Annotated in this window: 60 protein-coding genes, 1 other RNA gene, 1 pseudogene and 2 riboswitches (1 of these 64 running past the window's edge); of the genes and pseudogenes, 41 read left to right on the top strand and 21 right to left on the bottom strand. The window is 39.3% G+C overall.

Going from position 1 to position 57,382, the window contains the following annotated elements; all coding sequences use genetic code 11:
* Positions 1–793: the 5' portion of an MFS transporter gene (locus tag AAHB15_RS09940; protein ID WP_342042299.1), read on the bottom strand. Its footprint begins 446 nt before the window's first position; the window shows 793 of its 1,239 coding nt (coding positions 1–793); the start codon lies at positions 791–793; its stop codon lies off the left edge, out of view.
* A gap of 335 nt (positions 794–1,128) precedes the next feature.
* On the opposite strand from AAHB15_RS09940, the gene AAHB15_RS09935 reads away from it, so the two are divergent.
* From AAHB15_RS09935 to AAHB15_RS09920, 4 genes and pseudogenes are all read left to right on the top strand, one after another.
* The gene (locus tag AAHB15_RS09935; protein ID WP_098527548.1) at positions 1,129–1,329 is read left to right on the top strand and encodes a cold-shock protein; all 201 of its coding nucleotides are present in this window, start codon (positions 1,129–1,131) and stop codon (positions 1,327–1,329) included.
* A 146-nt stretch (positions 1,330–1,475) separates the two neighbouring features.
* A complete protein-coding gene (locus AAHB15_RS09930) occupies positions 1,476–2,285 on the top strand; it encodes a hypothetical protein (RefSeq protein ID WP_342042297.1) in 810 nt (269 codons plus the stop codon).
* Positions 2,286–2,405: 120 nt separating this feature from the next.
* Positions 2,406–3,776, top strand: a complete 1,371-nt coding sequence (locus AAHB15_RS09925; RefSeq protein WP_342042296.1) for an MATE family efflux transporter — start codon at positions 2,406–2,408, stop codon at positions 3,774–3,776.
* A 134-nt stretch (positions 3,777–3,910) separates the two neighbouring features.
* Positions 3,911–4,280: pseudogene (locus AAHB15_RS09920) on the top strand (hypothetical protein).
* 33 nt (positions 4,281–4,313) lie between these two features.
* Here the strand turns inward: AAHB15_RS09920 and AAHB15_RS09915 are convergent.
* Positions 4,314–4,511 (bottom strand): hypothetical protein, encoded by a 198-nt coding sequence (locus AAHB15_RS09915; RefSeq protein ID WP_342042294.1) that lies wholly within the window; start codon positions 4,509–4,511, stop codon positions 4,314–4,316.
* A gap of 119 nt (positions 4,512–4,630) precedes the next feature.
* A complete protein-coding gene (locus AAHB15_RS09910) occupies positions 4,631–4,828 on the bottom strand; it encodes a hypothetical protein (RefSeq protein ID WP_098527553.1) in 198 nt (65 codons plus the stop codon).
* A gap of 313 nt (positions 4,829–5,141) precedes the next feature.
* On the opposite strand from AAHB15_RS09910, the gene AAHB15_RS09905 reads away from it, so the two are divergent.
* The 3 genes from AAHB15_RS09905 (at position 5,142) to clpP (ending at position 6,704) form a co-directional block, all read left to right on the top strand.
* Positions 5,142–5,282 (top strand): YrzI family small protein, encoded by a 141-nt coding sequence (locus AAHB15_RS09905; RefSeq protein ID WP_335571258.1) that lies wholly within the window; start codon positions 5,142–5,144, stop codon positions 5,280–5,282.
* A gap of 107 nt (positions 5,283–5,389) precedes the next feature.
* The gene (locus tag AAHB15_RS09900; protein WP_342042293.1) at positions 5,390–6,094 is read left to right on the top strand and encodes a sigma-70 family RNA polymerase sigma factor; all 705 of its coding nucleotides are present in this window, start codon (positions 5,390–5,392) and stop codon (positions 6,092–6,094) included.
* Between the two features lie 28 nt (positions 6,095–6,122).
* Positions 6,123–6,704 carry an ATP-dependent Clp endopeptidase proteolytic subunit ClpP gene (gene clpP, locus AAHB15_RS09895; RefSeq protein ID WP_098527556.1) on the top strand — a complete coding sequence of 194 codons (582 nt, stop codon included), beginning with the start codon at positions 6,123–6,125 and terminating at the stop codon, positions 6,702–6,704.
* A 222-nt stretch (positions 6,705–6,926) separates the two neighbouring features.
* Here the strand turns inward: clpP and AAHB15_RS09890 are convergent, their stop codons facing one another.
* Together AAHB15_RS09890 and AAHB15_RS09885 are read right to left on the bottom strand one after the other, a co-directional pair.
* Positions 6,927–8,036 (bottom strand): AbrB family transcriptional regulator, encoded by a 1,110-nt coding sequence (locus AAHB15_RS09890; protein WP_342042292.1) that lies wholly within the window; start codon positions 8,034–8,036, stop codon positions 6,927–6,929.
* Between the two features lie 218 nt (positions 8,037–8,254).
* Positions 8,255–8,545 carry a hypothetical protein gene (locus AAHB15_RS09885; RefSeq protein ID WP_335571254.1) on the bottom strand — a complete coding sequence of 97 codons (291 nt, stop codon included), beginning with the start codon at positions 8,543–8,545 and terminating at the stop codon, positions 8,255–8,257.
* A gap of 182 nt (positions 8,546–8,727) precedes the next feature.
* Positions 8,728–8,829: riboswitch (SAM riboswitch) on the top strand.
* Between the two features lie 96 nt (positions 8,830–8,925).
* On the opposite strand from AAHB15_RS09885, the gene AAHB15_RS09880 reads away from it, so the two are divergent.
* The 10 genes from AAHB15_RS09880 to AAHB15_RS09835 all read left to right on the top strand — a co-directional run bounded on the left by AAHB15_RS09880 (position 8,926) and on the right by AAHB15_RS09835 (position 19,365).
* Entirely contained in the window at positions 8,926–9,054 is a 129-nt protein-coding gene (locus AAHB15_RS09880) for a YezD family protein (RefSeq protein ID WP_374110610.1), read from the top strand.
* A 75-nt stretch (positions 9,055–9,129) separates the two neighbouring features.
* Positions 9,130–9,846, top strand: a complete 717-nt coding sequence (locus tag AAHB15_RS09875) for a phosphoadenylyl-sulfate reductase (RefSeq protein ID WP_098527560.1) — start codon at positions 9,130–9,132, stop codon at positions 9,844–9,846.
* A gap of 151 nt (positions 9,847–9,997) precedes the next feature.
* Entirely contained in the window at positions 9,998–11,065 is a 1,068-nt protein-coding gene (locus AAHB15_RS09870) for an inorganic phosphate transporter (RefSeq protein WP_335571253.1), read from the top strand.
* Between the two features lie 63 nt (positions 11,066–11,128).
* On the top strand, positions 11,129–12,280 hold the full coding sequence (sat, locus tag AAHB15_RS09865; protein ID WP_144561967.1) for a sulfate adenylyltransferase: 1,152 nt from the start codon (positions 11,129–11,131) through the stop codon (positions 12,278–12,280).
* 15 nt (positions 12,281–12,295) lie between these two features.
* A complete protein-coding gene (gene cysC / locus AAHB15_RS09860) occupies positions 12,296–12,895 on the top strand; it encodes an adenylyl-sulfate kinase (protein ID WP_098527562.1) in 600 nt (199 codons plus the stop codon).
* A gap of 21 nt (positions 12,896–12,916) precedes the next feature.
* Positions 12,917–13,696 (top strand): uroporphyrinogen-III C-methyltransferase, encoded by a 780-nt coding sequence (gene cobA / locus AAHB15_RS09855; protein ID WP_098527563.1) that lies wholly within the window; start codon positions 12,917–12,919, stop codon positions 13,694–13,696.
* Positions 13,697–13,714: 18 nt separating this feature from the next.
* Entirely contained in the window at positions 13,715–14,440 is a 726-nt protein-coding gene (locus AAHB15_RS09850; protein ID WP_342042291.1) for a sirohydrochlorin chelatase, read from the top strand.
* Between the two features lie 384 nt (positions 14,441–14,824).
* Positions 14,825–16,624, top strand: a complete 1,800-nt coding sequence (locus tag AAHB15_RS09845) for an assimilatory sulfite reductase (NADPH) flavoprotein subunit (protein WP_342042290.1) — start codon at positions 14,825–14,827, stop codon at positions 16,622–16,624.
* Between the two features lie 28 nt (positions 16,625–16,652).
* Positions 16,653–18,371: an assimilatory sulfite reductase (NADPH) hemoprotein subunit gene (gene cysI, locus AAHB15_RS09840; RefSeq protein WP_335571249.1), complete on the top strand. Its 1,719-nt coding sequence runs from the start codon at positions 16,653–16,655 to the stop codon at positions 18,369–18,371.
* A 247-nt stretch (positions 18,372–18,618) separates the two neighbouring features.
* Positions 18,619–19,365, top strand: a complete 747-nt coding sequence (locus tag AAHB15_RS09835; protein WP_446715855.1) for a rhamnogalacturonan acetylesterase — start codon at positions 18,619–18,621, stop codon at positions 19,363–19,365.
* Positions 19,366–19,491: 126 nt separating this feature from the next.
* On the opposite strand, the gene AAHB15_RS09830 is transcribed toward AAHB15_RS09835, so the two are convergent.
* Complete coding sequence (locus AAHB15_RS09830) at positions 19,492–20,487, bottom strand: NADPH:quinone oxidoreductase family protein (RefSeq protein WP_335571248.1); 996 nt, start codon at positions 20,485–20,487, stop codon at positions 19,492–19,494.
* A gap of 387 nt (positions 20,488–20,874) precedes the next feature.
* Between AAHB15_RS09830 and AAHB15_RS09825 the strand changes: the two genes are divergently transcribed.
* Positions 20,875–21,438 (top strand): DUF2062 domain-containing protein, encoded by a 564-nt coding sequence (locus AAHB15_RS09825; RefSeq protein ID WP_342042288.1) that lies wholly within the window; start codon positions 20,875–20,877, stop codon positions 21,436–21,438.
* A gap of 60 nt (positions 21,439–21,498) precedes the next feature.
* Here AAHB15_RS09825 and AAHB15_RS09820 read toward each other — a convergent pair whose 3' ends face one another.
* The 3 genes from AAHB15_RS09820 to AAHB15_RS09810 form a co-directional block, all read right to left on the bottom strand.
* Positions 21,499–22,317, bottom strand: coding sequence for a GDSL-type esterase/lipase family protein (locus tag AAHB15_RS09820; protein ID WP_342042287.1), 819 nt, complete (start codon positions 22,315–22,317; stop codon positions 21,499–21,501).
* 87 nt (positions 22,318–22,404) lie between these two features.
* A complete protein-coding gene (locus AAHB15_RS09815; protein WP_335571245.1) occupies positions 22,405–23,409 on the bottom strand; it encodes a C40 family peptidase in 1,005 nt (334 codons plus the stop codon).
* Between the two features lie 231 nt (positions 23,410–23,640).
* The gene (locus AAHB15_RS09810) at positions 23,641–24,546 is read right to left on the bottom strand and encodes an MBL fold metallo-hydrolase (protein WP_342042286.1); all 906 of its coding nucleotides are present in this window, start codon (positions 24,544–24,546) and stop codon (positions 23,641–23,643) included.
* 266 nt (positions 24,547–24,812) lie between these two features.
* Here AAHB15_RS09810 and AAHB15_RS09805 point away from each other — a divergent pair, with 266 nt between their 5' ends.
* The 3 genes from AAHB15_RS09805 to AAHB15_RS09795 all read left to right on the top strand — a co-directional run bounded on the left by AAHB15_RS09805 (position 24,813) and on the right by AAHB15_RS09795 (position 27,265).
* A complete protein-coding gene (locus tag AAHB15_RS09805) occupies positions 24,813–24,995 on the top strand; it encodes a Fur-regulated basic protein FbpA (protein ID WP_144561958.1) in 183 nt (60 codons plus the stop codon).
* A gap of 184 nt (positions 24,996–25,179) precedes the next feature.
* On the top strand, positions 25,180–26,610 hold the full coding sequence (locus AAHB15_RS09800) for an amino acid permease (protein WP_342042285.1): 1,431 nt from the start codon (positions 25,180–25,182) through the stop codon (positions 26,608–26,610).
* A 187-nt stretch (positions 26,611–26,797) separates the two neighbouring features.
* Complete coding sequence (locus AAHB15_RS09795) at positions 26,798–27,265, top strand: CoxG family protein (RefSeq protein WP_342042284.1); 468 nt, start codon at positions 26,798–26,800, stop codon at positions 27,263–27,265.
* Between the two features lie 299 nt (positions 27,266–27,564).
* Here AAHB15_RS09795 and AAHB15_RS09790 read toward each other — a convergent pair whose 3' ends face one another.
* A complete protein-coding gene (locus tag AAHB15_RS09790; protein WP_342042283.1) occupies positions 27,565–28,428 on the bottom strand; it encodes a YhcN/YlaJ family sporulation lipoprotein in 864 nt (287 codons plus the stop codon).
* A 193-nt stretch (positions 28,429–28,621) separates the two neighbouring features.
* Between AAHB15_RS09790 and AAHB15_RS09785 the strand changes: the two genes are divergently transcribed.
* Positions 28,622–29,647, top strand: coding sequence for a threonine aldolase family protein (locus tag AAHB15_RS09785; RefSeq protein WP_342042282.1), 1,026 nt, complete (start codon positions 28,622–28,624; stop codon positions 29,645–29,647).
* Positions 29,648–29,850: 203 nt separating this feature from the next.
* Here AAHB15_RS09785 and AAHB15_RS09780 read toward each other — a convergent pair whose 3' ends face one another.
* The 3 genes from AAHB15_RS09780 to AAHB15_RS09770 form a co-directional block, all read right to left on the bottom strand.
* Positions 29,851–30,165, bottom strand: a complete 315-nt coding sequence (locus AAHB15_RS09780; RefSeq protein WP_342042281.1) for a YkgJ family cysteine cluster protein — start codon at positions 30,163–30,165, stop codon at positions 29,851–29,853.
* A 151-nt stretch (positions 30,166–30,316) separates the two neighbouring features.
* A complete protein-coding gene (locus AAHB15_RS09775; RefSeq protein WP_342042280.1) occupies positions 30,317–30,475 on the bottom strand; it encodes a hypothetical protein in 159 nt (52 codons plus the stop codon).
* A gap of 70 nt (positions 30,476–30,545) precedes the next feature.
* Entirely contained in the window at positions 30,546–30,767 is a 222-nt protein-coding gene (locus AAHB15_RS09770; RefSeq protein ID WP_144561951.1) for a hypothetical protein, read from the bottom strand.
* Positions 30,768–30,933: 166 nt separating this feature from the next.
* On the opposite strand from AAHB15_RS09770, the gene AAHB15_RS09765 reads away from it, so the two are divergent.
* From AAHB15_RS09765 to AAHB15_RS09735, 7 genes are all read left to right on the top strand, one after another.
* Entirely contained in the window at positions 30,934–31,251 is a 318-nt protein-coding gene (locus tag AAHB15_RS09765) for an antibiotic biosynthesis monooxygenase family protein (protein ID WP_335571238.1), read from the top strand.
* A gap of 136 nt (positions 31,252–31,387) precedes the next feature.
* Positions 31,388–32,155, top strand: coding sequence for a TSUP family transporter (locus tag AAHB15_RS09760; protein WP_335571263.1), 768 nt, complete (start codon positions 31,388–31,390; stop codon positions 32,153–32,155).
* 20 nt (positions 32,156–32,175) lie between these two features.
* A complete protein-coding gene (locus tag AAHB15_RS09755) occupies positions 32,176–32,787 on the top strand; it encodes an NUDIX hydrolase (RefSeq protein ID WP_342042279.1) in 612 nt (203 codons plus the stop codon).
* A gap of 70 nt (positions 32,788–32,857) precedes the next feature.
* Complete coding sequence (locus AAHB15_RS09750) at positions 32,858–33,247, top strand: VOC family protein (RefSeq protein WP_144561946.1); 390 nt, start codon at positions 32,858–32,860, stop codon at positions 33,245–33,247.
* Between the two features lie 230 nt (positions 33,248–33,477).
* Positions 33,478–35,055 (top strand): phytoene desaturase family protein, encoded by a 1,578-nt coding sequence (locus AAHB15_RS09745; RefSeq protein WP_342042278.1) that lies wholly within the window; start codon positions 33,478–33,480, stop codon positions 35,053–35,055.
* 178 nt (positions 35,056–35,233) lie between these two features.
* Positions 35,234–36,253, top strand: coding sequence for a DUF3231 family protein (locus AAHB15_RS09740; RefSeq protein ID WP_144561944.1), 1,020 nt, complete (start codon positions 35,234–35,236; stop codon positions 36,251–36,253).
* Positions 36,254–36,398: 145 nt separating this feature from the next.
* A complete protein-coding gene (locus AAHB15_RS09735) occupies positions 36,399–36,536 on the top strand; it encodes a hypothetical protein (RefSeq protein WP_176541048.1) in 138 nt (45 codons plus the stop codon).
* Positions 36,537–36,618: 82 nt separating this feature from the next.
* Here the strand turns inward: AAHB15_RS09735 and AAHB15_RS09730 are convergent, their stop codons facing one another.
* Positions 36,619–36,771: a lmo0937 family membrane protein gene (locus AAHB15_RS09730; RefSeq protein WP_141561117.1), complete on the bottom strand. Its 153-nt coding sequence runs from the start codon at positions 36,769–36,771 to the stop codon at positions 36,619–36,621.
* A 166-nt stretch (positions 36,772–36,937) separates the two neighbouring features.
* Between AAHB15_RS09730 and AAHB15_RS09725 the strand changes: the two genes are divergently transcribed.
* Positions 36,938–37,780, top strand: coding sequence for an aldo/keto reductase (locus tag AAHB15_RS09725; protein WP_144561943.1), 843 nt, complete (start codon positions 36,938–36,940; stop codon positions 37,778–37,780).
* A gap of 160 nt (positions 37,781–37,940) precedes the next feature.
* Complete coding sequence (locus AAHB15_RS09720; protein ID WP_335571233.1) at positions 37,941–39,443, top strand: DHA2 family efflux MFS transporter permease subunit; 1,503 nt, start codon at positions 37,941–37,943, stop codon at positions 39,441–39,443.
* Positions 39,444–39,679: 236 nt separating this feature from the next.
* Here AAHB15_RS09720 and thiC read toward each other — a convergent pair whose 3' ends face one another.
* Positions 39,680–41,464: a phosphomethylpyrimidine synthase ThiC gene (gene thiC / locus AAHB15_RS09715; protein ID WP_144561941.1), complete on the bottom strand. Its 1,785-nt coding sequence runs from the start codon at positions 41,462–41,464 to the stop codon at positions 39,680–39,682.
* 133 nt (positions 41,465–41,597) lie between these two features.
* A riboswitch (TPP riboswitch) is annotated at positions 41,598–41,712 on the bottom strand.
* A 173-nt stretch (positions 41,713–41,885) separates the two neighbouring features.
* Here thiC and AAHB15_RS09710 point away from each other — a divergent pair.
* Entirely contained in the window at positions 41,886–42,056 is a 171-nt protein-coding gene (locus AAHB15_RS09710; RefSeq protein ID WP_176541049.1) for a hypothetical protein, read from the top strand.
* Between the two features lie 97 nt (positions 42,057–42,153).
* On the opposite strand, the gene AAHB15_RS09705 is transcribed toward AAHB15_RS09710, so the two are convergent.
* From AAHB15_RS09705 to AAHB15_RS09695, 3 genes are read right to left on the bottom strand one after another with little or no spacing between them, the layout of a single operon-like run.
* Positions 42,154–43,272 carry a Ger(x)C family spore germination protein gene (locus AAHB15_RS09705; protein ID WP_342042277.1) on the bottom strand — a complete coding sequence of 373 codons (1,119 nt, stop codon included), beginning with the start codon at positions 43,270–43,272 and terminating at the stop codon, positions 42,154–42,156.
* 3 nt (positions 43,273–43,275) lie between these two features.
* The gene (locus AAHB15_RS09700) at positions 43,276–44,745 is read right to left on the bottom strand and encodes a spore germination protein (protein ID WP_335573801.1); all 1,470 of its coding nucleotides are present in this window, start codon (positions 44,743–44,745) and stop codon (positions 43,276–43,278) included.
* Positions 44,735–45,811 carry a GerAB/ArcD/ProY family transporter gene (locus AAHB15_RS09695; protein WP_335573802.1) on the bottom strand — a complete coding sequence of 359 codons (1,077 nt, stop codon included), beginning with the start codon at positions 45,809–45,811 and terminating at the stop codon, positions 44,735–44,737. Before AAHB15_RS09695 ends, AAHB15_RS09700 begins: the two co-directional genes overlap by 11 nt.
* A gap of 345 nt (positions 45,812–46,156) precedes the next feature.
* On the opposite strand from AAHB15_RS09695, the gene AAHB15_RS09690 reads away from it, so the two are divergent.
* From AAHB15_RS09690 to AAHB15_RS09675, 4 genes are all read left to right on the top strand, one after another.
* Positions 46,157–46,603, top strand: a complete 447-nt coding sequence (locus tag AAHB15_RS09690; protein ID WP_335573803.1) for a MarR family winged helix-turn-helix transcriptional regulator — start codon at positions 46,157–46,159, stop codon at positions 46,601–46,603.
* 241 nt (positions 46,604–46,844) lie between these two features.
* Complete coding sequence (locus tag AAHB15_RS09685; RefSeq protein ID WP_335573804.1) at positions 46,845–47,876, top strand: NADH:flavin oxidoreductase/NADH oxidase; 1,032 nt, start codon at positions 46,845–46,847, stop codon at positions 47,874–47,876.
* A 162-nt stretch (positions 47,877–48,038) separates the two neighbouring features.
* Positions 48,039–48,167: a hypothetical protein gene (locus AAHB15_RS09680; protein WP_335573805.1), complete on the top strand. Its 129-nt coding sequence runs from the start codon at positions 48,039–48,041 to the stop codon at positions 48,165–48,167.
* A 106-nt stretch (positions 48,168–48,273) separates the two neighbouring features.
* The gene (locus AAHB15_RS09675; RefSeq protein WP_335573806.1) at positions 48,274–48,819 is read left to right on the top strand and encodes a hypothetical protein; all 546 of its coding nucleotides are present in this window, start codon (positions 48,274–48,276) and stop codon (positions 48,817–48,819) included.
* Positions 48,820–48,852: 33 nt separating this feature from the next.
* Here the strand turns inward: AAHB15_RS09675 and AAHB15_RS09670 are convergent, their stop codons facing one another.
* The gene (locus AAHB15_RS09670) at positions 48,853–49,749 is read right to left on the bottom strand and encodes a TetR/AcrR family transcriptional regulator (RefSeq protein ID WP_335573807.1); all 897 of its coding nucleotides are present in this window, start codon (positions 49,747–49,749) and stop codon (positions 48,853–48,855) included.
* Between the two features lie 192 nt (positions 49,750–49,941).
* Between AAHB15_RS09670 and AAHB15_RS09665 the strand changes: the two genes are divergently transcribed.
* The 4 genes from AAHB15_RS09665 to AAHB15_RS09650 all read left to right on the top strand — a co-directional run bounded on the left by AAHB15_RS09665 (position 49,942) and on the right by AAHB15_RS09650 (position 55,670).
* Positions 49,942–51,468, top strand: a complete 1,527-nt coding sequence (locus AAHB15_RS09665) for a DHA2 family efflux MFS transporter permease subunit (RefSeq protein WP_342042276.1) — start codon at positions 49,942–49,944, stop codon at positions 51,466–51,468.
* Between the two features lie 391 nt (positions 51,469–51,859).
* On the top strand, positions 51,860–53,035 hold the full coding sequence (locus AAHB15_RS09660) for a glucose-1-phosphate adenylyltransferase (RefSeq protein ID WP_335573809.1): 1,176 nt from the start codon (positions 51,860–51,862) through the stop codon (positions 53,033–53,035).
* 260 nt (positions 53,036–53,295) lie between these two features.
* Positions 53,296–53,895, top strand: coding sequence for a hypothetical protein (locus AAHB15_RS09655; RefSeq protein WP_335573810.1), 600 nt, complete (start codon positions 53,296–53,298; stop codon positions 53,893–53,895).
* Between the two features lie 191 nt (positions 53,896–54,086).
* Positions 54,087–55,670, top strand: a complete 1,584-nt coding sequence (locus AAHB15_RS09650; protein WP_342042275.1) for a glucose PTS transporter subunit IIA — start codon at positions 54,087–54,089, stop codon at positions 55,668–55,670.
* Between the two features lie 74 nt (positions 55,671–55,744).
* Here AAHB15_RS09650 and AAHB15_RS09645 read toward each other — a convergent pair whose 3' ends face one another.
* Positions 55,745–56,131 carry a GNAT family N-acetyltransferase gene (locus AAHB15_RS09645; RefSeq protein ID WP_335573812.1) on the bottom strand — a complete coding sequence of 129 codons (387 nt, stop codon included), beginning with the start codon at positions 56,129–56,131 and terminating at the stop codon, positions 55,745–55,747.
* Between the two features lie 313 nt (positions 56,132–56,444).
* On the opposite strand from AAHB15_RS09645, the gene AAHB15_RS09640 reads away from it, so the two are divergent.
* Positions 56,445–56,735, top strand: coding sequence for a hypothetical protein (locus AAHB15_RS09640; RefSeq protein WP_335573813.1), 291 nt, complete (start codon positions 56,445–56,447; stop codon positions 56,733–56,735).
* Between the two features lie 109 nt (positions 56,736–56,844).
* On the opposite strand, the gene rnpB is transcribed toward AAHB15_RS09640, so the two are convergent.
* Positions 56,845–57,229: RNase P RNA component class B (rnpB, locus tag AAHB15_RS09635), an RNA gene on the bottom strand.
* Positions 57,230–57,382 lie beyond the last annotated feature (153 nt).

Here is a 57,382-nt window from a genome sequence, read left to right as displayed (position 1 = left end):
AAATCTGCACTAACTGATTGGCAACCGAAAAAATACTTATCCAAAGGATGGTCGCATGAACATATTTAACATTGTAAATATTAAATAACCCCCAAGCCATCTGCCAAGTAAAATTAAAGCATAGAGCCGTAATCAGAAACCATTTGTAGCCTCGATCCTGAAAAATCGACCAATCCATCGATGATTTTTTTTGTTCCTGTTTTATTTGTTGTTCTTCCCGATGCTTCATTAGATAAAATACTTCTAGTAAACCAAACAGGAAAGCAATCACAAACAATATTTGATAGGCCCAGGCATGATGGGTTTGACTTTTCATCACAATGCCGATGATTAAAGTGGTGATCATTCCCACAATCGTCAAGAGCCGGTTGCGGTCACTAAAAAAGGCCCCGCGCCGATTTTCCTTTATCATCCCACTAATCAACGTCTGCCAGCCGATATTCGAAATCGTTCCAGGAACATTCATGAGCGCTACGATAATCAGAAATGTCCACGCTTGATAGGAGGTATGAATGAAAACGACGCCTGCCAGCAGTAAAAACATCATTCTCGCCCACAGAACAGACATAGCCACCGTTTTCTTTTGCAGTTCCAACCGGTTTAATAAAATAGCTGCCGGAATCGTCATCATCAATGCGACCAATGGCGGAAGAGAGCTGATTAAGCCCACCTGGTAATTGGAGGCACCTAGAATTGAGATAGCGAAGATAGGAAAATAATTACTTGCAAGATTCACAGTAATGGTAGACACCATTCCATGGTAAATACTGATCTTTTCGTTATATGTGCGCATGTGTCGTCACCGATTTCTTTTTTAATTCCATAGTAATTATACAATCAAAGACCACAATCTAATAGAAGAATATTAGAAGTTTTAAAAAAATTTCGAAACACTAAATATATAAATAAAAACGCTTACAAATTTTGGCTTAAATGGCCGACTTTTCTACCAAAGTAAAATTAAATGTCCAAAGGAGTTTGCTTTATGGATATCATTCTGCTATAGTTAAGTAGAATTATTTTTGTGAGTCGGAAAGAACGTTAAAGTGAACACTGCTTTTTGTCTTGAAGATTTGAGCAAGGATAGTAACAAATTGTGTGCAAAGCACACAGCAGGAGGAACCACACATGGAACAAGGTAAAGTAAAATGGTTTAACGCAGAAAAAGGTTTTGGATTTATCGAGCGCGAAGCTGGAGACGACGTATTCGTTCACTTCTCTGCAATCCAAGGCGAAGGCTTCAAATCTCTAGACGAAGGTCAAGCAGTTTCTTTCGACGTTGAACAAGGTCAACGTGGACCACAAGCTTCTAACGTTCGTAAAATATAGTTTTAAGCTATAAAAAAAAGACTCTCCTTGCAGAGTCTTTTTTTTATGCCGATTGATCGATCAATGTTAGAGTGGTCAAATTATTCTTTTCTGAAATAAATGATATAATCAAAGAACATACATAAATAATGGAGGGAATTGTCATTATGGCCATTCTGCGTTCACAATTAGAACAGTCCGATTTAACTAAATATATTCCGCCCAAAGGGGATTATGAACCATTTCGAAATGATGATCATTATAAGGAAAAGCTGAAGGAATGGGGCCTGCCAACGGCGAAAAAGGAGTTTTGGTACAAAGAAGGCAACTATCAGCGTCTTGTAACAATTAAAGGATATGAGACTTATGGGAATACCGGAGAATTTAACACACTTGTGATTGAATTTCAAGATGGCAATTTGACCTGTATCCATCCTGCTTTTTTAAAAGAAATGCAGTCGTCCAGCTTCGGCAAGGAGAGTTTAATTAACCTTGAAGAGAAGGATCATTCGGATGAAGGAACAGTGCGTAAATCAGCAGAGTCCACACAGCAACCCGAAACAGTCTCACCTGTAGAAGCTCCCAAGAAGGAAAAGGCAGCGAAACCAGCCAAGGAACCTAAACAAAAGAAAGAAAAAGCTCCAAAAATTGAACTGCCTGCCGATAAAGTACATTTTACCGCTAAAGTTAAACAGTTTGCGCTTGTCTATAATCCTTTTAATGAAGAAAATGACGAAGTGGTTGTTTTGGAAAATGTCCAAATTGTTCTAGAAAATCCAATTGAATTAGGACTAGCCTGGTGCAGTCATAGTAAGACATTGAAAAAATTTGAATTGGCAGCTGAGGATGTACTTGAATTCGATGGAAAAGTGGCCGCTAAGAAAATGGGGAAAGGCAAAGATGCCCCGGAGGAATTTGTGGTGGATACAGCGGTGTTATATAAAATCAATAACCCATCCAAAATCGTGAAGAAATAGGACTTCGAATGAAGTTCTATTTTTTATATCCTAAACTAATTCTTTTTGCGGAAAATTAGCCCATAGTAGGGTATAATGAAATTTCGGATTTTTATTTTTTTATAGGAGTACATAAATAGTATGAATCAAACCTTTACACTTAAAGAAAAGACAAAGCAAATTTTTGTTTTGCTTGTGCCGATTTTAATTACCCAACTTGGCATGTTTTCAATGGTATTTTTTAATACAATAATGTCAGGAAGATATAGTAGTTCTGATTTAGCAGGAGTGGCTATTGGCACGTCCATATGGAGTCCAATCTTTACTGGAATTAGCGGAATTTTTCTTGCTGTGTCGCCGATTGCTGCCCAGCGCTTTGGAGAAAAAAAGAATGATGAAGTAGCTACTGTAGTCAAACACGGGATGTATCTATCAGTATTAATTACAGTCGTTGTCATCATTCTTGGAACTTTTTTGTTAAATCCCATTTTAAATTTTATGGAGCTTGCACCAAATGTACATGATACAGCCTTTGATTATTTAGTTGGACTTAGTTATGGAATGCTCCCACTTTTTCTTTTTAATGTACTAAGATCCTTTATTTATGCCTTAGGAAAAACACGTGTTATTATGGTCATCATGCTGTTATCATTGCCGATCAATTTAATTCTGAATTACGTTCTTATCTTTGGGAAGTTTGGATTCCCAGAGCTTGGCGGTGCAGGGGCAGGCTATGCGACAGCTATTACCGATTGGATATTTCTGGGGATGACGATATATATCGTAAAAAGTAAAGATTCTTTTTCTTCTTTCCAAATCTTTTCAAATTTAAAAGAGTTTTCATGGGAACAGTGTAAGGAAATCTTAAAAATTGGCGTGCCGATGGGACTGTCCGTTTTCTTCGAGACCACCGTGTTTGCCATCGTAACCATCTTATTGAGTAAGTTTAATGTAACGACGATTGCTGCATATCAGTCTGCTCTTAATGTCGTCTCATTCATTTATATGATCCCGATTAGTATTTCAACAGCGCTAACCGTGCTTGTCGGTTTTGAAGTAGGGGCTCGAAGATATAAGGATGCCAAACAGTACAGTTGGTTAGGTATTGGGACCGCGGTGGTAATTGCCATTGGGACGGGGTTGGTTGTCGTCGCATTTCGTTATCAGGTTGCCGGGCTTTATTCTACTGAGGCCGCAGTTATTAACTTAACGGCGAACTTCTTAATCTTTGCCCTGTTTTTCCAAATTTCGGATGCCATCCAGGCAACCGCGCAAGCTGCATTAAGGGGCTATAAAGACGTAAATATTGCCTTTATCATGACACTTGTCGCTTATTGGCTTATCTGCCTGCCAACAGGCTATCTCCTGGCCAATTTCACAAGCCTGGGAGCAAGAGGGTACTGGATTGGCCTTACCATAGGGCTGCTCGCTGCAGGAATTGCCCTCTCCATCAGACTCATCCAAATCCAAAAGAAAAAATTTAACGCCTTGGTGTCAGGCACCATTAACTAATTTTGTATTGTTCTTATGATGGGAACATGTCAAATGGTGCCTGACACCATTTTTCATTTTCCTAGTTTCCTAATTCTGTAAGTGTTAAAATAGAGGAAGAAGGTATGAATCAAACCCTAAGTGAGGGGACCTTTATGACAAGGAAAGTCCACTTTGATGAGGAAGAGTTCGTACTTAGATTAAATGGTGTTGAAAGTATTTTTGCGTTGAAATGGCAGTTGAAAATTCCCTATAAGGCTATCAAAAAGGTGTATCTAGATGAATTTGAACCTACGATGTGGATGCTCAAGATGCCAAGCACCTCGGGTTGCACCACTCCATATTTACGAAGGTAGCTTTAAATTTGGTAACGAGTGGTTTTTCCTTTCATTCGAACACAATGTACCCTTATTGCACTTGGAAATCGAGGGAGCTGGAAAATATAAATATGTCATATTTGAACTGGAAAACCCAAAAGCGGTCATGATTGAGCTGCGTAAGAGGATCAGGGAATTGGAAAACTAAAAGCAAAAAAATGCAATGGCGAGACAACCGCCATTACATTTTCTCTGCTTTCTTTTTTTGCTTTCTTTTCTTTGCAACACTTCTTATTATGTATACACCTCCTAGCAAAGCTAATAAGTCCAATGAATCACCAAAATACACCGTTAAACTAAAGCGATTATGGACCCTGATATTATTCGTATTGTTCACGGTCTTCAATTGTCCTTCCTTCACCACCAATTCATTCGTCAAAACAAACACCTCCTATTTGTAAGATAATACCATATTTATTTATATGCAGTTATTTTACTGTTAAATTATTAAATTATCAAAAGTAAAACGCCATTCATGCGAGAGAATGGCGTCTGTGGTTAATATAGTTTTTTTAGGCCGAACCATTTGGAGAATAAACTTTGTTTTTTATCCTTAATGATGAGTTCATCCATAACTAATTTTTCACGATTGTTGTGGATCCATGTCTGTAATTCTTGTTTATCTTTACAAAGAGTATAATATGTTTCCCCACCTTTTCCAAGTGCGTTGACAACATATCGACTTGTGTTCTCCATAATGCCCACCTTTAACATGTATTGTATAATTTGCATTATATCAGGCTGATAAAAATAATCCATGGTTATTTTTCATCAAAATCAACAAATTTTTTATCTAACGATGCTACAACCATTGTAGGATGTCTTGCCGCCTATTACAAGCCTTATTAACTTAATAGTTTTTTATTTACATATTTTTTACATACAACATAATGATATTATGTAAACCTGAAAGTCATTCCAATTAAATTTGGGCCATTATCCCGTATCCTAAATAGCTCAAACAAACGTTATAAAGAAAAATGAGCTCAGAGAGAAAGAGGGGAATAAAATGACCATTAATCTCTTATTCTTTACCATATCCTTTAATAAACGTAAAATCACTCTAGAAGAAGCAGCCAGAGAAGAATACGTGGAAAAAATGTATCAGCAAATTAAAGAAAAGCAGATCTCCATCCATCGATTTATGTGATCCTTCGAAAACTAACATATAATAAAATAAAAAAATGAATCTGACCCGTATCTTATCATCCTTCTTGAAACGTTTATATAGCAGAGAGTGCATAAGGAGTGAAAAACATGTCAGTTAAGCTTAACCCATTCAGGACCATGGGTTCAAAAGAGGAAGAGAATCACTGGACTGAATATTATCCAAAGCTACAGCGCTATTGCCGTTTTCTAGCCCAGAATGAATGGGATGGAGATGACATTGCCCAGGAGACCTATCTAAAGGCTTTAAGGTATCATCAGCACAAGATAAGTCCGGCTTTATTAAACAAAATTGCGTATCATCATTGGATTGATCAGCTTCGAAAAAGAAAACATGAATCGTTAGAGGCTGAACTAGACTTTTCTAGTCAAGAATCAACGAAACAACTCGATGAAGTCCGTAATTCAGTTGAAATGCTGATTCGCAAATTTACCCCTAAGCAGGCCGTCATCTTTTTGCTAAAAGAGGCATTTCAGTATCAGCTAAAGGAAATTGCTGAGATATTAGGCACAACCGAAATGGCCGTAAAGGCAAGTCTTCATCGTGGGAAAAAACGGCTGGAAAAAACATTGGAAGAAGAGGAAGCTTTTTCAGTTGAATCATTTTGGGATGTAGAAGAAAAAGAGGAGCTCACAGAAATTTTTTATGAGGCCTTGAAAGAACAGGACCCATCTGTGCTGATTAAAGCCATTCCTTCAATCACGGACATAAGCAATGTAACAAGTTTCTATGCAAATGCAAAATCATCTTATAAAAATCAATCTCCTTCTAGCACTCTCTGTATGGCTGCATAGCCTAATAAATCGCTTCAAGGAGGAAAAAATGAGTACAATTCCATATGTAATTGAACAATCCAATCGGGGTGAGCGTTCTTATGATATTTATTCCCGTTTGTTAAAGGACAGAATTATCATCATTGGGGAGGAAATCAATGATCATACCGCCAATAGCGTTGTGGCACAATTATTATTTTTAGCAGCGGATAACCCAGATAAAGAAATTTCTCTCTATATAAACAGCCCAGGCGGCTCGACCACAGCGGGATTTGCGATTTACGATACCATGCAAATTATTAAACCTGACGTTCGTACAATTTGTACCGGTATGGCCGCTTCTTTCGGCGCCATGTTGCTCCTGGCCGGAACAAAAGGGAAGAGGTGTGCACTACCGAATAGTGAAATCATGATCCATCAGCCATTGGGCGGGGCTAGAGGGCAGGCAACAGAGATAGAAATCTCTGCTCGGCGCATTCTAAAGCTTAGAGAGCATATTAATCAAATCATTGCAGAGCGAACAGGGCAGCCGGTTGAAAAAGTGGCCAAAGATACGGATCGGGATTATTTTATGAGTGCTGAGGAAGCAAAAGCATACGGGATTATCGATGAAATCCTTTATCCAAAATGATAAGGTAATAAGCAATTCGGATATGAAATTGTTAAGTGCACCCCAAAAGTTAGAGTGAAAATCTAACTTTTGGTGTGTTTTTTTATGTCTAATAGCAGGATTAGGTATTCAATAGTGCTTATAGATGAAAGTTAGCCAAAAAATATTTTAACAAGGTAGTCAATAATACATTATCCAAATACAATTCCAGTAGTAATTCCATCTTCCAACGTCAATTTGAAACTATGCCGGCTTCTTTTTTATCTTTCCAGATCCAACATTAAAAAACAGCCGCAGCATTGGGGGGACGACAAAATAAATGAAAAAGAGCCGGAATAATTGATAGCCTGTAACCATGGATAAATCGGCGTTCACTTCATGGGCGAGAATGGCCATCTGATCCATTCCTCCTGGTGCCAGGCTTAATAAACTAGTGGACGGTGTAATATGGTAAAAATAAATAAGCAACATTCCTAATCCGACAGCCCCGACAATCATGAACAGACCACTTAAAAATGCAAGGCTAATGACTTTTGCTTTATGCTCGAGTTTCTCCGGTTTCAACAACAAACCAATATAGGAGCCAATCATAAACTGAGAAACATTCAATACAGATGGCGGCAAGACAGGTCCATGCAGCCCGGAAATACCGGCAATCGCTGTTCCGAGGATAGGTCCTAATAAGTTGGGAGTTGGAAACTTAAGTTTACGCGACAAAAATGCACAAAATATACATATCATCGCTAACAAAATCAAATTAGGAAAAACCGGACCTGTGGTTTGAGATGCTTTATCCACCACATCCGCCGCTGCACCGCTGCCCGCATGATGAAACAACGGACCCAAAATCAAAAAGGGGACGACAAAGATAATCATCATCAATCGAGCCACTTGCAGGAAAGTAACAGTGGTAATGTCGATTCCTTTCATTTCTTCCGCAAAAATAATCATCTGCGAAAGTCCGCCAGGAATACTTCCCGTCAGAACCGTTGGATAATCGACCCCAGTCAGTTTAGAAACAACCCAAGCAATTCCAGCGCAAAAGCAGACTAATAAAGTCGTCATGAGCACCATCGATGGGAGTTTCGCGATAATTTGCAAGAGCGCGTCTTTTGTAAACGATAAGCCAATCGAATAGCCAACGATAATTAAGCCGGTATCACGAATTCCGACCCGCCAGTAAAAGGCGATTTTTCCAAACCTAGCACCGATCAATACAGCCGCCATCGGACCGAGCAGCCAGGGAATCGGTGTATGCAAGACTGTGAACAATAGTCCGCCCACAAAAGCAGTAATCAAAGTGACCGAAAAACGAAGTAGTTTATGGTCTAAATTCATTGTTGATTTTTTCAAGTAAAACCCTTCTGTCTATAAAAAATTTTATCTTGTCCTTCCAATAACGAAACACGACTTATGTAATTCCGAACTCATAATACTCTTGAGCACATTTTTCAATTCACTATTTTAACACGATAATATGTAAAAGGGTAATGACAGACACTATCATTGGTTTACGGATATACGAATAAAAAGAGAAAGCAATAAAAAATTTGCTTTCTCTTTATTTTACCTTAATGACTGCTGCTACTGCTGCTTTCCTCGCGCTCAGGTGAATCCCCGGCTTCACCTGGTCCAAATCCAAATGGTCCTCTAGGTCCAATATTTTCTACCCGGAAAATCGCCACGATGGTTTCAATTCTGATCGCTAAAACTCGCGGGCGAACCCTGCCTCTCGATTCCAATACAATAACATCACGGCCAACATCGAGAAGTCTGCCAACAAAGTTCCCTTGAAGGGTCACCACTTCTACTTCTTTTTTTAACAGTTCATGGGCAATTTGATGAAAATTCAATTCCGTCACATCTATCATCCTCCTTCACATTACAGTAAATGCAAAAATTCAAAAAAGGGCATTGGTTTCAAAAAAATTTTTGCTAAAAGTTCACAACGATAGAGAGGGGAGGCTAATAATTTTTTAAATTTTGTATTTTTTTATTTACATAAATCCTATTGGTATGGTAGGATTAATTCCATCAAATAAAATTCTTATCTAGAGAGGCTTAGGGACTGGCCCGATGAAGCCCGGCAACCTGCCAAGCAAGGTGCCAATTCCAGCAAAATGTTTTTCATTTTGGTAGATAAGGTGTTTACTGGATTAAGTAACGCCTTTCCTAAAATGGGGAAGGCGTTTTTTGTAAAAAGGAGGCGAATCATCTGAACGCTGCGGAAAGGGAAGAACTAATTACTCATTTAGAGAGCATGTTGGTTTCTTTAAAATTTGGGTCGATTACACTAGTAGTTCAGGATGGCAAGATTGTACAAATAGAAAAAAATGAAAAGGTTCGTCTTAAACAAAATAAAATCCGCTGACCAGAACGCTGGAGGCTGACCACACGTCAACCATCCAGGAAGACGTTTTTTTTATGAAAAAAGGAGGCATGTAGAATGACGGCTGCAATAACCTATCAAAATTGGCAACAAATTTCAGACACATTTTCATTCGATGATGAAACAAAAGGGGCACGTGCGGTATTAGAGTGGGCTTATAACAACTATCCCGATGAAGAAATCGTATATGCATCAAGTTTTGGTGCAGAAGCGATTGTGTTGATTGACCTCATTCATCAGGTAAAGCCTGATGCCCATATCGTATTTTTAGACACAGGGCTTCATTTCCCTGAAACATACGAGGTAATCGACAAAATCGAAGCCCGCTTCCCAACATTGCGGATTGAGCGGAAACAACCGAAAGTAAGTCTTGATGAACAAGCAGCACAATATGGCTCAGCTTTATGGCTTAGAGATGCCAATCAGTGCTGCAACATTCGTAAGGTAATCCCATTAAGGGAGACATTGACTGCTAAACAAGCGTGGATCTCAGGACTGCGCCGGGAACAGTCACCAACAAGAGCCAACACTGAATTCCTTAATAAGGATGAAAAATTCGAAAATATTAAAGTTTGCCCATTAATTCATTGGACTTGGGATGAGGTTTGGGATTACATCAAGAGTAAGGATCTTCCATACAATACCTTACATGACCAAAATTACCCTAGTATTGGCTGTTTCCCTTGCACAAAGCCGGTTGGAGATGGCGGGGATTCACGCGCAGGACGCTGGTCAGGCAGCGGCAAGACAGAATGTGGCTTACATACCCGTTAAGCCAGAGCATCACCACCGTGGTCCCCACTGTGGATTTTGAACCATTCCGGTATTGATGGGCAGTGCCCACCTCTTCGGGCTCTTAATCCATCATTATTTTAAAGACGGGGGTTAAAAGTCCGTAATGCGGGATTAAAGGAGGGTATTTTATTTGCTCACAATTATTGCCATGATGATTGGTTTGTTTTTTGCCATTAATATAGGTGCCAGCGGGGCAGCAGCTTCGATGGGGATTGCCTACGGAGCAGGTGTCGTAAAAAAAAGGCTGGCCTTGCTGTTATGCAGTATCACCGTTTTCTTTGGAGCATGGCTTGGCGGCGGAGAAGTTGTGAAAACGCTGGGAAGCGGGATTGTCCCAAGCAGCACGTTTACGGTCCCGGTTGCCTTAATTGTTTTAACTTCTGCGGCACTGTCATTGTTCCTAGCGAATATCTTCGGAATTCCACTTTCAACGAGTGAAGTAGCGGTAGGTGCTGTGATTGGTGCAGGGATTGTCTATCAATCCGTGTTTGTCAGCAAACTAGTTTGGATTTTGCTATTCTGGCTGCTGACGCCATTTGTTGCCTTTATCATTGCGATCTCGGTTACGTATCTATTAAAAAATAAACATTTAAAAAAATGGATGGAAGCAACGAAGGCAGTCCCTTTTCTTTCTGTATTAGTCGTTTTTATGGGATTGTTCGAAGCCTTTTCAGCTGGAATGAACAATGTGGCCAATGCCGTAGGTCCTCTGGTCGGGGCCCAAATAATTTCTACCGAAAATGGGATCTTGTGGGGCGGTTTATTCGTAGCCGGCGGGGCACTTATCCTCGGTCATCGCGTCCTTGAGACGAATGGGAAGAAAATTACGGCACTGCGGTTAGAAGAGGGCTGTGTGATCTCAGGAACAGGTGCAACTATTGTAACGATTGCCTCTGTTTTTGGAATTCCAGTTCCGTTGACACAAATTACCACATCATCGATTATCGGGATTGGATTTGCAAAAAATGGCAAATCTGTTTTGAAAAAAGATATCGTCGTACAACTTCTAACAGTTTGGATTGTATCACCGGTTTTATCCATGGTATTATCATATACATTAATCCAAATGATTATTGAACATAATCTTTACCCTATCATCGCAATGGCCGGGGTGTTAATATCCGTCTTTGGTGTTATGTCCTTAATGAAAAGACAAAAACCAAGTATCACGGTGCACCAGGAGATTGCGAAAGATTAAATCTGCTAGTTTCATATTTTTATTGATATATAATTTCCCAAAAAAGAAAGGACTTGATTGAAAGTGTCATTTTTACCAGCACCTCACGGAGGAAAACTAATTCAAGCATTCGACCCAACTTATGATTTAACAAACATCGAGAAAGAACTTGAGATTGATGCTATTGCATTGAGTGATCTAGAGTTGATTGGTGTAGGACTATTCAGCCCGCTAACAGGGTTCCTTGGAAAAGCCGACTACGAAAATGTTGTTTCTAACATGCGTTTGGCAGACAATACCATCTGGTCCATTCCAGTTACATTGCCTGTTTCCTACGAAACGGCTGCAACACTCAAAGTAGGAGAAGAAATCAAGTTAGTTTTTCAAAACGAGGTTTATGGTGTAATCAAAGTATCTGAATGGTATGAGCCAGATTTAGATAAAGAAGCTATTGAAGTTTACAAAACAGACGAAGTCGCCCATCCAGGCGTTAAACGTTTATATGAAAGAGGACCTGTTTATGTAGCAGGGGATATTACACTTGTTAAAAAATCTGATAAAGGCGTATTCGCTGATGTTTGGTATGAGCCAAAAGAAACACGCGCGATGTTCGAAGCAAAAGGCTGGAAAACAATTGTTGGCTTCCAAACCAGAAATCCAATCCACCGTGCACATGAGTACATCCAAAAAGCTGCCTTAGAAACAGTTGATGGATTATTCGTAAGCCCGCTTGTAGGGGAAACAAAATCAGACGATATTTCAGCAGAAGTTCGTTTAAAAAGCTACCGTGTATTACTTGATAATTACTATCCTGCTGAGCGTGTACAACTTGGTGTATATCCAGCAGCAATGCGTTATGCCGGACCAAGAGAAGCAATTTTCCATGCGATTGCCCGTAAAAACTTTGGCTGCACTCACTTCATCGTTGGCCGCGACCATGCTGGTGTAGGCAACTATTACGGAACATATGATGCTCAGCACATTTTCAGCAATTTCGCTGAAGGCGAACTTGGCATTAAACCAATGTTCTTTGAACACAGCTTCTATTGCACAAAGTGTGAGGGTATGGCATCTGACAAAACTTGCCCGCACAGCAAAGAAGACCGCGTGATCCTTTCTGGTACTAAGGTTAGAGAAATGCTTCGCGCTGGTGTCCTTCCTCCTGCTACATTCAGCCGGAAAGAAGTAGTGGAAGTATTAATAGAAGGTATGAAAGAAGAAGCCGCAACGGTCTAAGGAGGATAAACAACAATGACTAAAGCAACGAATATTACATGGCACTCTGCAACGGTTTCGAAAGCAGACCGCCGCGCTCAAAATGGTCATGGAAGCTGTGTTCTTTGGTTTACTGGCCTTTCCGGTTCTGGTAAATCAACGATTGCTAATGCCGTGTCAAGTGAATTATATCGTCAGGGAATTAATGAATATGTCCTAGATGGTGATAATATCCGTCATGGTTTAAACAAGGACTTAGGCTTTTCAGATTATGACAGAACAGAAAATATCCGCCGAATTGGAGAAGTGGCAAAATTATTTGTCGACAGCGGTGCAGTTGTAACAACCGCGTTTATTTCTCCATTCCGTTCTGACCGTGATCAGGTTCGTGCATTGTTTGAAGAGGGCGAGTTTGTTGAAGTATACATTGACTGCCCAATAGAACAATGTGAAGCTCGTGATCCAAAGAAGCTTTATGAAAAAGCTCGCCGCGGCGAAATTAAAGATTTTACAGGAATTGATTCTCCATATGAAGCACCGGAGCGTCCAGAAATCACTATACGCTCTGACAAATTTTCAGTGGGTGAAGCAGTCGAGCAGATTTTTCAATACTTGCAAAGTAAGAACATTATCTAGTTAGGGAAAGGATGAACAGCCATGGCTGGCAAGGTTTATTTAGTGGGTGCGGGTCCAGGAGATCCAGATTTAATAACGGTCAAAGGATTACGATGCCTGCAGGAAGCCGATGTCATCCTCTATGATCGGCTCGTAAATCCTGAACTACTTGAGTTTGCAAAAGAAGGGGCGCAGCTTGTTTACTGTGGAAAGCTCCCTAACTACCATACAATGAAGCAAGAAACCATTAACCATTTTTTAGTTAAATACGCTAAAAAAGGCTATCAGGTTGTGAGGTTAAAAGGCGGCGATCCATTTGTATTTGGACGCGGCGGCGAGGAAGCGGAAGAATGTGTGAAGCACGATGTTCCGTTTGAAGTGGTTCCCGGGATTACTTCCGGGATCGCCGCATCCGCTTATGCCGGAATTCCAGTTACCCATCGCAGTTTGAGCAAAAGTTTTGCTTTTATCACGGGACACCAGGCCGCTGGTAATGTTGCAGCGGAACATCAATGGTATCATTTGGCTAATGGGGTGGATACGCTTTGTATTTATATGGGTGTATCTCATCTTCCGACCATAACGGAGCAGTTAATCTCGGCCGGCAAATCACCCGATACTCCAATTGCGCTTGTACATTGGGGGACGCTAAGTGATCAGCAAACGGTTGTTGGAACGCTTGAAACCATCGAGGATCTTGTGAAGGAAGCTGCAATCTCAAATCCAAGCATGATTGTGATTGGCGAGGTTGTAAAGCTTCATAATCGGTTAAACTGGTTTCAAGAGGAAATTGTTCCTAAACTGCCGGTTGTCCATGGGTAGTGTTTGGAGGGGATGAAGATGAAAGCCATTTTATACATTGGTCATGGTACACGCTCGAAAAAAGGAGCAGACGAGGCAAGGGCCTTTTTTGCAAGAGTGAGTGAGCGCGTGGATGTGGCGTTGCAAGAAATTAGTTTTCTAGAGTTAACAGAGCCGTCGATTGAAGAAGGTTTTAGGCGGTGTGTAGAGAAAGGCGCAACGGAAGTAACGGTTGTTCCCCTGTTTCTATTGGCTGCAGGGCATATAAAGCAGGATATCCCAAATGTGCTTAAGGTGTTAAGCTCGGCTTACCCGGATATTTCGATCAGTGTAAAGGATCCTTTCGGTGTTCATAGTAAGATTCTGGATGCAGTGGCTGAACTAGTTCGAGTGACCGCAGGTCCAGTCGGGTTTCAGGATCGAGTGTTGATTGTCGGAAGGGGGAGCAGTGATCCTGCTACTCTGGCAGATTTTGGCTTAATTGCGGATGGCGTGAAGGAACGGCTTGGTATTACAGGCGTTTCGGTATGTTATTTGGCGGCAGCGGAACCTCGCTTGCAAGAGGGGTTAGCGGCGGTGCTGGATGATGCTGAGGGTAAGGTGATTGTGATTCCTTATTTATTATTCACTGGGCTCCTGATTGCGGAGGTAACGGCAGAGATCCGCAAGTGGTCGAAGCTGGGCCGTGAAATTTATCATACAGGTATTTTGAGCAGCCATCGGGTAATTGAGGATATTGTGGTTGAGCGGGCATTAGGTGGATAGTTGTTTTATCATTCTGCAGTCTTTTTTTTGACCTTGCTATCGAAAGAAACCTATTATATGGTCACAAATAATTATAATTGTGCCCGTTTTGGCGAAAATTTATAACCATAGGTCACAAAAAATAATTATTTTGACCATAATAAAGACATAAATCAATGCAAGGGTAATAAAAAACAATTTTTATTCCTGGAACCGAAAAAAATCAAAAATACAGTCATGAAAATGACTAGAACAATTTTAAAACTCTATTAATCATAAATATTCAGTTTTTTTTAGATTAATAGTTGTCTGAATCATAAAAAAATGGCATGCTAGATTATTAGAGAGACTTTTCTCAATAATTTTCTAAAATAATAATTTTTTATTCCATGTGAGGTGGTATAGTTGCAACTTCAGGTATTGAACAGCCCGTTTACAGAGGAGCAGGTGGAGCTTCTAAACAGACTCCTGCCAACCTTGTCAGAAACACAAAAAGTTTGGCTAAGCGGCTATCTTGCCGGCTCCCAATTGGGAACCGCATCAGCCCAATTAGCACAACTTCCAGCTGAAAATCAAAAAATCTCTAAAGAGGTAACCATCCTTTACGGTTCTCAAACTGGGAACGCACGAGGTTTAGCAAAAAAATCAGCACAAACTCTTGAAGCAAATGGATACCAAGTAACCGTCAGCGCCATGAGCGATTTTAAACCAAACAATCTAAAAAAGCTTCAAAATCTTCTAATCATTGCGAGCACTCATGGAGAAGGGGAACCGCCTGATAATGCGATTAGCTTCCATGAGTTCTTATATAGCAAAAGAGCACCAAAACTAGAAGACTTACATTTCTCTGTTTTAGCACTTGGCGACAGCTCCTATGAATTTTTCTGCCAAACAGGGAAAGACTTCGATGGTCGGCTTGAAGAACTTGGAGGAACACGTCTATATCCACGTTTTGATTGTGATGTTGACTTTGATGAACCTGCTGCAGAATGGCTTGAAGGAGTTCTTGCAAGTTTAGGTGAGGCCGCTGGAGTGACTCAAGCACAAGCTCAAACGACAGTAAACCCAGCAGTCGAATCGGTTTACTCAAGAACGAACCCATTTAAAGCAGAAGTTCTTGAAAATATCAACTTGAACGGCAGAGGCTCAAATAAAGAAACACATCACCTTGAGATCTCACTTGAAGGTTCTGGCCTTACATTCGAGCCGGGAGACGCTCTTGGAATTTATCCAGACAACGATCCAGAGTTAGTGGATCTATTAATCAAGGAATTAAATATGAACCCTGATGAAAAAGTAACAGTGAAACAGGGAGACGTTCGTACCTTACGAGAGGCGCTTGTTTCTTATTATGAAATTAGCGTTCTAACAAAGCCATTTCTTCAAAAAGCAGCAGACCTGACAGGAAATATAGAGTTACAGGATCTTCTTGCACCTGGTAAAGAAGAAGAGGTAAAAGCCTATATTCATGGACGTGACTTAATTGATTTAGTTCGTGACTACACGCCTTGGAACGTAACGGCACAAGAGTTTGTCTCGATTTTACGAAAAATACCAGGCCGTCTTTATTCAATTGCATCAAGCTTAGCGGCTAACCCTGATGAAGTTCATTTAACCATCGGTGCTGTTCGCTACGATGCACATGGACGTCTCCGGAATGGCGTTTGTTCGACATTAGTAGCTGACCGTATTAATCCTGGGGATATCCTCAATGTATACGTCCAGCAAAACGAAAACTATAAACTGCCACAAAACCCTGAAACACCAATTATTATGATTGGACCTGGTACGGGTGTTGCACCGTTCCGCGCATTTATGCAGGAACGTGAAGAAACCGGGGCTGAAGGAAAGTCATGGCTGTTCTTCGGTGATCAGCATTTCGTGACTGACTTCCTTTACCAAGTTGAATGGCAAAAGTGGCTGCAAAACGGTACATTAACGAAACTAGATGTAGCCTTTTCAAGAGACACTGACCAAAAGGTTTATGTACAGCACCGCATGCAAGAACAAAGCAAGGAATTATTCCAATGGCTTCAAGACGGTGCGGTCGTATACATTTGTGGTGATGAGAAGCACATGGCACATGATGTTCATCAAACACTTATCGACATCATTGAAAAAGAAGGCAGCATGAGCCGCGAAAAAGCAGAGGCTTACCTAGCCGACATGCAGCAGCAAAAACGTTACCAGCGAGATGTATACTGAGTTGTGAGGGAAAGGAGTTATTTTTAAAATGGTAAACCAGACGTTCAAAGCACCAGACGGACCTCCAAGCGACGTTGAGCGTATAAAAGTTGAGAGTAATTACTTACGTGGTACTCTTAAAGAAGTCATGCTTGATAGAATTAGCGCAGGAATTCCTGATGATGATAACCGCTTAATGAAACACCATGGCAGCTACTTACAGGACGACCGCGATCTTCGCAACGAGCGTGCCAAGCAAAAACTTGAACCAGCTTATCAATTCATGCTTCGTGTCCGACTTCCTGGGGGAGTGGCAGCACCGAACCAGTGGCTTGTTATGGATGAACTTGCTGACAAATATGGGAACGGCACCTTAAAGCTGACCACACGTGAAACATGGCAAATGCACGGCATTCTAAAATGGAATATGAAAAGCACCATACAGGAAATTAATTCGGCACTTATGGATACCATCGCAGCCTGCGGTGATGTAAACCGTAACGTAATGTGTGCTTCGAATCCATATCAATCTGAGATTCATGCAGAAGTATATGAATGGTCTAAAAAATTAAGTGATGATCTTCTTCCAAAAACAAGAGCCTATTATGAAGTATGGCTGGATGAAGAAAAAGTGGCCGGCACTCCTGAATTCGAAGAAGTGGAACCTATGTATGGGCCAACTTACCTGCCTCGTAAGTTCAAAATTGGTATCGCTGTTCCGCCATCCAATGATATCGATGTCTTTTCACAAGACCTTGCTTTCATTGCGATTGTCGAAGATGGCAAACTAATCGGCTTTAACGTAGGTATTGGCGGCGGTATGGGTATGTCACACGGTGATACCGCAACATATCCACAGCTGGCAAAAGTGATCGGCTTCGTTAAGCCGCACCAACTTTATGAAGTGGCTGAAAAGACGATTACAATCCAACGTGATTACGGTAACCGTTCCGTTCGTAAAAATGCACGCTTTAAGTACACAGTTGATAGACTTGGTCTGGAAAACGTCAAGGCTGAACTTGAAAACCGCCTTGGCTGGAGCCTGGAAGAAGCGAAGCCATTTAAATTTGATCATAATGGCGACCGTTACGGCTGGGTAAAAGGCGTTGAAGGGAAATGGAATTTCACCCTGTATATTGAAAACGGCCGTGTGGCTGACTACCCAGATTATAAATTAAAGACCGGCTTACGCGAAATTGCCAAGGTCCATACTGGTGATTTCCACTTGACCGGTAATCAAAACGTGATTATTGCCAATGTTTCAAGCCAGAAAAAGAAGAAAATCAGTGAGTTAATTGAGAAATATGGCCTAACAGACGGCAATCATTATTCAGCTCTCCGCCGTAGTTCAATGGCTTGTGTGGCTCTTCCTACATGCGGATTAGCGATGGCAGAAGCAGAGCGTTATTTACCTTCTCTGATTACAAAAATAGAAGAGATTGTTGATGAGAGCGGCTTGCGTGATAAAGAAATTACCATCCGGATGACTGGCTGTCCAAACGGTTGCGCAAGACACGCCCTTGGAGAGATTGGTTTTATTGGTAAAGCGGTTGGTAAATACAATATGTATCTAGGTGCAGCACATGACGGTTCACGTCTAAGCAAAATGTACCGTGAAAATATCGGCGAAGAAGAAATTCTTAAGGAATTAAGTGTAATTCTTCCTCGCTACGCGAAAGAAAGACAGGAAGATGAGCACTTCGGTGACTTTGTGATTCGTGCGGGTATCGTGAAAGCAACAACCGATGGTACTAATTTCCACGAATAATGTAATTGAGAGGCAGGAATTCTGCCTCTCTTTTTTATTTTAGAACTAAAAAACATATGAAAAAAGAATTAAATTGCTGTACAGAAACGTGAAAAAGGTGTAAAAATGGATTGATTGGGAATGTTACAAGAACAATATTTTTACATGAGTGGTTTTTTTTATAGGGGGAAAGAAGTTGAAAAAAAGGTTTGGCATGAAGCTTACATTTATCTCAGTTCTCGTCATCCTAGCCGGTTTTGCCGCTTACATGGTTAATACTAGATCAGCAGCGGCACCAAAGCCCGCGATGGCAGAGCAAGCACCAAAACCTGTCATCATCTATCTTGCTGGGGATTCAACAGTATCCGATTATCCAAGTTCACTATTTCCGCGTACAGGCTGGGGTCAGGTGATTCCAACCATGCTTGACCAACAGGTAACAGTCCGGAATTTAGCAAAACGGGGAAGAAGTTCGAAAAGCTTCATCCATGAGGGTAGATTAAACTGGATTTTGAACAGTATTCAAAAGGGTGATTATCTGTTTATTCAGTTTGGCCACAATGATGAAAAAGTTAGTTATCCAAATCTCTACACTAATCCAAATACAACCTATAAAATTTATTTAAAACAGTATATTGATGGGGCTCGGAAAAAAGGGGCATTTCCCATTCTGGTCACACCTGTTCAACGGATGAGTTTTTCAAACGATGGCAGGGCATTGGATACTCACGGCCGTTATCCGGAAGCCATGAAGGCTCTTGCAAAAGAGGAAAACGTCCCTGTGATTGATTTAGCGGCAAAAAGTAGAAGATTATACCAACAGCTAGGGACCGATGATACAAAGAAATTATTTTTATGGCTAAAAGCCGGCCAATATCCGAATTACCCTCAAGGAGTTAAGGATCCAACCCATTTTCAGGAATATGGGGCAGAACATATTGCTAAATTGGTGATTGAGGGGATTGAGGAATTACATCTACCTATAGAAAATCATATTCTGGCTAAATATCGTTAAATAATGAAAGAAAGACTGCTTCTTTTCGAAAAAGAGCAGTCTTTCTTTATGTTTTTTTTTAGGATATATCAGCGATTCGACACCTTTTTCGGCGATTTTTCATTTTTATCAGCGAAATACACAATACTAAATTAAACTCACAATCATTCTACCCCTTGCCTGACCCTTTAAAAGAGTGGGAAGCAACTCAGGAAGCTGCTCGAGTGTAACCTCTGACTGGATGAGCGCTTCTAGGTTTGCAGGTTTAAAATCTGAAGCGAGACGATCCCAGATTTTTAATCGCGTCTCCATTGGACAGTAGACCGAGTCTATGCCTAGTAAATTAACCCCTCTTAGAATGAACGGGAACACGGTTGTTGGGAGCTTTGTCCCTGCTGTTAAGCCACTTGCCGCCACGGAACCGCCGTATTGAATTTGACTTAATAACGACGCAAGCGGCTCACCACCGACCGGATCGACTGCGGCGACCCATTTTTGCTTGCCTAAGGCTCTAATTTTTCCGTCATAAACTTCTTCACGCGGAATGACCTCTGTTGCACCAAGCTTTTTCAAATAATCATGCTCTGAAACTTTCCCTGTGCTAGCTTCGACCAGGTAGCCAAGTTTTGAAAGAATGGAAACAGCAAAGCTGCCGACCCCGCCCGTTGCACCCGTTACGAGGACCTTGCCCGAATCTGGAGTAACGTTATTTTCTTCTAAACGTTGCACGGAGAGTGCTGCCGTGAAGCCGGCTGTACCAATGACCATTGCTTCTTTCATAGTTAAACCACTAGGAAGCGGAACAATCCAGTTAGCAGGAATCCGCGCGTACTCGCTGTAACCGCCAAAATGGGAAACTCCGATTTCATAACTTGTAGCGATTACCTCATTTCCTGCTTGGAATCGATCGTCACTGGAAGAAACGACCACCCCTGCTAAATCAATTCCCGGTACAAATGGATAGCGTGTCACAATGTTGCCATTCGGGATGCTGGCTAAGCTATCTTTATAATTGACGCTTGAATAGTGAACACGAATGAGGACTTCTCCTTCAGGCAGATCGGTTAAAGATAGATTTTGTACTTCAACCGAAAATTTTTCATCCTGCTTATCCACAATCAAGGCATTAAACGTTTGTGACATAGTGTTTTTACTCCTTTGTTTTAAATAAATATAGGTTTAATTTCATCATACAATAAATATTAGCACTTTACCTTTTTAGTACACGAGCTATTTGTGAAATTTTTAAGGATAAGAAAAGGGATCCCTTATCGTGAAGCTCCCTTCTTGATGGGTTAATAGTCCTGAAAACGGAACATGATTTGATAACATGAATATCTTATGTAAAATTAAAGTACCTTTAAAGGTATCGTTTCCACTTGATTTAGGAAAACATTCCCTTATTAGATTAATTTTTAATTAATATTCAAAAAACCAGCAATATCCTGTATAGTACTTCTGGTTTATTTAGCTTATTTGGAATATAATTAACTTATAATCATTTATTGTATTCGGTTGGGGGGTTAACTTATGAGCATAAAACATAAAAAGCATAATTTCATTCAACGACTAGGACGTGCTTTTAAGTTAAACTTTTTAAAACTTCTCCGTTCTCCAGGAGGGGCAAAAAAGGTATCATTGGGATTCGCAATTGGATTCGGGCTAGAGATGTTAGTGATTTCGTCTGCCTCCCTTATCTATATTTTATTTGTACCCATTGTCCGCTTAGCAAAAGGGTCACTACCAGCTTCAATAATCGGGAATGTGATTGGAAAACTCACCCTGCTGCCAGTTATTCTATTACCATTTGCCAGAAAATTGGGGAAACTAATCTTTCCAATGAAGGTGAAACTTGGACACAATGGAACATTTTCATTTCAAAAACTCCTTCATGGTGATTTCCATAGCTTAGTAAGCCTGATCCACGGCGGGTTTCATGCGCTTATAGGAATGACGATTTTTGGTATTATCCTAAGTGTAATTTCCTACTTTATTGTTCATTATTTTTATGAAAAAGAACGAGTAAATCGTTTGAAAAGAAGACGTAATAAAAGTGAAATTCGAATCAAAAGAGTAAATAAAAATTTTATTTGACCTGTGAAAACGTTCGCATTAAATTTTTTAAAAAACGAAGGAGTTATGCTCCTTCGTTTTTTATGCTGCCGTTTTTCGATATTGATGTTTAAATTGGTACATCATTTGCTCGGAGATGGCCGTATAGCCTGCCAAATTTGGATGAACACCATCGGCTGATAAATTTTGTAAGTGTTCCCCGTTAATTACCTTTGTGGTTTCTATCACAATGGAAGAGGGAAGTCGGTTTGATGTTTCGTATATATGGACATTCCATTTTGGCAGAAGTTTATCAGCAAGTGCGTACATTTGATTGTCAGGAGATAACGGATTATATAATTCTAATAACACAACTGTGGCATTAGGATTTAGTTTGGTTACTCTGGACGTAATATCAGTTAAATTTTTCGTAAAAGTGGCTTGGAGCTCGTCGTAGGTCTGGAATACAGACTGGAGATCGAGTCCCTTGGCAGCATGGATGATATCATTTCCGCCTACATTAATAGTAATAATGTCCGCCTGCTTAATGGAATCATCAAATTGCCCGGTCTGTACGAGCTGATTTAATTCGCTGCTTGTAATCCCGTTAATCCCTTGGTTGTCGGACTCTATCTTTTTATGGGTCTGTCCGCTCAGCAAATTAGAAAATTGCGTCACCATATTTGCGCTCTGCCCGGCACCAACCCCGCGGATAATCGAATCACCTAAGGCTAAATGATGCAAGGTGCCATCTTTTGTGTTTTTAAAATAGGTTAGATAAGAGACTCGATCGTCCGTTTGACTTGCTTTAACGGTATGTTTTTTCATCTGGTAAAGTTGGTAATGAGGATAATAAATCCATATGGAGGTTCCAACTCCAATTAACAATACCAAACAAATCAAGTATTTTAAAAGCTTCATATCATTCACTCCCTGATATTCCATTATAGCAAGGAAAACAACAGAAATATGTAGGAGTTGGTTTCCATTCGATAGGGAAGGTGGTCATTAAATCCGGATGACCTGTCCATTAAATACAGACTTCCAGTAACCCTTTGTCATATTGGCAATCGCCACTCCTGTAGAGGATTGAGAGCCGATGAATTTACCATCTCCGATATAGATCCCAACATGACCATCTTTTTTATATGTGTCGAAAAACACAAGGTCACCCGGCTGCATATTAGCCGCAGAAACCTGTCGGCCATCATTTTTGATGGAAGAGGTATCTCGTCCAATTTCAATACCAGCCTGAGAAAATGCCCAGTGAACGAAACCGGAGCAATCAAAGCGTCCTTGGGCGATATCAGAGGCTGTTCTCCCGCCGCCAAACACATAAACGGAGTTTCCAATATACTTCCTTCCAGCATTTATAACTGTATGTACGTATCCATTTTGAGCTTTAATATGATTAACGATGTGAGACGGCGAAGCTTCAAGCTGCAGTGCCATTTGTTTAAATTCTGCCTGCTTTTTTTCAAGTTGTGTTCTTCTTATTTTTAGATTATCTGTTAATTCAGCAAGGGATGTCAACTTCTTGTTTAAATTTGCTTGTTTTCTTGCATATTCCTGCTGCTCACTTTTCTGTTGTTCGATCAGTACCTGATCAGCCTCTGCAAATGCTGCCACTGCACCCACACGGTCCAAAAAGTCATTTAAACTAGACGCTTCAAGCAACACTTCGATATATGTAAGTTGTTTATCACTATGCTGATAGGCAAGGGCGCGTTCTTTTAAAATAGTAGTTCGGTTTTTCAGGCGATCTTTGACTACCTGAATATCTTTTTCAAGGTTTTGAATGTCTACCTGGAGCTCGTTTTGACTTTTGTCTGCCGCTTGGATGGCCTCCGTATTCTCTTGGATTTCTTGAGAAACTTGAACCAGGTTGTTGGATAGAGTGGAGGTATTCGGGAATTTTGGTTCTGTAGTTTTGGTAGTAAGAGGAAGGGCAGCATTATGATTTTGAGTATCTAAGTCAACTAACGATTCGGCTTGAACCTTATGTTTGGACAAGTTAATCCCGCCTACTGCAAGTAAAATTGACAGGCTTAAAAGTATTAGTACCTTTTTAATCACTATAACACCACTACTTTCATGATTTTTCTGATTATTCTTAATACATGTTGTACATTGTAGCAAATCATTTTATCAGCGGTGTTATCAGAGTATTACAGTTTAGTATCAGGCGTGAGGGGTATAAAAAAGAAGGATGTTTGCTGTGGAACAAACATCCTTCTTATAAAACTACATGACCGTTTCGCCTAGTAAAAGTACTTTTAATTGTTCCTTAGGAAGCTGCTGATTATCCCATGCGCGGTATAAACGTTCTAATGCTTCCGGTCCGGTATCGTCCGCTAAGCGATAGGCGCCGTAATGCATTGGAACAAATGTTTTCGCCTTTAACTCCAGAAAGGCTTTGACGCTGTCCTCAGGGTTAATATGAGAAACAGCCATAAACCATTCTGGTTCATATGCGCCAATTGGCATAAACACGGTATCAATGTCAAAACGCTCGGCAATTTTTTTAAAACCGGTGAAATAGCCGGTATCACCAACAAAATAAATGGTTTCTTGCCCGGTTTGAAAGATCCATCCGCCCCAGTGGGACGTATTCATATCATTCAATGACCGTCTGGTCCAGTGCTGGGCAGGGACGAAATGAATGGAAATGCCTTGATGCTCGGCACTTTCCCACCAGTTTAGCTCCGTTACATTTTGATAACCCTTTTTTAAAAAGAGTGATTTTAATCCAGCTGGTACATAATAATGAGGGCTGCCTGTTAATTTTTTCAACGTTGGAAAATCTAAATGGTCATAGTGGCCATGCGAAATCATAACCATATCAATCTCTGGTATGTCCTCCAAGGCAATACCAGGTGCTGTCAATCTTTTTTGAAAACCCATCCGCTTGGCCCAAACTGGGTCAGTTAAAATATTTACGCCATTTAGCTGGAGTAAAAAGGTGGAATGGCCAATCCAGGTATAGGTAGTCTTGCTCCTATTTTCATTCAATTCTTGAATCTTTTTCACAGGTGATTGTTCAATGTTTTTTGTTAAATCTTTTATCTTGGATTTTCTTTCTTTTTGCCACTTACGCATATCTTTAAACGTTTTTTTATTTTCAACACTATCTAAATTTGCATATCTCATTATCGATATTCACCTCGGGTCTCTCGGGAGTTTGAATCTACAACGAGTATAGCAATTATTTTTTCAACCATCAAAAATGAACAAATGTAACAATCTGATTAAATATCTTGAAAAAACATTATGTCCATATTCAAAATTGTTACGTTCATTAAAATAAGGTTAAAGTTTACGATGATATGAGGTTTCGACAATATTTTAAAATAGGACTATTTATAATAAAGGGCAGAAGGTCAAAAATAAAAGTCTATGAATGGAGGTTTTCTCGGGTGAGCGAATTACTTCAGGAAGCTGTCCACGATAAAAGACAAATTTTGATTGATCAATTAATCCAATCAGGGGTCTATAAGATAAAAAATAAGCATCTGTATGAGATGTCCCTGAGCGAATTAGAAAAAGAATACTTAAACATTGGTTTGGCAGAGCCGCCGAATCAACATACTTATATGTAAACTTAAATCAGTTAAACATAAGAAAAGAGGGAGCTGCTCAAATTTTTGAGCGGCTTCTTTGTGTGAATCCTGTTTCGACATATGGTTCAAATTGTCTCTTTCTCGAATCAATTTATAAACGGGAGCTAATAATATCCTTGTCATGTATCAAGCAAAAAATTTAAAGTATGGGAGAAAACGTTTAATGGAGACAAAAAGTAAAGGACTGTCCGCGTGGCAGTTAACGATGATGGCCTTGGGAAGCGTCATTGGAGGTTCCTTTTTTCTAGGTTCATCCGTTGCCATTCATGCAGCTGGACCGTCTATTTTATTGTCCTACATTTTAGCAGGCGTCCTGGTTTATTTAATCCTCTATGCATTGTCAGAAATGACAGTAGCCACTCCTACTGTTGGATCGTTTAGTAATTTCGCGGCACGAGAACTTGGTCCTGGATTTGGCTTTGTCGTGGGCTGGCTATACTGGACAGGTACCGTTTTATCGATGTCGAGTGAGGCTACCGCCATTTCGATCCTGCTCCGACAATGGTTTCCCCATTTATCGATTGCCATTTTCGGAAGTTTTCTTATTGTTGGGGTAACACTAGTGAACTTATTAGGGGCAGACAAGTTTGGGAAAATAGTAAGTGGGCTATCCGGAGTGAAAATATTTGCGATTATCTTTTTTATCATTACCGCTATTGTGTTAATCACTGGTTTACTCCCTCACACAAGTGCGATAGGGGCAGGGGAGTTAACTAGAGAATCAATCATGCCAGGCGGGATTAAGGGGATAGCCGGAAGTATGTTACTCGTGGTTTTTGCCTATGCAGGTTTTGAAATCATTGGATTAGCAGCTTCGGAAGCAAGGAATCCCCGTGATACCATTCCTAAGGCGATTCGTTATACAGTCTTTTCTCTTGTTGGATTATATATCTTGTACGCAGCAGTCCTACTTCCACTCATCCCGACAGCCGCACTAAATGAAACGGTTAGTCCGATGGTGGCTTCATTGGATCGATGGGGGATTGGCTGGGCTGGTTCCGCCCTCAATGGGGTGTTAATTTCGGCTAGTTTATCAGCGATGCTTGCAGCGATTTTTGGGCTGGGCAGAATGGTTCGATCATTAGTTGATGAGGGACATGCCCCGCAATTGCTCAAGGATAATAAAGATGTGCCCTATCGCGGCATTCTTTTTTCTGGTCTTGCTATGCTTCTAGGCTTAGGTTTTGGCCTGCTGTTCCCTAGGGTCTATTTGGTATTGATCAGTACGAGCGGTTTCACCTTGATTTTTACCTATGCGGTGATTATGGCCAGTCATATCCGCTTTCGTAAAAGGGAAGGCTGCCCACCGGAAGGCAACTGTCAAGTTAAGGGCTTTCCGTATACTTCGTATATTGCGTTAATTAGCTTAATTATTGTTCTTTTAAGCATGCCGTTAATTCCCGGTCAAGGTACAGGGCTTGTGGCTGGAATTGTCATGCTGGTTTTGTTTTCCGCTATTTACTTTGTAATGAGATATCGGATTAGCACACAGAACAAGACGACAGTTAGGGGAGGAAAACAACCCAAACCAGGTTTGTTAACGGAATTCTCGGAAGAATTAACTCCAGATAAAGAAGGAAATAAGGACAAATGAGCTGAAAACGTTATAAAAAATGCTGACTCCGAAAAATCGTCACATACGATAGATCGAGTCAGCTTTTCTATTATACCTTTCCTTTTTCTATTTAGTATGTAAATAAATATATAAAGTTTCTTTTAACATCTCCGCCCAACCATGAATATGAATAAATCATAATCTACTGGCAACGGGAGGAGAAACTGTGGAAATCGAGTACCAATACCACTTCAAATTACCAAGAAACTTGGTCTTGAGGTATATCAAAAATGAAAAAGTCCTTCATAATGCACTACCAGGATGCAGGTCCTTTTCCATGGTATCAAATGGTATATATAAAGCGGAAATTGAGACCCACATAGGGCCAATCCAAGACTTATTTACACTAGAAATACGATTAAATGAAGAACAAGCCCCAAGCCTTTTACGGCTCCATATTAAAGGGAATGGAAATATGGGACAGCTGAATGGCTATTGCTTACTTATGCTTAAAGAAAATCAAGGGTCTACCATGTTATCCTGTAAGGCAAATGGTCAAGTTACAGGGGCACTAGGTTTAGCCGGCAAGCGAGTTTTAGATTCCGGTGCCAACAAAGGATTAGAAAACTTTTTTCAAAATCTTGAAAAGGAAATCAAGCGGCGTATTTATGAACTTAAAAGACGAAACAGATGAGGGAGCGGTTGATAAATCGCTCTTATTGTCTTTTTGGGAATCATTCATAACTTTACCATCGATAGGAAAAGATAATTCCATATAAACGCATGCAAGACACTTATTCGTAGGTAATTCACTGCGAGGGGAGTGTTCTATTTGGAGGATCAATCAGAACGAAGATGTCAAACAATACCTGAAAAGAGGTAAACACAAGCTGATGACAAGGATCAATTAATGGATAGTTAAAACGGGCAAATGGGCAAAGAAAGAAGCATTGCTTTTCCTATGGAGGAAAGAGAATGCTTCTTCCTGAAAATTTAACGGAAGATGTTATTGACCGTATTGTTAAAGTCGTTCCAAATGTTGTTATTACGGTTACGGCCTTTTGTGTTTAAATCATTTGAGTAGTCGGTCATTTGACGGAAGAAGTCACGGTCGTAAGAAACATAGACACGGTGAACAGACTTGTCTGCTGTACGTACTTGATCCGCAATCCTTTGATCTAATGGTGAAGACACATTACGGAAGTTAGTACCAGTCGTGCCGTCATTTGTTCCAGTTGTACCGTCATTTGTACCCGTAAAAGTATTATTCATGTTACCTGTTGTGCCATTATTGGTGCCAGTGCCGCGAATACCGATCGTACCACGAGTATTTGATGTTCCACCAGCTCCAGGGTTTAAGCCAGTAGCTGTATTATCAAGCGCATTTACACCGGTAGTACTAGGATAGTTTCCATTCAGACCAGTTCCAGCGCCGCGTGAAGTAAGGTGGTTGTCACGGCCATTTGTACCGGTAGTACCTAAGTTATTATTTGTACCAGTGATGCCTGTTGTACCCATGTTGTTACGATTGTTTGTGGTACCAGTACCCGTTTGAAATCGATTGTTTTTTAAGCGAACTGCGACATAGGCATTGTTATTTCGGATGATGACATGCGCTAAATCCACTTCTTGCAGTTTTTCAACCGCCCTTCCGGCACGGTTTGAATATCGTAGGTTATGATCTTGATCATTTACATTTTGAACACTTAAGCGGTTATCATTGTTGTTCCTGACGTTGCGTACATCCATACCATTGTTTACGTCATCTCGTAAGTTGTTTTTGGTCGCATTATCAGCACAGCCAGTTAAACCAACAAGGGTAGAAGCTAACACGAAAGTGACTAAACCTTTTTTCAAGAACTTCACTCCCTATAAATAATGTGTTACATATATATCGTCACCTAATTGTGTGGAACTATTCGAAGCTGGGATGAGGTAAATATTGATATGATTAACCTATTATTGGGTAATCGTATTCACTTAAATTGACGGATTATGGTACGATTAAGGGTGAATGAAAAATGGAAAATTAATAACGGAGGAACGGAAAATGTACAGCTTTAAGAATGATTACAGTGAAGGAGCACATCCACAAATCCTTAAGGCATTGATGGAGACCAATTTAGTTCAAGAAGAAGGATATGGAGAAGACGACTATTCTTTAAAGGCAATTGAGAGAATAAAGGAGAAATTGGGCCGTAATAACGTGGATGTTCATCTGTTAACTGGCGGGACACAAACAAACCTAACAGCCATTTCAGCATTTTTAAGACCACATGAGGCAGCAATATCCGCGAGCACTGGCCACATTCTTGGTCACGAAACGGGAGCCATTGAAGCTACAGGCCACAAAGTTCTCTCTGTTGAAAGTAAAGATGGAAAACTAACTTCTGCGGGTGTAAAAGCCGTACTTGAGGGCCATCCAGATGAACATATGGTAAAACCTAAGCTTGTATACATATCTAATTCAACGGAAATCGGCTCGATCTATAAAAAGGAAGAACTGCAGCAGTTAAGTGATTTTTGTCGTGCGAATCAGCTTCTTTTATATATGGATGGTGCAAGACTAGGGTCTGCTCTTTGTTCGAAGGAAAATGATCTTCAATTAAGTGATTTGCCTAACCTTGTTGATGCGTTCTATATTGGCGGAACGAAGAATGGGGCGTTGTTGGGAGAGGCTTTAGTAATTTGTCGAGATTCTCTTAAGGAGGATTTCCGTTATCATATTAAGCAAAAAGGAGCGCTACTGGCGAAGGGAAGATTGTTAGGGATTCAGTTCCTCGAATTGTTTAGAGACAATTTGTTTTTTGAGTTAGCGGAGCACGCCAATCGGATGGCAGGGTTGCTTCAAGATGCGTTGACGCAAGCTAATGTGAAGTTTCTGACACATTCTCCGTCTAATCAAATATTTCCGATTTTCCCTAATACATTAATTGCTGAATTGGAGAAGAACTATGCCTTTCATGTTTGGGAGAAGGTCGATGCTTATCATTCAGCGATCCGTTTGGTAACTTCGTGGGCAACGAAAGAGGAAGAGGTTGTTGGGTTTATTGAGGAATTGAAGAGGTGGCTATAGGCTTTTTTTAAAAGAAAATGAAGGTTTGGCTTGGACTAGGCGGAGTGAAAAAAGCCAGAGTGTGTCCGACTATCGGCCTCATTTGGACAAATGAAGGAAAAAAGCTCACTCAGGAGTTTGAATGGAAGCAAAAAAATACCAGAGCACTCCATGGAGGAAACTCTGGTATCTTCTATGTTAAAATCCTTCCAAGTAAAATCAAACTAAAGAATCCCAACCGGTTCTTCAATAAAATCATGATTTTTCGTTGCTAACTCAGGCTTACGAAAACAAGTCATGCCCTTATAATACCCAAACATACTGCACGCTTTCGGACGGGCAGAATAAATGCCGCACCGGTCTTTTTCCGTATCATAAAAAATACAAGTCACATGGAAGCGGAGTTGATTTTCTAACTTGTAACGTGTTTTCCTCGGCATAGTTTTAATCTTCTTTTTTATTTTCTTTAATTCCACTTCGGATATAGCAACTGGACCACAGCACAACCCTTTGCAGTCCTGACATGGTAATTGCTCCATCTGTTTCCCCATTTCTTCGATTCTATATATCTACCAAGGTGATAAAAGGAATATGTTTCCACCAGTATTTTTACCATGTTAACGGTTACAGGTCAATAGAAAAAGCACTTATGATGAGGAAAAAACCATCAATAAAATTTGATGGTTTTAATCATTGGTGATTATTGATATTCCTATATTTTTCCAGGTTTTTCATTAATTCGTTTAATTTCTTTTCAAGGGCATCCAGTTTTATCTTTTCTTTCTTGATAATTTTCTCTAAGCTGTCTTCCAGCGAGTCATCATTCAAGGGTGTTTTGTCATCACTCATGGGTAATCTTTCCTTTTTGTAAATGACATTCTTACATAAAAAGAGACAGTGGACTGAATCCTGCAAGATATTACCGTTTTCTCTTTTTGGATTGGTCCACGACGGCTGTTTTGCTTTTAGTGACTTTTTCTATGACTACTTGGACATGAAACTTATTTTCTTCCACATTGGTAACACTTGAAACCTTTCCTTTACGGCCTTTTATCTTTAATTCTTCCCCGACGTCAGGGACCCGTTGAAGGAGTTGGCTTAACAAGAGGTTTTTGTTTTCAAAAAAATGAACAGCAAACATTTGGTCTCACCTAATTTCATATAAAATGTATTAGAAATAAATCCTCATCTAAATATATGATTATAGTTGTATTAGAGACCATGATCCTAAAAAAATCATAAAAAGACCATGTGTTATAAATTTTATATAAAATAAATTATGGAGACCAAAAAAGGGGGAATAAAAAATGAGCGAGACACTACAGCCGCCGTATTATGCTGTGATCTTTACTTCACAACGGACAGAAGGGGATAAAGGTTATGGGAAAATGGCAGAAACAATGGAGGAACTGGCCTCGACACAGCCGGGTTTTTTGGGAATCGAAAGCGCGAGGGACACACAATTAGGAATTACGGTTTCCTATTGGAATTCATTAGAAGCCATCGAGAAATGGAAGAACCATGCAGCGCATATAATCGCTCAACAAAGGGGCAAAGAGGAATGGTATAAAAACTATATAGTCAGAGTTTGTAAGGTGGAAAGAGCGTATTCTTTTGAAAAATAACGAGATATCAAAACAAAAGGTAACAGGGAAATCCATTGTTACCTTTTTAAATTTTAGAAATGAGAAACAACAACTATTTACAATAGTTAAAACTTTAGCTACTATTTCAATAGTTATTAGAGAGAAGGTTGAATAGATGCCATTTGATTTAGATCCATCGTTATTAGTTATTTTAATTGTATTTGGTTTTTTAGCCGCATTTATCGATTCGGTTGTTGGCGGCGGCGGTCTGATTGCATTGCCGGTATTGTTATTTACAGGATTATCGCCAGCGGCAGCTGTTGCTACCAATAAATTAGCCGGAACCATCGGCTCTTTAACCAGCACCATCATGTTCTACCGCTCAGGCAAGCTCGATATCAAGTCCGTATATAAGTTATTTCCCTTAACGTTTATTGGTTCAATGATTGGCGCCTGGACTGTCGATTTGATGAATCCTGAGGTCCTAAAACCATTGATGCTGGTCATGCTCGCGGCTGTAGCGATTTATACCATCTTCAAAAAGGATTGGGGAAGTGTATCAACTAACAAAAAATTATCAAACCGGCACTTAACGATATTTATGACCCTCATTTTTGCCATTGGATTTTATGATGGATTTATAGGTCCGGGAACCGGCTCATTTTTAATCTTTGCCTTTTTAATGGTTGGCTTTGATTTTTTAAAGGCAGCGGGGAATTCCAAGTTTTTAAATTTTGGCAGTAATATTTCGGCATTGCTTATGTTTATGTTTTTGGGCCATGTCAATTATGCCTATGGTATTACGATGGGAATTGCCCAATTAGTTGGGGCCATTTGCGGTTCAAAATTTGCGATTACGCGAGGAAGTGGTTACGTACGGGCCTTGTTTATCGTCGTGACCTTTTTACTACTAGCAAAAAATACGTATGATTATCTCCATTAAAAAGTGACAGGGGGAGCAAGATGAATACGGAACAATTAAAAGTTTTCGACCAAGCGAGAAATGAAATGGGTGTGGCTACGCGAGAAGAGGTACATAAAAAGGGATATTGGCATGAAGTTTTCCATTGTTGGTTTGTTAGTGGGGATAATCTCATTTTGCAGCTTCGCAGTGAACTGAAAAAAGAAAATCCTTTACTCTTCGATATCACCGCTGCGGGTCACCTGTTAGCAGCTGAAACGATAGAAGATGGAGTGCGCGAAGTGAAAGAGGAACTGGGTGTCAATCTTACCTTTGACGAGTTACAGCCACTAGGAATCATTGATTATTTCTCGATTCAAGGGGATTATATTGATAATGAAATTGCCCATGTATTTTTATATAAATGTCATCTGGAGATAAATGAATTAATCCTGCAAAAAGAAGAAGTGGCAGGGATCGTAAAAGTGGATTTTAACGACTTTCGCGAACTGTGGACTGGAATCAAAGACGCAATTCGAGTGGCAGGTTATGAAATAAAAGCTGATGGCAGTAAGCATGTGATTGATAAACTAGTTGGACGAGAACAATTTGTTCCACACCCAGCTGGATATTATGAAACCATTATTGAAAAAATAGAAAAGGAAATCAAATAGACACTGAACTATTGGGAGTGTTAAGAAGATTAACATTTTAAAATAATTTAATTGAAAGAAGTGAAAAGTTTTGATTAAATATCTATCCCTCCATCATGTGAGCCTTTCTGTAACAGATTTGGAGAGGGCAAAAGATTTCTATGGGAAAACTCTAGGTTTAAAAGAAATACGCCGTCCTGAATTTGATTTTCCAGGTGCCTGGTATGAAATAGAGGGGCAGCAACTCCACTTGATTGTCGATCCCTCTTCACAGACGATTCGTCAGGATAAAAGCTTATCCAGCAGAGAAGGTCATTTTGCTCTTAGAGTAGGGAACTACTATGATACTCTTAAATGGTTAAAACAGAATGAAGTGGAAATCCTTGAAAAACCGCACGGTAAAAGTGGATTTGCACAAATTTTCTGTGCCGACCCTGATGGTAATTTGATTGAATTAAATGTGGATCAAAAAGATCTATAAGTAAGAGATTATTGGATTATTTTTGCAGAAGTTAAATAAAGAGTTTGATTTCATCCATGCTCTTACTTATTTTAATAGATTAGTAATTTCTCTTCCATATGGAAATATTTCCTACGTAAATTAGAACATAGCACGAAATATTTCAATAAAATCCTGATAGAATTAGTACTTAATATCCAGATGCCAGAATATCTTTTTAACTATATTTGGCTTACTGGAGGAGAGATTTGGTGGATAAATTTGATGTGATTTTCATTGGGAGCGGCCATAATGCGTTAATTGCGGCTGCCTATTTGACTCGCGCAGGACGTAGTGTACTAGTTTTAGAGAAAAATGATCGCCCTGGAGGTTTTCTTCGCACTGAGGAATTGACGCTTCCTGGTTTCAAGCATGATGTCTATGCAGCGGCACATCCACTCTTCACAACAGGGCCTGCTTACGCTGAATTAAGAGAGGACTTAGAAAAGCGAGGGTTACGTTATTTAAATACAGACCTCCCTACAGGGGTTTCGATGGAAGATGGACAGACAGCTGTCCTTCCGACTGCATTTGATGCGCTAATGGAGGAAGCTGAACGGCTGGCTCCTGGTGATGGTGCGGCTTTAGCTGCGATGTTTGAACTATTAAATCCATATGTTAACGATGTATTCGGCTTGTTTAACATGGATCTTTCTAGCCCTGAAGCTGCACCTATTATCAAGCGCTTGCTTCATGAAGAGGGTGGTGCTGGTTATTCTTCTTTTGCGGCCAAACTGATGACAACAGCACGTAACACAGTTAGTGCACTAAAATCGCCAGTAATGCGGGCGATGCTCGCATCCTGGGTCACACATTTGGGGCGTACTCCGGATGAAGTGGGCAGCGGTATTTGGGTGCCTTTGACGGCAATGGCACTGATGGGCGGCGGGATGCCTACACCAGAGGGAGGCAGTGAAAAACTCGTTCAAGCCTTAGTACAATTAATCAAGGATCATGGAGGGGAGATTCAAACCAATACACTTGTCGAGCGCATCATAGTGGAGAATGGTAAAGCAGTAGGTGTTCGGACAGCTAAAGGGAGAAAAATCCTTGCCAAGCAGGCAGTGGTGGCCACCACCACACCAGACCAGCTTTATCTCTCACTCTTAAAAGATACCGAAATATCGCCGCCACTCCGCGCGCAAGCAGAAAAGTTTCGATATGGCCGCGGGTGTGTACAGATTCATTTAGCCCTTAGTGAACCGCCCAAGTGGCCGGATGAACGGTTTAACCGGGTAGGGCAGCCACACTTAACCGACGGCTTAGATGGGTTTACTTTGGCAATTGCCCAAGGGATGGCGGACCTACTTCCTGCAAAACCGACCTTCACTGTAGATTGCTCAACGAACTTGGATCCAACGCGTGCCCCAGAAGGCAAGGCAATTATGAGGGTACAGGTGTTGGAAGTGCCAATCCGTCCACGCGGGGATGCGGCCAACCAAATTGAGCTGGGGGACGGAACTTGGACTCGTGATTTAACAGAGCGTTTTACAGAACGAGTGCTAAATGTGGTAAGCAAACATATTCCGAACATTCCTAGTGCTGTCATCGGAAAATATGTTGTTACGCCTAACACGATCGCAAGATTTAACCCGAACGCAGGACCTGGCGACCCATATGGCGGTGCACATGATTTGGCGCAAAGTTATCTGTTTAGACCACTTCCAGGGCAGCCGGGGCATCAAACAGCAATTCCAAATGTGTATATGCTTGGTGCTGCTACATGGCCTGGCCATGGAGTGAATGGCGGTTCTGGTTATATTGTGGCTCAAAAGTTATTGGCCAACTAACTTTTTTGGAAGAGCAATTCAAAAGATTCTATTTCTTTTTTGAAATAGGATCTTTTCTTTGCTGATTTTGTGAAGATCTTCATCAAGGATAAAAGTTATTTGGTGACCAATAAGAATAAAAAGTGATCATAATAAAAATAATACATATATTATTGTAGTATTTGGAGGTTCTAATGTAATGTCAAAAACCACAATACCTTTAACCTCTTCTGAAATAGCATCTATTTGGACAGCTTATTTAAATGATAGTATGGCAATTCAATTTCTAAGCTATTTTCTAAACATCGTGGAAGATCCAAAAGTCAGGCTCATAATTGAAACGGGGCATAGCATTTCCTCTAACCACCTTTCCTTTTTAACAGATCTTTTTAAGCAAGAAGGGATTCCAGTTCCCACCGGCTTTTCTTCTAGCGATGTGAACCTCAATGCTCCTCGACTATATTCAGATGCATTTTTGCTTACATACCTCAACCATATGTCAAAAGCAGGAATGCTGGGCTATAGCGGTTTTTTAGCGATGAGTGCAAGAAGAGATGTTCGGCAATACTTTAAGAAAGCACTGCAGCAAACTTCTGACCTATATGATGAAAGTTCAGAGGTTCTCCTGGAAAAAGGCCTATTTATCCGTTCACCTTATATTGATTATCCAAAGCAAAAGGATTTTGTTGATAGTAAGAGCTATTTTAGGGGTTTAAACCCGTTTTCAAACAAACGACCATTAAATACAGTAGAGCTTTCACACTTAAATTTGAATATACAAAATAACCTGATTGGAGCAAAATTATGTCTTAGTTTCGCTCAAACCTCCCCCAGAAAAGAAGTCCAAAAACTTATGCTGCAAGGAAAGGATATTTCTGATAAGCATGTGAAAATTTTTACCTCTATCTTACTTGATAATAATACACAGTCTCCTGTATCTGCTGATGTAGCCATTACAAATTCAACAGCAGAGGTATTTTCTGATAAATTAATCATTTTCCATATGGGCTTGTTAACAGCATCGGGGACTGGTAACTATGCTACTGCTGCTGCTGCAAGTCAACGTAGTGACTTAATTTTAAATTATGAGCGGCTATCCTTTGAGATTGCCCAGTATACAAAGGACATTGCCTATTTCATGATCAAAAATGAATGGTTCGAACAACCTCCTGGTACGTTAGATAAAGTAAAATTAGCCCAACAGAAGAAGCAAAATTAACAAGAATGAAGAGAAGAGGCTGCTGCGGCAGTCTTTTTCTTTAATTTTGGGCTCTCTTAATAACGTTGAAATTTAGATTCACATATTTTTACATTCGTCATATAGTAACTTCTGTGCAAGAAATGTTAGAAAGGAAGAATGAACAATGAATAACAATCAATTAATAATAACTAAGAAGAATGAATATAAAGGTGGGGGAAATGGATACAAGATCATTGAATTTAATGTCTCCGATCCAGCCGAAAATTTATTTGCCGTTGTTACTCCTATTAAAAAGCAATAATGGAAGCAAGGAAGTACGGGGACGGTTCTCATGCTCCAAAAGAAGCACTAGATCCGTTCCCGTGTTTTACGTGTTTTAGTCGTTAGGCTCTATTTTTTGTCCTGCCCGAAATAAATTTAAAGATGATTACCACGGCAGCAACTACTAGTAGAAGGTGTATAAGTCCTCCTGCAATATGGAATACAAGCCCAAGGACCCAAAATAATAGTAATAATCCAACAATCGTCCAAATCATCATAATCCCTACTTTCTTTGAAATAGTGGTTTGTTATGTAACATACCCATAAATGAAAAAAGTATATCAATTAGTATTTAATATATATTGCAACTCCAATCTCTTACTATGAAATTTATTGATAAATATGGTAATTTAAAAATAAGACTGAGAGGAGTGAATAGTTATGGAGAAGACAATTCCAGAGATAACTCTAAATGATGGGCTTACTTTGCCAGTTATCGGTTTGGGAACCTATAAGCTAAAAGGAAATGAAGGGGTCAATTCTATTATAAGTGCGATTGATATCGGCTATAGACTGATAGATTCGGCTTATAATTACGAAAATGAAGGAACGGTAGGGGAAGCTGTTAGACGCAGTTCAGTTCCAAGAGAAGAATTAAAGATTACCTCTAAACTGCCAGGCCGCTATCAAAACTATGATAAAGCCATTACGACCATTCAAGAGTCGTTATATCGGGCAAATTTAGATTATTATGATGTTTACTTGATTCATTGGCCAAATCCAAAACAAGATACATACGTAGAAGCATGGCAAGCATTAATTGATGCTAAAAAATGGGGTCTGATTCGTTCAATTGGTGTTTGTAATTTCTTGCCTGAACATATCGAGCGTTTAGAAAAGGAAACTGGCGTTAAACCGAGCATGAACCAAATAGAATTACACCCATTTTTCAATCAAGCACAACAAAGAAAATGGAATGAAGAGAATAGTCTTGTTACCGAATCTTGGAGTCCCTTAGCTCGGGCAAATGAAGTTTTACAAAATGATCTACTTCAGAAGATTGCTGACCATCACCATAAATCGATTTCACAAGTGATATTACGTTGGCATTATCAACTAGGAGCTATTTCGATCCCTAAATCATCATCACCTGAACGGCAGCTTGAAAATATCTCTATTTTTGATTTTTCATTAAATGAAACTGAAATGAGCTTAATTTCAGGATTAACCCACCCAGAGGGAAGAATCAACAATCAAGATCCAGCTACATACGAGGAGTTTTAAGGAAGCATGGGGACGGTTCTCATGCATAAAAAGAAGCGTAAGAACCGTCCCCTTGCTCACGTGTTCCCAGATGATTAGTATTTTCCTTGAATTCACATACTATCAAGTACTATACTATCTAAGTTCATATTATAAATACATCGTCAGGAGGACTTATTTCTTGGGTACTGCGGAGACAACGAACAAGACTATTCGAACAACACCGATATTTGCGGTATTGCTGGCAGGGGCTTTTGTTGCATTCTTGAATCAAACGGTGATTAATGTAGCATTGCCTAAAATTATGGAGACTTTTGATATTTCCGCTTCAACCGCAAACTGGTTAAGTACCATCTTCATGTTAACAAATGGAATTGTAATTCCAGTTACTGCGTTTTTAATGGAAAGATATACCACACGGCAATTATTTTTATTCTCCATGGGGGTATTTGCGGTTGGTACCTTTATTTGTGCTATTGCACCGGCCTTTTACATCATCCTAATTGGTCGTGTAGTACAGGCAATTGGAGCCGGGGTCCTATTTCCTTTAATAACAAATGTTATTTTTACGATTTTCCCGATTGAGCGTCGCGGGTTTGCAATGGGGATTTTTGGTGTGGCGATGAATTTTGCCCCAGCGATTGGTCCAACATGGGCAGGGTGGATTATTGAAACCTATTCCTGGCATACAATGTTTTATATCATTGCCCCAGTTGCTATAATTGACTTTTTAATGGCTATCTTTTTTGTGAAAAATGTGACAGAAACCAGCCGTCCAAAATTGGATGTGCTCGGCGTTATTTTATCCACAATTGGATTTGGCGGTTTACTTTATGGATTTTCTACAGGTGGAACAAAGGGGTGGACTGATCCGGAGGTCGTTACCTTGTTTGTCATTGGGGGAATAAGCCTTGTTCTTTTCGTATGGCGTCAACTAACGGTGGGCCATCCTATTCTTGAATTCAGGATCTTCAAGTATCGCATGTTTACGTTAACCACCATCATTAATGTCATTATCACGATGGCAATGTTCTCCGGAATGATCTTAATGCCAATTTATATGCAGAATATCCATGGCTTCACTCCACTTCAAGCAGGATTCATGCTTCTCCCAGGCGGCATAGTGATGGGGGTTATGTCTCCGATTACTGGAAAGCTATTTGATAAATATGGAGCAAGATGGTTAGCAATTATTGGTTTAGCGATAACGATTGTGACCACTTACGCACTGACAAAACTTCATACGGATACGTCCTATACTTATGTTTTATGGGTATATACGGCAAGGATGTTTGGAATGTCCATCCTCATGATGCCAATTTTTACAGCGGGATTAAATGATTTGGGCCTCAGCTTAAATAGATATGGTACCGCAATGGTGAATACATTAAGGATGGTTGCTGGGGCTGTGGGCATGGCCTTTTTTGTCTCAATCATGACCAATCAAGGGGAAGAACATATGAAAACGATTATGAGCCAGGAAGAGATTTCCCCTACGGATAAGGTCCACATGGCGATGGCGATTAAACAGGGAACGGTAATGGGGATTGATGATGCCTTTATGATCGCTACCTATTTATCGATTGCCGCCTTTATCTTGGCTTTCTTTATCCGCACACGTGGTAAAAAGGAAGAAGCACCCATCCAAAAGAAAGCCATTAAAAAAGTACCGCAGCTGCAGTAAATAATTTTAATAGAGTAAAGAACGAATTGACGTATGCGTTAGCATACGTCAATTTTCTTTTAATATATATATTTTCTTAGTCATTATTGCGATTGTTATTTCCTTAATAAATCAATTTGTTGCACCAATTTTCTTCGATGGACATCCCGATAGCATTGGTACGGGATTATCTATTATTCTTCTGGCCATTGTTCTATTAAATCTTCTTGGGATAAACACAAGTAATTTTAATCCATTTACTGATAAAGGTTACCACCAGATTGTTTAAACTCTTCTGCTTTTTCCCTCATTCCTTTTTCAATCGCTTCTTCTGTTTCAAGTTTGTTTAATCTTGCAGAGTTTCGAATATCATGAGAGATTCTCATGCTGCAAAATTTAGGTCCGCACATGGAGCAGAAATGGGCTGTTTTTGCCCCTTCTGCCGGCAGGGTTTCATCATGATATTCTAGTGCACGTTCAGGATCCAATGCTAAATTAAATTGATCTCTCCAACGGAATTCAAACCGAGCTTTAGATAAAGCATCATCTCTAATTTGCGCACCGGGATGTCCTTTAGCTAAATCAGCCGCATGTGCAGCAATCTTGTAGGTAATAACTCCTTCGCGAACATCGTCTCTATTTGGTAAGCCAAGATGTTCTTTTGGAGTTACATAACATAGCATGGCAGTACCAAACCAGCCAATCATTGCAGCTCCAATCGCTGAAGTTATATGATCATATCCGGGAGCAATATCCGTTGTAAGAGGTCCCAGTGTATAGAAGGGTGCTTCCTTGCAAATTTCAAGTTGTTTATCCATGTTTTCCTTAATGAGGTGCATCGGTACATGTCCCGGCCCTTCTACCATCACCTGTACGTCATGTTCCCAAGCAATCTTCGTTAATTCTCCTAGAGTTTCTAATTCCGCAAATTGAGCTTCATCATTTGCATCTGCAATAGAACCTGGACGTAAACCATCCCCTAATGAGAAGGCCACATCGTATGATTTCATAATTTCACAGATTTCTTCAAAGTGAGTATATAAAAAGTTTTCTTTATGATGGTGCAAACACCATTGGGCCATAATCGATCCGCCACGTGAGACGATTCCGGTTAACCGTTTCGCTGTTAACGGTACATATCGTAAGAGGACACCGGCATGGATGGTAAAGTAATCGACACCTTGTTCAGCCTGCTCAATTAATGTATCACGGTAAACTTCCCAAGTTAGATCTTCGGCAATTCCATTTACTTTTTCTAAGGCTTGATAAATCGGAACCGTACCAACAGGAACGGCTGAGTTTCGAATAATCCACTCACGAGTCGTGTGGATGTTTTTGCCTGTTGAAAGATCCATAATCGTGTCGGCACCCCAGCGAGTGGCCCATGTCATTTTCTCCACTTCTTCTTCAATCGATGAGGAAACCGCCGAATTCCCAATATTGGCATTAATCTTTACATGAAAATGGCGTCCGATGATCATCGGTTCTGTCTCTGGATGGTTGATATTAGAAGGGATGATTGCCCGGCCTCTTGCCACTTCATCACGAACAAATTCCGGCTTCATATTTTCCCTGATGGCGATGAATTCCATTTCAGGTGTAATGATTCCTTTCTTTGCATAATGGAGCTGTGTCACGTTTTTCCCTTTTTTTCCTCGTAATGGCTTACGCTTTAATCTAGGAAATACCTTATGATTAGCCCTAGGGTCATTTAGATCTTGATATCCATTATCTTCTGGTTTGATTTCACGGCCTTCATATTCTTCAACGTCAGATCGTTCATTTATCCATGTACTACGAAGGGCTGGCAGACCTTTTGTAATATCTACTGAATAATTTTTATCTGTATAAGGGCCGCTTGTATCATACACCCGTACCGGGGGATTCGCTTCCTCTCCAAAGGTACTTGTTGTCGGACTTAGTTCAATTTCCCTCATAGGAACTTTAATATCGGGTCTTGAACCCTCTACATAAACTTTTTTACTGCCTGAAAAGCTTGACATGATGGAAATGTTTTTTTCATTTAATGAGGTGGATACCATTGATAAATCTCTCCCTTTTTATTTAATAAAAGGACGAGTTCTAGAACATGAATGGGAAAAAAGAAGCACATAAAAAAGCCGGGTCCTTTAAAAGGATGGACCCGGCAAATGTATGTAGAAGTTAATCTTAATAAAAGATGCTTATCAACTTCCCCACGCTGGTATGATCCAGATCAGGTCCGAAGGGTCAAGAAACTTAAACGTGTTTCTCTCTCAGCCCAAACTATTGGACTCCCCTAGTTATGTTTATTTAACTTGCTCAAGTATACAAAAATAGAAATAGAAAAGATAGGTAATTTTTAAAAAAATTACAATATGAGGAATAAGGCGGGGGTCTTTTTGACTAAATTTAAAGGAAGTGTATAATCTTCAATCTCCAAACAGAAAATAAATAGTAAAAGAAAATAGTGGAGGAATAGACATGGTACGCAACCGAGCTCACAAAGATCCGGAAAATAAAATGAAAATTTTTAAAAACATTAATCAGTCCGGTTTAAACTACGTGCAGTCTGCGATTGAGAACACGGCAGAATCGACGGATGATGCGACGCAAAACTTGGTTAACCAAACAATGAAAAACCCAGGAAAGTGATAAGGCTGGTTCAACTTTATAGGGTGTATTGTTTTTAACACAACTTATAAAACACATATTCAAGAGGGTGCCCCAAGCCGGAGCATCCTTTTTCGTGTTAGCGTTTATAATTTATGTTTTGTTGTATCTTTATCTTAACATTGATATGTTTTACAGAGTTCTTATTAATGTTATTGATAACATTAATGTCCCACTTTTTGTGATGATACCGATAGGGTATTTCAGTAATATTTAAAAGGTCCGCATTTATTTGATTGCTTCTTTCCAAGGATATTAGAATTTCATTTCTCACTTTCTGCGCTAATTCTTTTTCAATATTACTCACACTCAAATTATCTACATTTTGATTGATATAGGCGTTGGCTTTAATTATTAAGTCATAGGCTGGTTTTGGTCCACTTATCACTTTAATAGTACTTTTGGGTTTAATAATTTCTACACTCACTCGCTCATTAAAGAGTGAAATTGGGATTCGCGCTGCCTTTTCGGAGAACCACTTTAAGCCAATTAGATCATGTTTTTTGACCCAGCCCTTGAATTGATGCTGTGCAACAACAAATCCTCCGGTCAAAGCTGCAATATTTATGGGCTTTTCATCCTGCAAGAATATCTTTTTCCTGATATCAATGGTAGGGATAATCAAGGTACCTACTGATTGGTTATATTTTGAAATCATCCGGTTGTATTTTTCAATCTGCATTGAATAGTTTTCCTTTAATAACGGACTAGGACTATGGAGGACGGTATAGATAGAAGGGTAATTAAAAAAGCTTTCAGCTAAAAGGACCTTTTTAATATCACTATTTGTTCCATACAGCCAACAATTGTATCTGAGGAAAGAGTTCTGCCCGATAAATTCAACAACAGTAGGTAAATGCTTTTCAATGACATTTTTACTTAAAACAAAAGTATTCACATGACCGTAGTACAACGGAAGAGCAGCATGCTGCTCTAATTTACTGATTGCGGCCTGGATACTTTTACCTGTGGCTTGACCAATTAAAATCGGTGCAGCCTGTTGCAATCCAGAACCGCCTTCTTGTTTGGCGATATTGGAAAAATTCAATGCTTGAAGATACACGGTATACCGCCCTTTAGAATAATCAAATCCGATTGCCGTTATATAGGTTTCATTTTGAATTTCCTTTGCACCTGTACAACCTGATACAACCAAGAGGAGACAACTGAGTATAGTAAGGAATATATATCTCATCATAAATTACTCCTTTTGACTATCGGGATCGATAGGACGATAGGCTTTGTTCCGTTTCTTGAGAAAGCGAAATGGCAGCTTTAAGAAGTTTTTAAGAATGTCGAATCTATTTGGATTGGATAAAAAAGAGATATAAGGCTGCCCAAAACTTTCCAATGAGACGACATGGGTTAATAACAGAAAGAAAGCAATGAAGAAACCAAATAAACCTAAAAAGGATGAAAAAAGTAAGACAACCATACGAAGCAGGGCAATATTACCGCCAATGTTTTGGTTAATCAATGTATAACCAGAGATCACGGTGATAGCAACAATCACTAACATAGAGGGAGAGGTTAACCCGGCACGGATGGCAGCATCACCGATAAATAATCCGCCAAGAACAGCCACCGTCTGGCCCACCGCTTTCGGAAGCCGTACACCAGCTTCTTTAAATAATTCAAATAAAATCAACATGATCATAGCCTCTGCAGGTGCTGATAAAGGTAGCCCGATTCTCGTGATGGCAATGGTTGCCAATAGTGAATAGGGTACCTGATCTATTTGAAACGTAATTAAGGCAATGTAGAAGCCTGGTAAAAAAACGGTAGTAAAAACACCAATAATCCGTTGGATTCGAATAAAGCTTATATAATAAAAACTTTGGTGTACGTCTTCGGGTGAGAATAGAACTTGGTTGAAATTAGTTGGACCTATAATAACAGAAGGATTTCCATCAACGATAATGACAAACCTCCCTTGGTTTAAAGATTGAACAACAAAGTCTGGTCTCCCGATATGGTCCATTAATGGGAAAATAGAATAAAGATTATCATAAAGATGCTCTTCCAGCTCGTAGCTGCTGACAATAATATCAATCTTGATGGATTCTAAGCGTTTTTTTACTTCATCTAGAAGGGAAGGGTTGATAATGTCATCTATATAAAGCAACAATACTTTGGTTTGGCTACGCTCACCTAGTGTATATTCAATACTTTTTAAAGAAGAGGTCTTTAATCTCTGCCGAATTAATGCCATGTTATCCGATACATTTTCAACAAATCCATCTCTCGGTCCACGGACAGAAGTCTCTAAAGTGGATTCTTCTGGACTTCTCTTTGGAGCGTTGGAGATTGGGATCGATAAGAAATCATTCACATCATAGCAAAAAATAAGTAGTTCTCCTGAAAACAGTTTCTTTTCCAATTCAGCTTTGATGTTTTTTCCTTCTTTAAGCGGGCTGACCTCCATAATCTTGCTTAAAAGCTCAATGGTGAAAGAACCATTCTTTTCTATCACCAAATTAATTTGAGGGAAAATGACTTCGTTCAAGGATTTTATATCCACTAAATTGGGACAAAAGAAGAATTCTAATGAGCAAGTGGAATTTTTCTCTTTATAGATTCTTTGTTTGACTGTAATATCAGAAGAACCTTCGAACCAACTTTTTACTTGGACAATGTCTATAGTTTGTTTTGAAGACTGATTATTTTTCATGGCTCACACCTTTAAACTTGATGAGTAGGAAAACCAGGAGCAGTAGGCAAATTTGAAAGATTAGGTTAATGGGAAAGTAAAAGTTTTTCAAAAAATAAATAAATGAGACGGAATCCCAATGAATGCTAGCTGCAATAATTAATAAAACATAAAGCATTGGAAGGACCCATTTATGTTCCGTATTTAACGAAAGGCCCTTTGCAGCGATAAATAAAGATAAACTGATTCTGACAAAGGCACCTGACAGCCACTGGAAAATAGAAAGAAAATCAAGGCGGGTGACATGCATTCCAATTGTAAGCAATTTCCACTCTTCATAAGCCGGATTCCTCATTTTTCCCGCTTCTACTGAGCCAAATTCGGCAATCGCACCCGCTAAAGGTCCAAAGGATAACCCTGCAAGTATGATCCCCGTTAATATGAGCCATTTCATTTTTAATTTACCTTTAAGGCTTGAAGTTAAAAATAAGATAAAGGATATTTCAACTAAACCGGAACATGCATATCCTAATCCTTTAAAAAAATCGATATAGCCATTTTCAAAAATAGGAAACAATTGTTCGTAATCCTTATTCGGTATATTTCCCACCCCAACTAATAAACCAAATAAGACAACAAAGGGCAGGATCAGCATAGCCATGGTACAAATGGTGCGAAGCCCTTTAGCGGAAGAATAATAGCAAATCAAGGCAAACAAGGAAACAACCACATAATTCGGAACATCAAAGGTATAGTTGGCATTCGCCCAATAAATCGTAAATTTAAGAGTAATTAAAGCGGTAATAAAGAAATGAGCACAAAACACGATTGAAAAAATAATCGAGACCCATTTGTTATAAGCATGATTTAGAAATAAGAAAAGGTCATACTGGTTTAATTTTTTATAAATATAGAAGATGAACAACAACCAGAGCGTAATAGGAACAGCACTAGCAAGAGCGCTAAGCCAAGCATCTCTTTTAGCCGTTGATAACAAAATCGGGAGGCTTAAGACATGAACCATAAACCCAGTAAAAAGAATCAGTAAGATATAAATATGTGAGGCTTGGATTAGTTTTTGATTCATTCGGGACCACCTGTCTAACACTTTTTATTAGTGTAACCCCAGCATAATGGGATATGTATGTATTTTCCAATTCCAGTTGACTTCCTTTAGGTTATTTTTTGGTACTTGGAACAAATATGACCAGCTAACACAATCTGGCTTACCAAACATTTGCATTTTCTCTGTTAGAAAATCTCCCATATTTTAAGATAATTAAAAATAAAATTGCTAAATTCATAGAATATACTTGCATATTCTTATCAAGAAGCATCATGTCCAATTGACTAGTAAATAAATTAATTGGTAGTATAAAGGTAAATAAAACACTGGCTCTAGGGCCTTTTGGACAAGAATAGGGTGGTACAGATGGAATCGACTCCACAAAAACAACTAATAACCAATTGGTTATCTTTCTCCAATCTGCAATTGAAAATTACAAATGAATTAGAAGACAGCCTTCAACAGAAGCATCAATTATCGTTGAATGAATTCTACGTTCTCTTATTTTTAGCAGAATCTCCTGAGAAAAAGTTAAAATTGCAACAGCTGCAGAATATGGTGGGGTTAAGTCAGAGTGCCATGTCTAGACTGGTAAGCCGCTTTGAAGCAAGGGACTGTGGAGCCTTAAAAAGGCATATTTGTACAGACGATCGCCGAGCTATTTTTACTTCATTAACAGTAGAAGGGGAGGAAAAGCTTAAACAGGCAATGGTTACGTTTCAAGAAACCCTTGAAAAAACGTTTTCGAAAGAAACGGTTCTTGGCGAGCTGCAGCAGCTACTGAATCAATTAAAAGAGGATGGGACCGATTAAAATCCGCTAAGGTATGGGTTGCTTGGTCCCATTTTTTTATGTGGAATCAAGTTGCTTGACGGACTAAATAACCGTATGCTAATTTATATGCATGCACATACATTTTAAAAATACAGCAAACTAAAAGCAGATTTAGATGCGAAAATAACGTGGTAAAATTGGCGGTAAAGGTAGACGCTAACGAAAGTAAAACCACTCAACCTTGTATCAAGTCATGCTATCACATAAAGGGAGTGTTCGGATGGATCATTTATTTTCACCATACCAAATTAAAGGACTACAATTAAAGAACCGCGTGGTTATGCCGCCGATGTGTCAATACTCTGTGATCAATAAAGATGGAATTGCCACCGATTGGCATTATGTACATTATGTTAGCCGTGCGATTGGCGGTGCCAGCTTAATCATCATTGAAATGACCGATGTGGAACCAGATGGACGCATCACAGATTATGATTTAGGCTTGTGGTCAGACGAGCATGTCCCTACATTGAAACGCATTATTGACGCTTGTCATCAACATGGAGCAAAAGTGGGTATTCAAATTGCCCATGCCGGACGAAAAGCACAAGATGCAAAAGAGCCTGTTGCACCATCTGCGATTCCATTTGATGAAAAATCCAAAACACCAAGAGCTCTTTCTACAGAAGAAGTAAAAGAAATGGTAGAGAAATTCCGTCTGGCTGCACAGCGAGCCATCAAAGCAGGAGTGGATGTGATTGAGCTTCACGGAGCACACGGATATTTAATTCACCAATTCACATCAGCTTTCACGAATAAAAGAACAGATGAGTATGGACAGGAATTAACGAAATTTGGGAAAGAAGTCATACAGGCCGTCAAAGGTGAGATGCCTGAAGATATGCCATTAATTATACGTATTTCGGGAAGAGAGTACGTAGAAGGCGGTTATGGAATCAACGAAGCCATCGAATTTTCAAGAGAATTTCAAAAAGCAGGAGTGGATATGTTCCATGTAAGCGCAGGTGGAGAAGGCCCAATCGCTGCAGAGGGAAGACCGGGTACACATGTAGCCTACCAAGTGCCATTAGCAAGAGCGATTAAGCAAGCACTTAATGTCCCTGTAATTGCAGTTGGCAGATTGGATGAACCAGGACTGGCCAACTCAGTAATCGGAAATGAAGATGCAGACCTTGTTGCCGTTGGAAGAGCCATGTTAAGAAATCCTTATTGGGCATTAGAAGCTGCAACCGTACTTCACAAAGAAATAGAAATTCCAAGACAATATGAACGCGGATTCCCAAGACGCTAAAAGCATGGGGACGGTTCTCTTGCTTCCTCGGAAGCAAAGGAACCGTCCCCATGTTTTTCCATGTTAGCCAAGAAGCATAGCCCACAAAAAAGAAAGCAAACTAAAATAGTGGGTGCCTATCAGCATCTTTAATTAATTCAATAATAGGATGGTGCAAAAGACATGGCGAAAAACAAAAAAAGCAAATTTTCAAAGAATAAAAAGGGTGCTCCAGAGGCTGATGTAGAATTTGCAGGAGAAAATGGCCTTGAAAAAATGGCGATAAAGTCACAACAAAATCATAATCAGTAAGCCGGATGGGACAGTATATCTGTCCCTCCATTTTAAAATCGTCAAAAGGCGGTCTTTTTAGTTTTTCCGATAAATGATTGCCTAAAATATAGTTGGAGTGCTGCTTATGATCGTCTATCACGGATCAATAAAAAAATTTGAACACTTTAATAAAGAAACAGTGGTCCAAAAATTGAGTAATGATATCGATACAATTGGATTTTGGTTTACTTCTGATATCCATTCGGCAAAACCATTTGCCATCGGAACGGAAACCGTTATCGATAAATCAGAAACGGAGTTTTGGGAGGATGGTGAACCAAAAATCGTGCAAAAAGAGAAGCCAGTCCGTGGATTTATCTATCGAGTTTTTATTGATGAACCTAATCTAAAGGAATACGAATCCTATGATTTATTTATGAGTGAACGTGACATCTATTGTGATTATCTAGCAACCAAAAAAAGAAATCCTACCTGGAAAGATCAAGTCATTCTATTAAATAAAGAAGAAGCCAATGCCAATCTTCGTAAAAAGTTAATCAAGCAGGGATACGAGGGGGTGGTAATCCGAAACACAAAGCTTCATGACAAGATTACAGATTTGTATTGCATCTTTTCGGAAAATGCCCCCTATATAGCCGACGTCATGCCAGTAGATGCATTGGAGCAATGAAAAAAGTGCGAAACCATTTCGCACTTTGGTTGTTTAAATATTTGATTTTACACTAAGAAAATCCTCAATTATTTCCTCAAGCTTTTGTAAATCCGGCTGCCAGACTTCTCCTGAAATTTCTCTTAATGTGGCAAGAGCACTTTTAATAAGGAATTTTCGCGGCGTCTTGGAATGGATGACTTCCTCCTGAATAAAGTCCAGTAACTCAAAATGTTCAAGTTGATCTGCGCCCTCATTCAGATGTTTTTTTAATGCGGAAACGATATGATATAGTTTTTTCTCAAACACTAGTCCAGTTTTATTACATTCAGGGAGCCATTTAGAAAGAATTTCTGGATCCAATAATTGATCCCCGCTTCTTTCCACTTCATCCACCATCTTTACCACTCGTTCCACGGTAAAACGGATAACATGCTTTAAACTGCTATCCATTTCATGTGCCAAAAAATGATAATGAATATTATGATGGAGCATTCCAGTGAACATGACTGTACAATCTAGTAGATATGGGTGTTTGCTTTTTTCAAAAATGTCTAAAAAGCGGTGATAAATCCAACTAAGATGCATAATTTGCATCCTTTTTAAAAATTGTTTTAAAGCTGGGTCATTGGAGACAAAGACCTCTTCAAACAGGGTTAACAGTTTATTCCTCTTATTAAAAGCCATGTGCAACTCAAGCTGTCTGATAAATACTTCAATATCAGCTGGATCTTGTCCAATTAAGAGATGATTTCGCTCCTGATCGATTTTCTTCCCCAATGAAGTAAAAATGGCAATCAGCAATTCATTTTTGGATGAAAAATAATTATAGAAGGTACCCTTAGAGATACCGCTGTATTCTAAAATATCAATAATCGAAGTGGCCTGAAAACCTTTTTCGACAAACAATTGATGGGCTTTCGCAATAACTTGCTGCTTTCTATCGTTCATTAAAATCACCTTTATTTTCTGATTAGACTGATAGTACAAAATTATTGTACCTCATTTTTGACTCCTAGACAAATATCGTTAAATTACTGATATATTTTAGTTGCAAAAAATGAACTAACGGTTTATGATATTGTTTATGCAGAATAATAGTACAAAAAAATGTACCATCAGTTTACACAAGGGGGAATACAAATGGAATCAACGATAACAAATAATCGCCCGCCCTATGGCATTATTGCCATTTTGATGATCGGTGCGTTTATTTCCATGTTAAATGAAACACTATTAAACGTCGCACTGCCCTCCATTATGAAGGATTTAGATGTAAATGCATCGACCGTTCAATGGCTGGCAACCGCGTATATGCTGGTAAACGGGGTTATGATCCCAGCAACTGCGTTTTTAATACAAAAATATTCAGTAAGAGGATTATTTTTGACAGCCATGGGTTTATTTACGGCAGGTACGATTATTGCCGGATTTGCTCATGTTTTTCCACTATTATTAGTGGCCAGGATGATTCAAGCATCAGGTTCCGCAATTATGATGCCACTTTTAATGAATGTTATGTTAACAAGCTTTCCGCCTGAAAAAAGGGGAGGTGCGATGGGTCTTTTTGGATTGGTATTCATTTTTGCCCCAGCCGTTGGACCAACTCTATCAGGTTATTTAATCGAACATAATAGCTGGAGAATTTTATTCCACCTCGTATCACCAATCGCGGCTGTTGTCCTATTGGTTTCCATTTTCATATTAAAAGATAAAAAAGCCAAAGTAGATATCCGTCTAGACCTATTATCATTGGTGTTATCAAGTATCGGATTTGGCGGATTGTTATATGGATTTAGTTCTGCAGGTGATAAAGGCTGGGATAGCCCTCAGGTGTACGTAACGATTATTGTGGGTGCAATCAGCTTGGTGTGGTTTGTACTTCGTCAAAACAAACTAGAGAAGCCGATGTTGAATTTTAAAGTTTATAGATATCCGATGTTTGCTTTATCCTCTGTCATTTCGATCGTTATTGCTATGGCAATGTTTTCAGCGATGCTGCTTTTACCGATTTATGTGCAAACGATTCTCGGTATCACACCATTAAAATCGGGTTTATTAATGCTTCCTGGTTCAATCTTAATGGGGATTATGAGCCCAATCACAGGGAAATTATTCGATAAATTCGGCGGCAGAGTTCTTGCTATAATTGGTTTATCGATTACGATCTTTACAAGCTATATGTTCAGTACATTAACATTAGATACAAGCTATACGGAATTAATGCTTATCTACTCAGCACGTATGTTTGGGATGTCAATGGTTATGATGCCAGTTATGACTAACGGATTAAATCAGCTTCCTGCACGGTACTATCCACATGGTACAGCGATGAACAACACGTTACAGCAGGTATCGGGTGCGATCGGTTCGGCTCTTTTAATAACCATTATGTCAAACCGTACGAAAACACATGCCACTGAACTGGCGGATTCTGCAATGAAGCATATAACAGGAAAACCGACTGCAGAAATGATCGCACAAATGAAGCAAGAAATTGCCATGAAGGCGATGTTAGAAGGGATTAACGATGCATTCCTAGTTTCCGTTGGGATTGCCCTTATTGCTTTAGTTCTTGCATTCTTTATTAAACGGGCAAAACAAGCAGAAGATCCAGAAGAGTCAAAGGCTGCACAACAAAAAGTGGTAAACAAACTTGCAGAAAATTAAACCGTAGAGGGTGCCCTATGTTTGGGGCATCCTTTTTTGTTACATAAAAAAATCAATAAATAGCAAACTAACATTGTGGTAAAGTTTACTAAACATGAAAAATCTCCTCAATGAATACAATCAAATTATGGTTGGGTTAATACATAATTGTTCAGTTTCTGAAAGGGCAGCTGATCTAGTACAATGCTGAAAGAACAATGATCTATCAAAACAACAGAATTCTTGAAAGCCTTTTCTGTATTATATTGGAAAAATAACGGTTAGAAAAACTAACCGAAAACTTGTTATTCAAAAATTTTGGATTATTATTTAATTATTAGGATGACAGATTTTGTAAATATCCTATTTACTCATATAATCTCCATAAACAAAAAACAACAAGGAGGAGACCATGACAAAAAAACAATGTATTGCCATGCTTTTAGCAGGCGGCAAAGGGACTAGATTAAAAGATCTAACCACATATACAGCAAAACCTGCTGTTCCATTCGGTGGAAAATATCGAATTATCGATTTTACATTAAGTAACTGTAGCAATTCTGGTATTAAAACAGTGGGTGTTTTAACACAGTATCAACCACACACTCTTCAAAATTACATTGGTGACGGAAAGTACTGGGACTTAGCTCGGAAAAATGGCGGCATCACGATCCTTCCTCCTTTTCAAAGTGAGACAGGGGATCGATGGTATGAGGGAACGGCTCATGCTATTTATCAAAACCTTCAATATATTGAGAGTCACAATCCAGAGAATGTTTTAATATTATCCGGGGATCATATTTATAAAATGGACTATAATAAAATGCTCGATCAGCACATAGAAACCAATGCTGATGTCACGATTTCCGTCATTAATGTTCCTTGGAGAGAGGCTAATCGTTTTGGCATTATGAACATAGATGCAGATTCCATGAGAGTACTAGATTTTGTAGAAAAGCCAAAACGGCCTAAATCTAATCTTGCTTCAATGGGGATCTACATTTTTAAATGGAAAATGTTAAAAAGATATTTAGAAATAGAGGAGAAAAGACCATTTTCATCTAAGGATTTTGGAAAAGATGTAATCCCTGCCATCATTAATGATAACCATCAGGTTTATGCTTTTCGCTTTAACGGTTATTGGAAGGATGTGGGTACCATTCAAAGCCTTTGGGAAGCAAATATGGATTTACTTTCTTATGAAACCAATCCTATTTTACAAAATGAAGAGTGGGGGATTTATACTCGCGAAACCTCCCAACAGCCTTTTTATTTGGACGGAAAAGCTGACCTTTCCCAATCATTAGTTTCTGAGGGCTGTAAGGTGTTTGGTAAAGTAGAAAATTCGGTTCTTTATAACGGAGTTACTGTAAGTAAAGGTGCGTTAATTAAAAATTCAGTCATTTTGCCAAATACGTTTATTGGCGAAAATGTTGTGATTAATCGATCCATCATTGGCAGTGATACGTTCATTTATTCTAATGTTCATGTGGGAAATACTAATCCATTCAGTGAAATTACTCTAATTGGAAACAACCAAATCATCAAGAAAAATAGGCCGAAGCAAATAAAAGGAAATGTAGTTTAAGTTAACATAAATTTATTATGTTAACTAGAAAAACTCACCCAAAAGGATGAGTTTTTATTTTTGACCATAATTAACATTGGATGGGTATGAAAGGAACTATAGCTATCCCTTAGTCGATCTTTTATGAAAAAACCATACATCAATTGCTAATTCAGGAATACATGTTAGAGATAGCTCCATTTTCATTTAATAGGAAGATAACGTTTAATGTAATCAATAATCAGAATCGGATCGTTATTTACCAGATTGAGGGGATGCTTATGCGATTTATAAAGTGGACTGTGAAAGTATTTAAAAAGAAACATGTGATTACAGTCGGACCGTATACCAAGAATATGAAGTTAGTCGTAGGAAGCCTGCTCGGTGCGATTGCGGCCATACTTCAATCAGCAGGATTGATGGGCGGGATTGGTTATGCGTTTAGCATTATGGCAACAGGGCCGATTGTCCTCTCGACGATCATTTCGATCCGAATCGGACTGTTAACCTATGCGGTCACTACCCTGTTATTAATCATTCTACAGCCTAGTGAAGTCTTGGTTTTTCTGTTTACCACCGGCTTTCTCGGCATCTCGCTTGGGATTGGATTTAAATTCTATAAAACGGGAACTGTGGTTTCGTTAATGGGAGGAACCTCCCTCACGGCCGGGATCCTTATTTTACTTTATCTGTTTCAATTCCCCGTATTAGGTCCTTTAGTCTCAAGCACGGTAAGTGGTAAAGTGGGATTAGGCGTTTTGCTTTTTGGTCTGTTTTATAGCTGGATCTGGATGAATCTATGCGTGGTTGGAATGAAGCATCTAAATAAGGTCATAGTGAGAAAGTTTTTAATTGAAAAAGATGAATCAAGCTGCAGGTGATGGAAAATCAATTTCCTTCACCTTTTTTATTTATTTCAAATTGAACCAATACAAGTAATCTATTTGCTGAATGATTTTTATGAGAAAAAGTAAAAATAAGATAGAAATCATAACTTGAAGTCTGCACAAAAAGATCTGCTTATTAAATTGGATGGACCGACAGCAAACTTCAACCAAGGGAGTACATAAAAATGAATGCTATGAATACGAGTGATTCTACGACAGAAAAAAAAGAAACCGTTATGAATAAAATTTTAGGAGCCATCAGCGGAAGTTTCGCGCCAATTCTTGGGGTACTTGCGGGATCCGGTTTAATTTCTGCATTAATATCGATTTTAACGACATTAGGATGGTTATCTCCAAAAAGCGGAACCTATGCTATCCTTGGTGCAGCAGGCCATGCTATTTTTTACTTCTTCCCAGTGTTTCTCGGGATTACATTAGCCTTAAAACTCGGAGCCAATGGCTATGTTGGTGGCGCTATTGGCGCTGCGCTTTTGGAACCGCATTTTACAGATTTAGTTGCCTCACATGCTCAAAATGTCCATTTTTTAGGAATTCCTGTTATACTAGCGAGTTATTCTTCAACCGTTTTTCCTATATTAATTGCGGTTTCCATTTATTCGGTATTAGATAAGTTTTTGAAAAAAGTGATTTATAAAGACTTACAGATGTTTGTTAATCCACTTATATCATTACTTGTTATCGTTCCTTTAACCGTAATTATTTTTGGTCCATTTGGTACATATGTTGGAGGGGCCTTAGCAGTTGTAATTAAATTATTAAGTTCAACAAGTGGAATGTTGACAGGAGCGGTGATGGGAGCTGCATGGTCATTTCTGACGATATTAGGTCTTCACTGGGCCATAATACCAATATTCATTGCAAATCTAGCGACTGGCGGTGATCCGCTTAGCCCGATGATCGCCGCAGCTCCTTTTGCTCAAATTGGGTTGGGCCTTGGGGTTTTCTTTAAAACCAGAGATAAAGAATTGAAAACACTCGCCGCATCTGGGCTTGTTCCTGGTGCATTAGCAGGAACAACTGAAATTATCACCTATGGTATCCTCGTCCGTTACAAACGAACAATGTTGATTGTGGCAATTGCAGGAGCTATAGGCGGGGCCATTAATGGTATGTTTGGGGTAAAAGGGACTGCATTTGCTCTCCCAAGTTTCTTGTCTATTCCTGTGTTTACACCAATTGGGCTATATTTAGTTGGTACTTTAACCGCTTTAGTTATTTCAATGGTACTTACACTTATTTTGGGATATGAGGGTAAGAGCGACGTAGCACCTGTAAAAACAGTCAAGGATGTAAATAGAGAAACTATATCAAGCCCCTTAAGTGGAGAAATTGTGCCATTAAGCAAAATTTCAGATCCTCTTTTTTCAACTGAAACGGTAGGAAAAGGAATCGCAATTGATCCAACAAAGGGGGAAGTGTTATCTCCTGTAGATGGAGTTGTGACTACCTTATTTCCAACCGAGCATGCGATTGGCATTACTTCAGAAGATGGAGCTGAAATCTTAATTATAGTTGGGGTTAACACCATCAAGCTGAAAGGGCAATTTTTCACTTCTCATATAAAACAATGGGATACAGTGAAGAAGGGTGACTTGCTGATTGAATTTGACATTGAAAACATTAAAGCCGCTGGCTATGATGTAAAAACACCTGTCGTCATTACTAATACTAATCAGTATATAGATGTTGTTCCAACCAGTGATGGAAATGTCCAAGCAAAAGATGAATTAATCAGGCTGGTTGTATAAGGAAAACGGTGAGAGAAAGTTCTCTCACCGTTTTCCTATTGCATATGTACCTTTTTATGTTTAGTATAAGAGGTTCATGCGAGTATTTCTGACAGTCTGCTTGGGAATGAATCATGTATGTCACATTTTACAAAAAAGGCTTTTGTATGTTCATCGGGAACAAAATGAGGATCTGGATAAAGTTCTTTTAGGGTCTTAATCATTTTTTTACCGATTCCTTTCCCGCGATGGGAGGGGTTTACGGAAATATGTAATATTTGCATCAGGTCCTTTTCAACAAATAAAACACCGACAAGACCAATAATACCTTCCTCTTCTTTCCACAAAAAAAGCTGCCGGTCTTGTTCTGTTTCATATTGTGTTATGGTCATCTGAAGCTTTTGGAGATCTTTTTCATTCGGCATAAAAGACAATAGTCCCATGGCAATTTTGTTAAACATTTTTTTGTAACGTGTCAACATAATTAAAATCCCTCTCTAAATAAATAGACTGATACTGCTAACCGCTAAAGTAATGCTTTGTAACTATGATTATTTGATTTTTTTATTATATAACAGAACTACATACAATGTAACATATATAAAAGCTAATAGTTTTACAATCTTATTAAAAATGGGTTGCAGGGGAATTAATTATCGATTCCGAAAAAATATATTTGGAATTTTTCGTACTAAATTGAATCTTTCTCGAAAGCCCGGCTGCTTTATTTTACACATTTTTTTAAAAAAATAGGGAAAAATAATAAAGATAAATCAAGCAGAATGGGTGATTCCAATGTCATTTATATACAATCTCTACAGCTCAAAAGAATTTGGATTTACAAAATCCTTTCATATTAAATGCGAGATTCCGCCTCATAAATTTCGTTTAATCATGTCGGAATTTCGGCAGAATGGAGAAGAGGACACGGAAGCCTTTGTTAAGTACATGAGTGAAAACTTTCCTGATTCATTCCAACTTTTTGAATATGACGATGTTTTACAATATGATGCTGACCAGGAAAACTCTGCTATCCTGGCAAATCTTTTAACAAACGGGAAGGACGACTTCCATGATCCGTTATAATATGGTTTCACAAAGGAATATGTATGTAAGGGGCAGGGATTAAGTATCTGACTAACGAATTATCCCGCCATATAGTGCCTCTATAAACAATTTAATCAGCATATGAAATGGCTGTAAGCCAGGTTCTGTACTTCCGTACTGCAAACGGCAGCTAGCCTTGTACAGGAAGTAGTAGTCATATAACTATCGACCAATGGTCAATTCATCCGTTAGGTTCATTTCCCGCAGGATGATGCCCCTACCTAATTTGGGTTGCTCGCTCGTGGGGTTTACCCGTTCCACCTTTTCCGTTTCCAGAAAAGCATCGTCACTGTGGCACTTTCAGGATACTCTCAGCATATCTCGAAGGACTTAGCATGATTTCACCGCCGTCAGCCGATTGTTGAATCGGCTGCCCACCCTTGCAGATGGCACGAACACTACAGGCATCTCAGCGCTGTGCGAGCCTGGACTTTCCTCAGCTCCTTAAAAAGGAACCGCGACTACTCACCATTTCATATTTAATTCGTTCAGAAGCGACACTACATACTATATCAGGATTAATACGTAAAATCTTTAGGAGGTTACTTCCAGTATTACCAATCATGCTATAATCAAAAGAAGGCAAATTTCTTTCCTATATTGTCCTCTTATTGTTAAATTTATGA

The sequence above is a fragment of the Bacillus sp. OTU2372 genome, assembly GCF_038440275.1.
GTDB classification, from domain to species: domain Bacteria; phylum Bacillota; class Bacilli; order Bacillales; family Cytobacillaceae; genus Neobacillus; species Neobacillus bataviensis_B.
This window is presented reverse-complemented; position numbering and strand designations above follow the sequence as displayed.

Bases quoted from the DNA above. Each gene is read 5' to 3' on its own strand.
- AAHB15_RS09650 (WP_342042275.1), top strand. From the start codon at position 54,087: ATGAATGCTATGAATACGAGTGATTCTACGACAGAAAAAAAAGAAACC.
- AAHB15_RS09765 (WP_335571238.1), top strand. From the start codon at position 30,934: ATGAGCGAGACACTACAGCCGCCGTATTATGCTGTGATCTTTACTTCA.
- AAHB15_RS09935 (WP_098527548.1), top strand. From the start codon at position 1,129: ATGGAACAAGGTAAAGTAAAATGGTTTAACGCAGAAAAAGGTTTTGGA.
- AAHB15_RS09785 (WP_342042282.1), top strand. From the start codon at position 28,622: ATGTACAGCTTTAAGAATGATTACAGTGAAGGAGCACATCCACAAATC.
- AAHB15_RS09875 (WP_098527560.1), top strand. From the start codon at position 9,130: ATGACGGCTGCAATAACCTATCAAAATTGGCAACAAATTTCAGACACA.
- AAHB15_RS09835 (WP_446715855.1), top strand. From the start codon at position 18,619: ATGGTTAATACTAGATCAGCAGCGGCACCAAAGCCCGCGATGGCAGAG.
- AAHB15_RS09850 (WP_342042291.1), top strand. From the start codon at position 13,715: ATGAAAGCCATTTTATACATTGGTCATGGTACACGCTCGAAAAAAGGA.
- AAHB15_RS09725 (WP_144561943.1), top strand. From the start codon at position 36,938: ATGGAGAAGACAATTCCAGAGATAACTCTAAATGATGGGCTTACTTTG.
- AAHB15_RS09660 (WP_335573809.1), top strand. From the start codon at position 51,860: ATGACAAAAAAACAATGTATTGCCATGCTTTTAGCAGGCGGCAAAGGG.
- clpP (WP_098527556.1), top strand. From the start codon at position 6,123: ATGAGTACAATTCCATATGTAATTGAACAATCCAATCGGGGTGAGCGT.
- AAHB15_RS09770 (WP_144561951.1), bottom strand. From the start codon at position 30,767: ATGTTTGCTGTTCATTTTTTTGAAAACAAAAACCTCTTGTTAAGCCAA.
- AAHB15_RS09825 (WP_342042288.1), top strand. From the start codon at position 20,875: ATGAGCATAAAACATAAAAAGCATAATTTCATTCAACGACTAGGACGT.
- AAHB15_RS09665 (WP_342042276.1), top strand. From the start codon at position 49,942: ATGGAATCAACGATAACAAATAATCGCCCGCCCTATGGCATTATTGCC.
- AAHB15_RS09735 (WP_176541048.1), top strand. From the start codon at position 36,399: ATGAATAACAATCAATTAATAATAACTAAGAAGAATGAATATAAAGGT.
- AAHB15_RS09755 (WP_342042279.1), top strand. From the start codon at position 32,176: ATGAATACGGAACAATTAAAAGTTTTCGACCAAGCGAGAAATGAAATG.
- AAHB15_RS09680 (WP_335573805.1), top strand. From the start codon at position 48,039: ATGGCGAAAAACAAAAAAAGCAAATTTTCAAAGAATAAAAAGGGTGCT.
- AAHB15_RS09760 (WP_335571263.1), top strand. From the start codon at position 31,388: ATGCCATTTGATTTAGATCCATCGTTATTAGTTATTTTAATTGTATTT.
- AAHB15_RS09775 (WP_342042280.1), bottom strand. From the start codon at position 30,475: ATGAGTGATGACAAAACACCCTTGAATGATGACTCGCTGGAAGACAGC.
- AAHB15_RS09810 (WP_342042286.1), bottom strand. From the start codon at position 24,546: ATGAGATATGCAAATTTAGATAGTGTTGAAAATAAAAAAACGTTTAAA.
- AAHB15_RS09685 (WP_335573804.1), top strand. From the start codon at position 46,845: ATGGATCATTTATTTTCACCATACCAAATTAAAGGACTACAATTAAAG.
- AAHB15_RS09675 (WP_335573806.1), top strand. From the start codon at position 48,274: ATGATCGTCTATCACGGATCAATAAAAAAATTTGAACACTTTAATAAA.
- AAHB15_RS09780 (WP_342042281.1), bottom strand. From the start codon at position 30,165: ATGGAGCAATTACCATGTCAGGACTGCAAAGGGTTGTGCTGTGGTCCA.
- AAHB15_RS09800 (WP_342042285.1), top strand. From the start codon at position 25,180: ATGGAGACAAAAAGTAAAGGACTGTCCGCGTGGCAGTTAACGATGATG.
- AAHB15_RS09925 (WP_342042296.1), top strand. From the start codon at position 2,406: ATGAATCAAACCTTTACACTTAAAGAAAAGACAAAGCAAATTTTTGTT.
- AAHB15_RS09730 (WP_141561117.1), bottom strand. From the start codon at position 36,771: ATGATTTGGACGATTGTTGGATTATTACTATTATTTTGGGTCCTTGGG.
- AAHB15_RS09930 (WP_342042297.1), top strand. From the start codon at position 1,476: ATGGCCATTCTGCGTTCACAATTAGAACAGTCCGATTTAACTAAATAT.
- AAHB15_RS09830 (WP_335571248.1), bottom strand. From the start codon at position 20,487: ATGTCACAAACGTTTAATGCCTTGATTGTGGATAAGCAGGATGAAAAA.
- AAHB15_RS09820 (WP_342042287.1), bottom strand. From the start codon at position 22,317: ATGAAGCTTTTAAAATACTTGATTTGTTTGGTATTGTTAATTGGAGTT.
- AAHB15_RS09645 (WP_335573812.1), bottom strand. From the start codon at position 56,131: ATGTTGACACGTTACAAAAAAATGTTTAACAAAATTGCCATGGGACTA.
- AAHB15_RS09740 (WP_144561944.1), top strand. From the start codon at position 35,234: ATGTCAAAAACCACAATACCTTTAACCTCTTCTGAAATAGCATCTATT.
- AAHB15_RS09700 (WP_335573801.1), bottom strand. From the start codon at position 44,745: ATGAAAAATAATCAGTCTTCAAAACAAACTATAGACATTGTCCAAGTA.
- AAHB15_RS09905 (WP_335571258.1), top strand. From the start codon at position 5,142: ATGACCATTAATCTCTTATTCTTTACCATATCCTTTAATAAACGTAAA.
- AAHB15_RS09705 (WP_342042277.1), bottom strand. From the start codon at position 43,272: ATGATGAGATATATATTCCTTACTATACTCAGTTGTCTCCTCTTGGTT.
- AAHB15_RS09910 (WP_098527553.1), bottom strand. From the start codon at position 4,828: ATGGAGAACACAAGTCGATATGTTGTCAACGCACTTGGAAAAGGTGGG.
- AAHB15_RS09640 (WP_335573813.1), top strand. From the start codon at position 56,445: ATGTCATTTATATACAATCTCTACAGCTCAAAAGAATTTGGATTTACA.
- AAHB15_RS09710 (WP_176541049.1), top strand. From the start codon at position 41,886: ATGGTACGCAACCGAGCTCACAAAGATCCGGAAAATAAAATGAAAATT.
- AAHB15_RS09670 (WP_335573807.1), bottom strand. From the start codon at position 49,749: ATGAACGATAGAAAGCAGCAAGTTATTGCGAAAGCCCATCAATTGTTT.
- cobA (WP_098527563.1), top strand. From the start codon at position 12,917: ATGGCTGGCAAGGTTTATTTAGTGGGTGCGGGTCCAGGAGATCCAGAT.
- thiC (WP_144561941.1), bottom strand. From the start codon at position 41,464: ATGGTATCCACCTCATTAAATGAAAAAAACATTTCCATCATGTCAAGC.
- AAHB15_RS09695 (WP_335573802.1), bottom strand. From the start codon at position 45,811: ATGAATCAAAAACTAATCCAAGCCTCACATATTTATATCTTACTGATT.
- AAHB15_RS09655 (WP_335573810.1), top strand. From the start codon at position 53,296: ATGCGATTTATAAAGTGGACTGTGAAAGTATTTAAAAAGAAACATGTG.
- cysI (WP_335571249.1), top strand. From the start codon at position 16,653: ATGGTAAACCAGACGTTCAAAGCACCAGACGGACCTCCAAGCGACGTT.
- AAHB15_RS09690 (WP_335573803.1), top strand. From the start codon at position 46,157: ATGGAATCGACTCCACAAAAACAACTAATAACCAATTGGTTATCTTTC.
- AAHB15_RS09900 (WP_342042293.1), top strand. From the start codon at position 5,390: ATGTCAGTTAAGCTTAACCCATTCAGGACCATGGGTTCAAAAGAGGAA.
- cysC (WP_098527562.1), top strand. From the start codon at position 12,296: ATGACTAAAGCAACGAATATTACATGGCACTCTGCAACGGTTTCGAAA.